This window comes from uncultured Lutibacter sp., assembly GCF_947493565.1.
GTDB lineage: Bacteria > Bacteroidota > Bacteroidia > Flavobacteriales > Flavobacteriaceae > Lutibacter > Lutibacter aestuarii.
On record NZ_CANLRG010000002.1, the window covers coordinates 1 to 57,671 of the forward strand.

Here is a 57,671-nt window from a genome sequence, read left to right on the forward strand (position 1 = left end):
CCTGCTTCATCAACATAAGTTCCTATAGGTGTATTTGGACATTGATCAATCTCATTACTCACACCATCATTATCATCATCCAATTGACTATTGGAACATCCATTAACATCAACTTCTTCTCCTAATGGAGTATTTGGACACGTATCAATATTATTCATTACTCCATCGTTATCATCATCTAGTTGACTTTCAGAACAACCATTAACATTTACACTTTCACCTATTGGTGTATTAGGACATAAATCAGCACTATTTTGAATCCCATCGTTATCATCGTCCAATTGACCATTGGAACAACCATTAGCATCTACTTCTTCTCCTGCTGGGGTATTTGGACATAAATCATCTACATTTAAAACACCATCACCATCTATATCATCATTATCTTCATTATCTGCAATAATTTTAAAACTATCCACCGTCCAACGGGTTGGATCTGCAGTTGAATAATATTTAAATGCTATATAAACCGAGCCTGATATTTCACTTATATCAATATTAGTAAAAGAGTAAACTTCTTCAGTAACTGTTCCTGTAGAATGTATCGGTATGGTTACATTTGGTATTTCATTCCAAGTATAATTTGAAGGATTACCTGAACCATCATAATCTGAAGAAAAAACCAGTTCTAAAGGAGTATCTCCATAAGCAGCATCGGTATAAAAACTCAACATTTCACCTGTACTATTATCAAAATCTACTGGGCTTACAGTTATCAGCCAATCTTTACTTAAAACATCTTGTTGATTCCCATTCATTCCCATTGAACCAGAGTTATTTTCTCCATACAAATTTCGGCACTCCCAATTTTTGTTACTTGCTTCACTATAAGTAACAAAATTTAAATTTCCACAATCGCTAAAATCTTCCTCAAAAAGAACTTTAGGCCCTACTGCTGTGGTAAACTCAAGTACAGCACTCATATTTGAGTAATTTGAAGAAATATCTCTAGCTTTAATTGTGATTTGATAAGTAGTTGCTGCAATTAAATTGGTTAAAATTGTTGAAGTTGTTGTTGCTGTTTGCGTATAAAAACCATTTACATAAATTAAATAATCATACACCCCAATATTATCAGTTGAAGCGTTCCAAGAAATTTCTACTGTTGTATCGGTAACATTAGAAGCTACAAGATTTTCTGGAGTAGATGGGGCTTCTGTATCTGAAGATGAATTCATATTCCACTTATCTTCAGCAACTAAGCCTCCCCAAATTAAGGTTGCTAAATATGGGTTATCTATATAAGGGTTTCTATTTCCTTGAATACCCGCTAATACTTCATTTCTATTGGCTTCAAAAGGAGATACAGGGTCTTCTACATTCCATTTTAAAAAAAGGTCAATCATATTAGCATCTATAGCGTTTACAGTACCAAAAGCAACATTTATAGGCAAGCAATTGGTTTCAGAGCTTTGAGTTCCGTTTCCATGATAACGCGTGTACATATACATTATAATTCGTGCCACATCTCCTTTCCATTCATTTCCAGGATACCAACCTCCATTAGCTGCTACATAAGAAGCTTCACCACTTCCATCTGTAAATTTTCTATTGCTTCTTGTTGAATTACGCTGAGTATCTGCAGGTCTTAAATTATGAACATCCGTTCCAGGTCCAGGTTCATCTGTTCCTAAATTTGGATTTGCAAGTGATTTAGCAAATACGTGTTCTCTATTCCAAGTACCTGTAGTTCCTCCTGTATCTTGTAAATCTTTATTTCTAGACCTATCCGTTGTAACATCTCCATCAGCATCATCAAAACCATAAATCAACAATACGTTTGTTGAAATATCGGGGTCTTCATCTGCTAATTTACAAGCATCCCAAACATCGGTTGAAGAACTTGTATAAGGAATTCCTGTATGTGTTGAGGTAATTCGTCCTGATAATTCTAAAAATAATTCATTTCCTGTTTTGGAAAAATCTAAACCATTGTAATAAGAGGGTATTTGTTGTCCAAAAAATGAAGTTGTAACAAAAAAAAGAATTAAATATAAATAGGGTAATGTTTTTTTCACGAGATATAAAATTATTTGATTTACAAACTTATTATTAATTTATATAAATAAATAATAATGTGAATAATATATTGCCTAAAAGGAATACAAATTAAACCTTCTTATAACCATTAATATTTAAATAAGTTTCATTTTAATTCCCTATTTTTGCTTGAAACTAAAAACTAACTATTATGATAAAAATGATTCACTCCTATTGGGCTTACATTGTATTAATTGTATTAATTTTTGCAGTTATAAATGCATTTATGGGACTCAATTCTAAAAGAGAATTTAAAGCAAAAGATTTAAGAATCTCATTATTTACACTTATTGCATCGCATATTCAATTAATTATTGGACTTGTAGCTTATTATACCTCGAGCTTTTATGATACTATGCGTGCAGCCGGAATGGGAGAGGTAATGAAAAATAGCGATTTAAGAAAAATTTTAGTTGAACATCCGTTAGTTGGTATTATTGCTATTACTCTTATTACCATAGGATTTTCTAAACATAAAAAGAAAAATACCGATACCGCAAAATTTAAAACTATTGCCGTATTTTATACCATAGCCTTACTATTAATTTTAAGTAGAATTCCTTGGTCTCAATGGTTTTCAAATTAAAATAAACATATCCTAAGCCTCGTGCTTAGGATTTTCTTTTTACAACTTATGAAAAAAATTCTCTTATACATTCCTTCAGCCATCTTCTATATTTTTTATGGGAGCTTTTTATTATTTTTTCATGTACTACAATGGCTAGGGTTTAATTTAGGAAAATATAAAGGTCATAAACTAGCAGTTGATTTAATGAACTGTACCTTAACTTATTTATTATATATTTTAGGTAATAGAATACAGTTTATTAGCAAACATCCTATCCCAAAAAATGTGCCTTTAATTGTGGTTTCTAACCATCAAAGTATGCATGATATCTCTCCTATCTCATGTTTTTTAAAAAAATATCATCCAAAGTTTGTTTCAAAAATTGAATTAGGAAAAGGAATTCCAAGTGTATCCTATAATTTAAAACATGGAGGATCCGTTTTAATTGACAGAAAAGACCCTCGACAATCTTTAGCAGCTATTAGAGATTTTGGAAAATATATTGAAAAAAACAATTATACAGCAGTCATTTTTCCAGAAGGAACTAGAAGCAAAAATGGAGTTCCAAAACGATTTTCTAAAAATGGATTAAAAATGCTAACCAAATTTGCCCCTTCTGCATATGTAATACCCGTAACCATTAATAATTGTTGGAAACTAAATAAATATGGGATGTTTCCTTTAAACATGGGGATTAAAGTTACTTTTGAATTTCATAAAGCTATCGAAGCTAAATCAATGAAATTTGAAAATCTATTTAAAAAGGTTGAAGAAACAATTAAAAATAACGTAGTTTAGCGCCCTACTAAACTAAAATCAAAAACATGTCAACACATAATATAAGACTTGAGGTAATGAAAGTCTTAGAAAAAAACATTGATACCTTTATTGAAAAGTTTTTAATTACACCCGAAAAAATTTGGCAACCTACCGATTTTTTACCAAACTCTCAAAGCAATAATTTTATTGAAGAAGTCACTGAAATTAGAGAATTATCTAAAGAAATGAATGACGACTTTTGGGTAGTTTTGGTTGGAGATACTATTACAGAAGAAGCTTTACCAACGTATGAATCTTGGCTTTTAGATATTGATGGAGTTTCACAACATAGTGAAAATGGAGGTGATAATGGTTGGGCAAAATGGTTACGCTCATGGACTGGTGAAGAGAATAGACACGGCGATGTGTTAAATAAATACTTGTATTTATCTGGCAGAGTAAATATGCGCGAAGTAGAAATTACAACGCAACACTTAATTTGCGATGGCTTTGACATTGGAACAGCCCGCGACCCTTATAAAAACTTTGTTTATACAAGTTTTCAAGAGCTAGCCACTTATATTTCTCACAATAATGTAGCTAAAATTGCTCGTAAAAAAGGACATAAATTGTTAGCAAAAATGTCTAAAATTATTGCAGGAGATGAAATGAGACATCATTTGGCTTATACAGAATTTGTAAAGCAAATTTTTCAACACGACCCAAGCGAAATGATGTTAGCTTTTCAACACATGATGAAACATAAAATTGTAATGCCTGCAATGCACTTAAGGCTTTCTGGTGAAGAAAAAGGAACTATTTTTGATCAATTTTCAGCAGTTGCCCAACGAACAGGAGTTTACACTGGTTTTGACTATGTGGATATTATCAAAAAGTTAAATTCTACTTGGAATATTGACAAAATAACTGGTTTAACTTCAGAAGCTGAAAAAGCTAGGGATTATTTAATGAAACTTCCTGATAGAATGTACAGAATTACGGAAAGAATTGTAGTTCCAAACACGAAATATGAATTTAAATGGATGAACCCTATAAGTTAATATTCTAGCTAACAAAATGCTTAAAACGCTATATTATTTTTTTTAATATAGCGTTTATTTTATTACAAAAACATCCTTATCATTTAAAAAGTTTAAGTTACTTCTAACTTCGGTTATGTGCTTTTTATTTAAACTAACAACTATTGTATTCTCAACATTTTCAATAGTACCAGTCATTTTCTCACCAAGACAATTATAGACTGCTGAGTGCCCGTTGTATTCTAAGTTATTAGCATCTTTACCTACTCTATTTAAACCAATCGTAAAACACATATTTTCAATAGCACGTGCCTTTAATAAAGCATCCCAAGCAGCTATTCTTGGTTTTGGCCAATTTGCCACATAAATTAACACATCATAAGCTTCAATATTTCGTGCCCAAACCGGAAAACGTAAATCGTAACAAATTAAAGGACAAATCTTAAACCCTTTATAATTAATCACAATTTTTTTATTTCCAGAAGTGTAAACTTTATCCTCTCCTGCCAAGGTAAATAAATGTCGTTTGTCATAGTATTCTACCTCACCTGTTGGCTTTACAAACAAAAAACGGTTATAATATGCTTCATTTTCCTTAATTATAGCACTTCCTGCAATTGCAACATTTTTTTTTGTTGCTAAATTTAACATCCAATTTACAGTAGTTCCATCCATAGTTTCAGCTAAATTTTGAGGCTTCATACTAAAACCTGTGCTAAACATTTCTGGAAGAAGAATTAAATCTATTTGTTCTTCAATTCCATTTATTTTTTCAGAAAACCGAATCAAATTTTGTTCAATATTTTCCCAAACTAAATCTGTTTGAAGTAAAGCTACTTTAAGCATATGATTAAATATTAATTTTTTGAAATTAACCAAAGTAACACATATAAACAAGCATTCGTTATTTTTTTGCATTATTGAAAAAACTAGCTTCATGAATGATTTTTTTAAACTTCCTTTTTCTTTTAACATTGAAAACTTGCTCAAAGATTTTAATATTTGTAACCAAACTACTTCTATTCCACACTTTAATACTAATAACTATAGTGGAAAATGGAATTCCATTTACTTAAGATTATAAAATGGAGATTCTACCAATATTTATGCTCACAAAACCGAAAATACTACGTATAAAAATTGTGAAATTTTAAAATATTGCACTTATTTTCAACACATTATCGATCAATTTTATTGCAATAAAGAAGCTATTAGACTTTTAAACTTAGCTCCAAACAACAAAATTAAAAGTCATAAAGATGATAGCTTAAGTTACGAGGATGGCTTTTTTAGGATTCATATTCCAATTAAAACCAATTCTAAAGTTCTATTTCATATTAACAACAAACCTCCTCAAAAGCACTTATTTTATCACTTGAAAGGCAACTAAATTCATGCAAAAATCAATAGAATAAACTAATTCGTTGGTTAGGTTAAATTGTATTTAAAATTTCGGCTGCTTGTTTTAAGGTTTCATCGGTTTTAGCAAAGCAAAAACGCAATACTTTAGTATCTAAAGTATTTTCATTAAATACCGAAATTGGTATGCTTGCAATTTTATATTTTTGGGTAAGCTTTACAGCAAAATCATAGTCATTTTCTTCTGTTATATTTTTAAAATTCAGCAATTGAAAGTAAGTTCCTTTTGAAGGAGAAAACTCAAATCTAGATTCTTTTATCAAGCTTAAAAATAGATCTCTTTTATGTTGATAAAATGCATTTAACTCTAAATAATTAGAAGGTGTTTTTAAATACTCTGCTAAAGCAACTTGAGTTGGATGATTTACACTAAATACATTAAACTGGTGTACTTTTCTAAATTCATGGGTTAATTCTTTAGGTGCAATACAGTAACCCACTTTCCAACCAGTATTATGAAATGTTTTTCCAAAGGAAGCCGTAATAAATGTTCTTTCAGCTAATCCTGGATATAAAGCTGCTGTTTGATGTTTTTCACCATCGAAAATAATATGTTCATATACCTCATCGCTTAATAAAACAATATTGGTGTTTTTAAGTAAAGTTTCTAACTGAGTCATATCATCTTTCGTTAAAATTTTTCCAGAAGGATTATGAGGTGTATTCACAATAATCATTTTGGTTTTTTCAGTAATTAAACTTTTTACCAATTGCCAATCAATTTTAAAATCTTCAGGATTAAGTTGCACTGCTATTGTTTTACCTCCAAAAAGTTCAATAGTAGGCTCATAGCAGTCATATGCCGGTTTAAAAATGATTACTTCATCATCTTTACTAATCGTTGCAGCTATAGCTGTAAATATGGCTTGAGTTGCTCCCGCTGTAATGGTAATTTCCGTTTCAGGATTGTACCTAACTTGGTATAAATTTTCCATTTTATCTGAAATAGCTTTGCGCAAACTAAAAATTCCAGGCATTGGTGCATATTGATTTTTACCATTAAACATCGCATTATTTACCAATTCAATTAGATTATTATCGCTTTCAAAATTTGGGAACCCTTGTGATAAGTTTAGTGCTTTTTCTTTGTGAGCCAAAGCACTCATTACAGAAAATATAGATGTAGAAACATTGGGTAATTTAGATGAAAATGAATTGTTATAGTTTGGCATATTTTTTCAAGTTTAGATTTTTAAATTTACTAAATCTAAAGTTTATTCAATAAAAAAACCTGTCTCATTTTTGAGACAGGTTTTCTTTTTAATTTATACTATTTTTAAAACTAAATAATACTAGCTTTTAAATATTCACGGTTCATACGTGCAATGTTTTCTAAAGAAATTCCTTTAGGGCATTCCACCTCACACGCTCCAGTATTAGTACAGTTTCCAAAACCTTCTTCATCCATTTGCTTAACCATATTTCTAACTCTATCTGCAGCTTCAATTTTACCTTGAGGTAATAATGCAAACTGAGATACTTTAGCAGAAACAAATAACATAGCACTAGAGTTTTTACAACTTGCAACACAAGCTCCACAACCAATACAAGCAGCAGCATCCATAGATAAATCTGCATTGCGTTTAGAAATTGGAATAGCATTGGCATCTTGTGTATTTCCAGATGTATTTACAGAAATATACCCTCCAGCCTGTTGAATACGTTCAAAAGCAGTACGGTCAACAATTAAATCTTTAATTACAGGAAATGCTTTTGCTCTCCAAGGTTCAATATAAATGGTATCACCATCTTTAAAAGTACGCATATGTAACTGGCAAGTAGTAATTCCTCTATCTGGTCCATGAGCTTCACCATTAATATGTAAAGAACACATTCCACAAATACCTTCTCTACAATCGTGATCAAAAGCTATTGGAACTTCATTTTTTGCTACTAAACTTTCATTTAACACGTCCATCATTTCTAAAAATGACATATGTTCTGAAATATCGGTAACTTTATATTCGACCATTTGACCTTTTTCTTGAGGTCCTTTTTGTCTCCAAATTTTTAACGTTAAATTCATAATGTCTTCTTATTTATATGAACGAGTTTTTAATTCGATATCTTTAAATTCTAATTGTTCTTTATGTAAAATAGCTTCGCTAGGTTTACCTGTGTATTCCCAAGCAGCAACATAAGCAAAGTTAGCGTCATCACGCTTAGCTTCACCATCTTCAGTTACGTGTTCTTCACGGAAATGACCTCCACAAGATTCTTCACGGTGTAAAGCATCCTTAGCAAATAATTCACCCAATTCTAAGAAATCAGCTACTCTACCTGCTTTTTCTAATTCAGGATTTAATTCATTTAAACTTCCTGGAACTTTTACGTTTTTCCAAAAATCTTCTCTAATTTCTCTAATTTCTTCAATTGCTTCGGTTAATCCTTTTGCGTTACGAGCCATCCCTACTTTATTCCACATCACATTTCCTAATTTTTTGTGGTAATAATCTACAGAATGTGTTCCTTTATTATTGATAAAGAACTCTAATTTATCTTTAATTTCTTTTTCAGCAGCATCAAATTCAGGTGAATCTGTAGAAATTTTGCCTGTTCTAATATCATCTGCTAAATAATCTCCTATGGTATAAGGAAGTACAAAATAACCATCTGCCAAACCTTGCATTAGAGCCGATGCTCCTAAACGATTGGCTCCGTGATCAGAGAAGTTAGCTTCTCCAATACAGTACAACCCAGGAACTGTTGTCATCAAATTATAATCAACCCAAACACCTCCCATAGTATAGTGTGTTGCAGGATAAATCATCATTGGTGTTTTGTAAGGATTTTCATCTACAATTTTCTCATACATTTGGAATAAGTTTCCATATTTAGCTTCAATAACTGCTTCCCCTAATTTGGTAATTTCTTCTTTTGAAGGGTTGTGCAACCCTTGAATTTTTGCTTTTTCACTACCATAACGTTGAATGGCAGCCGCAAAATCTAAATACACAGCTTCACCTGTTGCATTCACACCAAAACCAGCATCACAACGCTCTTTTGCAGCTCTAGATGCTACGTCACGAGGTACTAAGTTTCCAAATGCAGGGTATCTTCTTTCTAAATAATAATCTCTATCTTCTTCAGCTATTTCAGTTGGTTTTAATTTTCCTTGCTGAATGGCTTTTGCATCTTCAATTTTAGCAGGAACCCAAATTCTACCATCATTACGTAATGACTCAGACATTAAGGTTAATTTAGATTGGTAATCTCCTGAACGTGGAATACATGTTGGGTGAATTTGAGTAAAGCAAGGATTTGCAAAAAAAGCTCCTTTTTTATGAACTTTCCAAGCTGCTGTAGCATTAGAGCCCATTGCATTAGTTGATAAGAAATATACATTTCCATAGCCACCTGTAGCTATTACTACTGCGTGTGCTGAATGACGTTCAATTTCTCCTGTAACTAAATCACGTGCAATAATCCCTCTTGCTTTTCCATCAACTTTTACAACATCTAACATTTCATGACGATTGAACATTTCAATCTTACCACGAGCAATTTGACGGTTCATCGCAGAATAACAACCTAATAATAATTGTTGCCCTGTTTGTCCTTTAGCATAAAAAGTTCTTGAAACTAGTACTCCACCAAACGAACGGTTGTCTAGTAGTCCACCATAATCACGTGCAAAAGGAACCCCTTGCGCAACACATTGATCTATAATAGCTCCTGAAACCTCTGCTAAACGGTGAACGTTTGCTTCTCGAGAACGGTAATCTCCTCCTTTAACAGTATCATAAAATAAGCGATAGTTAGAATCTCCATCACCCATATAGTTTTTTGCTGCATTGATACCTCCTTGAGCAGCAATTGAATGTGCTCTACGTGGAGAATCTTGATATGCAAATGCTTTTACGTTATACCCTAACTCAGCTAAAGTAGCAGCAGCTGAACCTCCTGCCAATCCTGTTCCCACCACAATAATGTCAATATTACGCTTGTTTGCTGGGTTAACTAGGTTAATTTTGTCTTTATAAATTGTCCATTTATCTTTTATTGGACCTTCTGGTACTCTTGAATTTAAAGTAGTCATATTCTCTTAAGATTAATGGTTAAAATGGTGATATAATGCAATAATAATAAATCCTAAAGGAATTACAATTGAATAAATAACCCCAAGATTTTTAACACATTTAGTATATTTATTATTAAACCCTATTGATTGAAAAGCTGATTGAAAACCATGTAATAAATGCAGTGCTAATAAAACAAATGCAACTACATAGATTCCAACTTTTACTGGGCTCATAAATTTGTGCTGTAATTCTCCAAAATAACGAGTTGGGTCTTCTGGTAAAAACTCAACGTATTTATGGTTTATTTCTGGAATCCAAAAATCGATAAAATGGATTACAATAAATATTAAAATTACACCACCACTAATTGCCATATTTCTTGACATCCAAGAAGCACTTGCAGCTCCATTGAATTTAGTGTATTTAATATTTCTTGCTTTTCTATTCTTTAACTCTAAAACAAATCCCATAACAAAATGAAAAACAACACCAAAAATTAGAACAGGTTGCAGTGCAAATTGGACTAAGGAGTTTGTTCCCATAAAATGGGATAATTCGTTAAATAAATCCTCACTAAATAAGGAAGTTATGTTTACCGCTAAATGAATAATTAAGAAGAAAATAAGGAAGAGTGCAGACAATGCCATAGCCACTTTCCTTGCGATTGATGAAGATAAAAATCCGCTCATTTTTTATTTAATTTTTATAAAGATACAAAGATACTATTTACTTTTTTGTTTAAAAACACAATTTAACTTATCAACGCTATTTAGAATGATTTTAAAAAATTGATTAAAAAAGCATACATTAGTACATTCTAAAACAACTAATTATAAAGACTGTCATGAAAAATTTAATTCTATTATTTTTATTAATCTCATTACCAATAAATGCCCAACAACTAGATATTTCATTATTAAAAAATATGAAAACTCGAGCTATTGGCCCTGCAGGTATGAGTGGCAGGGTGACTTCAATTGATGTTGTAAACAATAATCCAGAAATTATTTATGTTGGAACAGCCTCTGGAGGCTTATGGAAATCTGAAAGTGGTGGTGTAGATTGGAAACCTATTTTTGACCAACAAGCTGTAACATCTATTGGAGCTATTGCTATTCAACAAAACAACCCCGACGTTATTTGGGTTGGTACTGGTGAAGGCAATCCAAGAAATAGCTTAACTGGAGGATACGGACTTTATAAAAGTTTAGATGCAGGCAAAACTTGGCAACTAGTTGGCTTACAAAAAACACGCAATATTCATAGAATTATTATTGATAAAGACCATCCCAATACAGTATACGTAGGTGCTATTGGTTCTCCTTGGGGAGAACACCCTGAGCGCGGAGTTTTTAAAACAACCGATGGAGGTAAAACTTGGGAAAAATCATTATTTGTCAATAACAAAACAGGTTGTGCAGATTTGGTTGTAGACCCAACTAACCCTAATAAATTAATAGCTGCAATGTGGCAGCATGAAAGAAAACCTTGGACATTTAATTCTGGAGGTGAAGGCTCTGGATTATATATCACTGTAGATGGTGGTTCAACTTGGAAAAAACTATCAGAAAAAGAGGGGCTTCCTAAAGGCAATCTAGGAAGAATTGGAATTGCAATTGCTCCAAGTAATACAAAATTTATCTATGCTTTGGTTGAAGCTAAAAAAAATGCATTATATAAATCTGAAGATGGTGGTTTTAATTGGAAAATGATCAATGATAAATCAAGTGGAAGAGGTTCTGGTGGAATTGGTAACAGACCTTTTTATTATTCCGACATACATGTAGATCCTTCTAATGAAAATAGAATTTATTCAGTTTTCACCTATGTAAATGTTAGTGAAGATGGTGGAAAAACATTTAAACAACTAATGCCAGCTTATGGAACTGAAAAAGGAGTGCACCCCGATCATCATGCTTGGTGGATTCATCCAAAAGATTCAAATTTTATGATTGATGGAAATGATGGTGGCTTGTACATTACAAGAGACAAAGGTAAAACTTGGCGTTTTGCAGAAAATATTCCTGTAGCACAATTTTATCACATAAATGTAGATAACGAATTTCCATACAATGTTTATGGGGGTATGCAAGATAATGGTTCTTGGGTTGGTCCAGCTTATGTATTAAAATCTCAAGGAATAAGAAACGCTTATTGGCAAGAATTAATGTTTGGTGATGGTTTTGACGTGGTTCCTGATCCAAAAAATTCTCGTTACGGCTATGGCATGTCTCAACAAGGCTATGTTGGGCGATACGATCGTATTACGGGAAATGCTAAAATGATTCGTCCAACACACCCAAACCCTGATGTAAAACTACGTTTTAATTGGAATTCAGCCATTGCTTTAAACCCGCATGATAACGAAACCATTTATTTTGGAAGTCAGTTTGTACATAAATCTTCGGACAAGGGATATACTTGGGAAATCATTTCACCAGATTTAACAACTAATAATAAAAACAAACAAAAACAACATGAGAGTGGTGGTATTACTATGGATGCAACGGGAGCCGAAAATCATTGTACAATTTTAGCAATAGAACCAAGTTCATTAGATGAACAACTAATATGGGTTGGAACCGATGATGGAAATGTACAACTAACCAAAGACAACGGCAACACATGGGTAAATGTTACTAAAAATATAAAAGGAATGCCTAAAGAAGCTTGGATTCCTCAAATTAGGGCATCTAAATTCAATAAAGGTGAAGCTTATGTAGTAGTTAACAATTATCGTCAATTTGATTTTAAACCTTATTTATTTAGAACACGTGATTTTGGAAAGACTTGGGAAAATATACTTGAAAACAAAAAAGAAACTTTTGGTTATACACTTTCTATAATTCAAGATTTAGAAGAACCCAATTTACTTTTTTTAGGAACTGAATATGGCTTGTATATAAGCATAGATGAAGGAAAAAATTGGGCAAAATGGACGCATAATTTTCCAACAGTTTCTACTATGGATTTAGCTATTCAACCACGTGAACATGACTTGGTAATTGGAACTTTTGGTAGAGCTGCCTATATTTTAGATGATATTAGACCTTTAAGAGCCATCGCTAAAGAAGGAAAACAACTTTTAGAAAAACCTTTATATTTATTTAAACCACCTACTGCATTTATTACCCAAAACCAAGAACCTTCTGGAACTCGTTTTGGAGCAAATGCTATTTTTAATGGTGAAAATAGAGCAAGAGGAGCTATGATTACCTATAGTATTAACAAACCAGATACTACAAAAAATTCAACTTTAAAATCCGAATCATCTAAAAAACCTGCGGTAAAATTCGACTCCATATTTTTTGAATTTTACAATGATAAACTTGAGTTAATTAGAACAATTACTAAAAAAGCTCCAAAAGAAAATGGAGTGCATAAACTATATTGGCAATTAGGAGAAAAAGGTAAAAGAAGACCTTCAAGAAGAAAAATTCAGAAAACTAATATTGAACCTAGAGGGGTTACTGTTTTACCTGGAACTTATACTATGAAAGCCCATTTTGGAAATATAACTGTTTCGGAAAAAATTACCGTTAATTATGATCCAAGAGTTGAAATGCCTATAGAAGTTTTAAAAAGTAAATACCAATTATTAAAACAACTAGAAACAAAAATAGGAGTTGCTGGTGATGCCACTCAACAATTAATTACCTCTAAAGAAATTGTTGAAGATTACCAAAAAAGAATAAAAGCTCAAGATTCAAAAGAAAAGCATAAAGAACTATTAAAAGCCCATTCTGAAATATTAAATAAAATAAATACTTTGTTGGATGAAATGCTTGGCAAAGAAGATAAAAGACAAGGAATTACCGCTTCTGAATTTCCAAGTACTATTTCATATTTGTACACGGCAAGAAGTTATGTAAACTCTTTACTTCAAAAACCAGGAAAAACTGAAATGACCTTAGTAAAAAATGCGGATGAAAAAGTAGGTACTGTTATTTCTAAAATTAATAAATTTTATAATAAAGACTGGATTGCATATCAAAAATCGGTAGAAAGTTTAAATCTATCACCATTTAAAGAAATTAAAAAATTAAACTACTAAAAAATAACCCCATCAGATTTTTTAAATCTGATGGGGTTATTAATAATTGGTTAACGTGGTTATTTTAATTAATTATAAGTGCTTTTTCTGAAGTTCCTTTAGAATTAGAAATTTTAACTATATATTTTCCTTTAGGTAAATAATAACTTCCATTTTGGGCTTCTTTTACAGCTATATCTTGCTTTTCAAAGTGTTTTTTTACACTTTGTTTATCAACTGAAACATTATAATTAAAGTAATTAAAACCTTTATCTGCCTCTACTTTATAACTTTTTAATTTGATACCATTTTCAGCTAAAATATCAATTGTATACTTTCCAGAACTAGCAACATAGTAAGAGATAGTAACCTTAGGTTCATAAACATCATACCATTGACTCCAAGAGCTTCCCCATCTCGATGAAAAACGAACAGCAGGAACTTCTATAATTGAAATCTCTTTATTATTAATAGAATTAAACTTTTGTAATGCAGCAATGTTTGCTTTATAAATTGAACGTCCATGAGTACCAATTACTAAATCTTTTGCTTCCTTTTGAATTACTAAATCGTGAATTGCAACTTTTGGCAATCCTTTAGAAAATAATTGCCAATTTTCACCTTTATCAAAACTTACATAAGCTTCATTATCTGTTCCTAAATACAGTATATTTTCATCGGCAGGATCTTCTTTAATAACATTTATTGGATAATTTGGCAATTGACTTCCAATATTCTTCCACGTGACTCCTTTATCTTCACTTACATACACATACGGTTTAAAATCATCATTTCTATAACCATTTAAGGTTACATAAACTCTATCATTTTCATGTTGTGAAGCAATTACTCTAGAAACCCAAAGACCTTGAGGTAAATTATCAGAAATTCTTTTCCAAGTAGCACCTCCGTTTTCAGTTATATTAACATAACCGTCATCACTTCCAACATAAATAAAACCAAATTGAAAAGGACTTTCAGAAATACTTGTTAAAGTACCATAAGGAACATTACCTTTTTTACCACCCGTAGTTAAATCGTCAGAAATTACATCAAAAGTAGCTCCTTGATCCATTGACCTTAACAACTTATTTGCTCCCATATATAAGATATCTTGATTGTGTGGAGATAATAAAATTGGAGTTTGCCAATTATAACGGTATGGTGTATCACCTAATTCATGAGTTGGATGAATACTCATGCGTTCTTTTGTTTTTAAATTATAACGGAAATAGTATCCAAATTGAGACCCTGAATACACAATATTATTATCTCTATTATCAATTTGAACTTGCATACCATCACCTCCTCCAATACTTTTATATGGATAATTTCCACTACTCTCCCAACGTTTAGATGCTTCATAATTACTTGGTCCATACCAAACCCCATTATCTTGTAATCCTCCAAATACATTGTAAGGTTTTTGACTATCTACATTTATATAATAGAATTGCCCAACTGCTGGTGAATTATTTTTAATCCAATTTTCACCATCATCGTACGTAATATTTATACCACCATCGTTACCATCAATTATATGACCTTCTAAATTTGGATTTACCCAAAGTGCTTGATGATCTGAGTGTACATTTTCTTTTCCGATTGAACTAAAGTTTTCTCCACCATCATCAGATCTTAATAATGGAACTCCTCCAATGTAAATTTTATTTTGGTTAGATGAATTAACAGCAATAATTCCAAAATAATAACCATAAGAACTATACATTCCATCCAAATAGCCTTTGTGAGTTTTGTTCCATGTTTTTCCACCATCGTCAGATTTATATACCTCAGCGCCTATTACTTCCGAATTTAATAAAACAAAATTGGCATCTTCTAAATATATAGCTAAATCACTAGGCTTAATTTTTCCTTTTCTAATAGAGGTTTTTACATTTTCGGCTGAATATTTTCTATCAAAATTATGAACTCTCAAATATGTGTTTAATTCTTTATTGTCTAATCTCAAAAAATCTTCTTTAGACATTTTTTTAAAATCATTCTTTTTCAATCCTTGTTCTTTCTTCTTTTCTTTTTCAGGTCTCATAAATTGATTGTCTAACAAAGCATATATCACCTCATCATTAAACGCAGCCAAACCAATTCTTCCAATACCACTCCCTGTTGGAAATCCATTTTTTTCAGTAGTTATTTTTTCCCAAGTTGAACCTGCGTCAGTACTTTTATAAATTGCTGAGTGTTTTCCATCTCCATCAAAGTTCCAGGCTTTTCTTATTCGTTCCCAAGAAGCAGCATAAAGCACATTAGAATTATTTGGTGATACGCTTATATCTATTACACCTGTATTTTCATCTATAAACAACACATTTTTCCAAGTTATTCCTCCGTCAATTGTTTTATATATTCCACGTTCTTTATTTGTTGTATATAAATTGCCTATCACTCCAACAACTACTTCATTTGGATTATTTTTATTGATAATAATTCTGCCAATATGCTGAGAATTTTTTAAGCCAACATTTTCCCAAGTTTTTCCTTTATTGGTACTTTTTAAAATTCCAATTCCAGAATAAGATGAACGCGAAGAATTACTTTCACCAGTTCCAACCCAAATAGTGCCATTTTTCCAATCTATCGCAATATCTCCCATATTTTGAGTTGGAGCATTTTCTGAAATTGGAGTAAATGTTGTTCCATTGTTATTGGTATACCAAAGACCTCCTGAGGCATAGGCCACATAAAATTCTGAAGGTTTTTGTGGGTTCACATCTACATCTACTACACGACCACTCATAATTGAAGGTCCAATATTGGTAAAGGATACATTTTTTACTAAAGAAGTTTGTGCGTTTAATCCTAAAAAAATTAGTAGCATCGAAAACAGTAAGGTTATTTTTTTCATTTTAAAAAGTTGGTGTTTAGTTTAAGTTGTACACCTATTTGGTGTAAAACTCAAATTTATCATTATAAAAAATGATTGAAGCACGCTATTTCTTAAAATTTTCTTAAATTAAAAGGTGTGGTGTAAAATTAAAAAAGGAGTTGTAGAGTAATATTTAATATTATTAATATTAGGTCTAAAAAGAATTTGCTCAAATAAATTTAAATTTTTAGCTGCCATTACTATTAAATTTACAGCTGTTTTATCTACAAAATTTTCGATAGCAATTTCAAAATTTTCATTAATTTCATTATGAAAACTGTGATTTTTATCTTTAAAATAATCACATAAAGTTTCTTTGTTCCAAACTTGTTCTTTATCTAAGTTATTATTTGTCTTAGCTAAATATACAAAGTGAATGCTTGATTCTTTAAAATTTAAAATATTAGTACCATTTTGCAATAACTTGGCTTCGTAAAAGTTAGTATAATCCGTTGGAAAAGCTATCTTTTGCAAACCATTATATCTAGCTTTGCTAGGAACAGCTAAAACAGAACATTTTACTTTTGTAATTATATCTTCAGAAACAGACCCAATACTTTTATCTGTTTTAGCAGATAATCCTTTTGTTCCTATAACAATAAGTCCAATACTTTTTTCTTTTACAATATCTCTTGTTGCATTTACGATGTTTGAATTGATAAAAGTTGGGTGAAAAGTATGGTTTTTAGCTAATTTTTTTGCTTTTATTTTAAGAAGTAAATTATCAAATTCTTTGGCGGGATTGATTACATCTTTAATAGCTTTAGAGTTGTTTTTAAAAGATCTATTTTTACTATTAGGAGTATTTAATAAATAAAAAATACTTTCCTTGTCCTTATATAAAGTAAGAATATACTCTATAGAATTCCAAGAACTCTCTGAAAAATCAGTTAAAATTAAGATGTTTTTCATTTACTTTATTATTGATACAAACTTATAGAAAGGTGCATTAATAATAAATGACATCGGTCAGTGAAATTTTAGACCATTAAAAAGCAAAATAATGAAAACAAAATTGACAAAAATTAATTATACGATTCTAATTTACCTAAATCTAGAATTCTAATATTTCTCCCTTCAATTTCAAGAATTCCTTCTTTTTTCATATCGGTTAATGTTCTAATTAAACTTTCGGTAGCAATTCCTGCAACACCTGCTAAATCTCTTCTAGATATATTGATACTATCTGATGATTTGTGAGACATTTTATCAGCAAATTTTAAAATGGTTTTGGCAGTTTTTCTTTTCATAGAACCATATGCCATTTCTAAAAGTTGCTCTTTTACTTCGGTCAAAGAATTATTCATTAACTGAAAAAAATCTAACGTTAATTTATGGTTGCTTTCTAAAATTTCTAACACCGTTTTTTTAGACAAAAACATTACTTCAGAATCTTCCATTGTTTTAACTGATTCAAAGTAATAAGAACCATCAATAATAGCAGAAACTCCAAAAAAGTCATCATCCTTAAGGATGTTAATGATTAGTTCTTTCCCTAATTCGTCTATTTTATAGGTTTTAATAACTCCTTTGTAGATGAAGTAAATATTATTAGAGAGGTCACCTTCTTCATAAATTATTTTTCCTTTTTTTAGATTATTAGAGGTTCCATAATCACAAAAATAATTTTTTAAATCTTCTATAGTTTCTATTTCTGAATATGGGTTTTTAGGCTCTTTTATTGGTGCTTCAACTTTCTCTACTTCTTTTAATAAGGCAGCTTTTGCTAACCTACTTTCAATAGCGCTAATTAATAAATCTTCATTAATAGGTTTTGTTAAATAATCATCTGCTCCTAAATCCATTCCTTTACGAACATCTTTTGTTTCTGTTTTGGCAGATAAAAAAATGAAAGGAATTCTTTTTGTTTCTTCATACGTAGACAATATTTCTAACACCTCATAACCATCCATTTCAGGCATCATAATATCACAAATAATGATATCTGGAAGCATTATTTTTGCTTGCTCAACACCTCTTTTTCCGTTAGCCGCTGTAAAAACTTTATAATTCTCTAACTCTAATATTTCTGCAGTTGTTTCTCTTAAAACCGTATCGTCTTCTATGATTAATATCGTTTTCATTATTCTTTAATAAATGGTATTTCTACAATAAATGTTGTTCCAGTATCTTGGATACTTTTAAAACTAACACTACCTCCTAAACTTTCTAAATGTCCTTTTATAATATTAAGACCAATTCCTGTTCCTTGATTGGTCAATGCATTTTCAGCTCTAAAGTAACGTTCAAAAATATGTTTTTGATCTTTTGAAGGGATTCCAATTCCTTGATCTTTAATTTCAAATATAAGTCCTTTTGGAGTTTCATCAATTTTAAAATCAATTTCCGTATTTTCTGGTGAATATTTTATAGCATTACTTAAAAGATTGGTAAGTACCAATTCTAAAATTTTTTCATCATGATAAATACTAATATCATTAATGTTTTTTGGATAAGTAATATGCTGTCCATTTTTTAACATCATATTTGCATTATAAACCACTTCATTGACAACCTTACTAAGTTTAAAATTAGTAAATTTATATTTCACTTTTCCTGAGTCTAGCCTTTCAACAGATAAAAAATCGTTTAAAATTCCATCTAAATAATGAACTTTACTTTTAATGGTTTGCAGATGCTTTTCTCTTTTATCTTGCATTTCAGTTTGAGTATATTTTCCAACTAAAACAGCTGCATTTAAAACACCGCTTAATGGAGTTTTAAACTCATGAGAAACCAACGACAAGAATTTTGTTTTTAGTTCGTTAAGTTCTTTTTCTTTTTTAAGTAAACTTCTTAATCTGGATTCGGCTTTTACTCTTTTGGTTATTTCCTCCTTTAAATTTGCAACCGTTTTATGAAGTTCTTTTGTTCGTTCTGAAACCTTTTCTTCAAGTGATGCGTTTAACTCTATAATTTTGTCTTCAGCCTCTTTTCTAACGGTAATATCTATTATAATAGACATTACATATGTTTTATGATTAATTTTAAATGGATTTAATCCAACTTCTACTGGAAAATTTTCACCATTTTTACGGACTCCAAACAACAGTCTGTTTTGTCCCATTTGTCTTGGTGAAGCTTTTTTATAAAAAGAAGAAAAATGTCCTCCATGAACTGTATGATGTTTTGATGGAATTAGTATATTTAAATGTTGATGACTAATTTCATCTTTCGTATATCCAAACATTTTTTCAGCAGAAGAATTGGTTGCTACAATAGTTTGATTTTCATCAACTACCAAGACACCTTCAGAAACTGCTTCAAACAAGACGTTAAAAACGAATTCGTTTTCTTGAAACAAACTAGGCAATATTGTAATTTTTTTAGTTTATAGTAGTTTCGAAATTACTAAAAATTTAATGATTTAAAAAGCAATTCTTTCGTAAAAAAGAAATTTTTAAATCTATGATATTCCAAGGTTTAAATAAAATTAATAAGTTTTTGTCATTGTTTTAGGCACTACAATAATAAAATCTGCTCTTTTTAATTCTTCTTTCTTTAGCTTTTTAATATTTTCTTGTTCTACTACAGTAATTGTAACAATTTTTATTTCATTGTTTAACTCTTTTAAATACCAGTATATTCCTTCATAATTATCAGAATGATATGAACCATTATAATGTATAAACAAACTTCTATTAGTTCTATTTTTGGTTATAAAATATCCCATGGTGGCATCTTTTATTGCTTGAGCTTTGGGTAAATTTTCACCTCCATGTCCTCCCATCATTTCTTTCATTTTCACATAACCTGGCAATGTTTTATCATATTTAATAGGTAAAGGTGCTATCCAGGATTTTTCTTCACTGGTAAGGTTTTCTAATACTTCAAAACCTCCTCTAAAAACTTTACTTGCATACCTTCTTGGAATATTGGTTGCTATAAATTTTAATTGATTGTTTTTGGCAAAATCAACCAAAGGTTGATAATCTGTTTTATAGTTATTCCACAATCTTGCTAAAGTATCTAATGCTTTTTCATCAATATTTCCTGCTAAATAATCATCCAATACTTTTTGATTATCGGCTTCAAGCATTTCGGCTCCTAATATTAATTTTCTTTTTTGAAATAAATCTTTCGTAGTTTCAAACTGCAACCAATGTATAATTGGGTTATTATGATGCTCACCAAACAAAACCACATCTGCTTTGTTCATTGTTTTGATCATTTTATTATAAGAAACTTTATTTCCTTTTGCATTAAATAATTTGTACGCTGGTTTACCTTGTGAAAAAATAAACGTGGTAAAACAACTAAAAAGCAGAGATACTATTAATTTTCGCATAAATAATATTGGTTTTGTAAGGTTTGGTTTTCAACAAATTTATAACTTTGTTACTAAATTCTTTCATAAAATTTTTATTTCCTAAATTAGAAACTTAACATTCATTTTTAAGTTTGAATTTTGAACTAAGTTTTATGTTAAGATCATTAACAATTCTAAATTATATCCGATGAAATACCATCCTATTAATAATCAACTTTTTATTAAAAACAGAGCTAAATTTACAGCTCAAATGAAACCAAAATCAATTGCCATTTTCAATTCAAATGATTTATTTACAACTGGTGCAGACAGCACTATTCCTTTTGAACAAAGTAGCGATTTACTGTATTTAAGTGGAGCAGATCAAGAAGAAAGTATTTTATTACTTTTTCCTGATGCCATTGATGAAAAACATAGAGAAATTTTATTTTTAACTGAAACTAATGAGCATATTGCTATATGGTATGGCGCAAAATACTCTAAAGAAGAAGCTACAAGTGTTTCGGGTATAAAAACAATTTATTGGTTATCTGAATTTAAAAAAGTATTTTTTGATTTAATGACTGAAGCTGAAACCATTTATTTTAACACCAACGAGCACTACCGCCAATCTGTTGAACTAGAAACAAGAGAGGATAGATTTATCAAACAATGTAAAAAAGATTTCCCTGCTCATAAATGGGAAAAAAGCAATCAAATTCTACAACACATAAGAGGAGTAAAAGAACCTGAAGAAATTGACATTATCCAAACTGCTTGTGACATTACAGAAAAAGGTTTTAGGAGAGTTTTGCCTTTTATGAAACCTGGTATTATGGAATTTGAAATTGAAGCTGAATATATGCACGAATTTTTAAGAAATCGCTCAAAAGGCTTTGCTTATACTCCAATTATAGGTTCAGGCTATAATGCTTGTGTACTACATTATATTGAAAATAATAAAGAGTGTAAAGATGGAGATATGTTATTAATGGACGTTGGGGCAGAATATGCAAATTATTCAAGTGATATGACACGTACAATACCTGTAAATGGTCGTTTTACTGATAGACAAAAAGCTATTTATAACGCTGTTTTAAAAGTTAAAAATGAAGCTACTAAAATGCTTATACCTGGAACTCTTTGGACAGAATATCATAAAGAAGTAGGAAATTTAATGACCCATGAATTATTAAATTTAAAATTAATTGATAAAGCAGATGTTCAAAATGAAGATCCAAACTGGCCAGCATATAAAAAATATTTTATGCATGGTACTTCTCACCATTTAGGGTTAGACACACACGATTATGGTGCTTTAAAAACACCAATGAAAGCAGGTATGGTATTTACCGTTGAACCAGGAATTTATATTCCAAATGAAAATATGGGAATTAGAATTGAAGATGATGTTGTGGTTCAAGAAAATGGTGAACCATTTAACTTGATGAGAAATATCCCTATTGAAGTAGAAGAAATTGAAGATTTAATGAACAAATAAAATGTTGAGTAATAAAATAAAAGAATCTTTTATTTTATTACTCAACATTAATTATTTCTCTTAAAGAAACCGGTTTTCCACTTTCAGTAAACCCCTCAATACAAATTTCAAATTCCCCTTTGTTATCTGATGTGTAAAAAATAACTTCTTCATCTTTACTACTCAAACTTAAGTTTGGCATCCATAATAATTGATTCCTATAATCAGGTATGTGCTCAAATTTATTTTTATCATAAACCTGTTTGAAATAGCTCTTCTTTTCTAAAGGTTTCAATAAATCTATATTGACTATGTAATCTTTTCTCTCTGAATTAAAACCATTAATATCTCCTTTTATAGATTCAAATGAAATAACACCCTCAAATAACTGCGTTCCGTATAAATATTTTTCTCTTACAACATGTATCTTTTTAACTTTTCTAGCATTAAAATTTAAAAATTCGTTATGATTTTCAATTATAATCCCATCAAAAATTACTAAAGGCAACAGCCCTGACTTATCCATTTTATTTTCCCAAATTATATCTAACAAAGATTTTCCATTTCTAGATTTTATAGTTACAGCATCCACAACTTCAATTATAGTTTCCTTAATAGTTGGAAATCTTGTAAAATCATCTAAATCATATGTTTTGCCAATTTTATTATAAAATGGTAATTCAGGTTCAACTTGATTAATTTTAGTTAGTTTTACTTCTTTATAAGCATTTTCAATTTGATTATAAATACTTTGTTTTAAAATAAATTCATTTGCTAATTCATTAATTTTAAAATTACTAAATGACAAATAATCATACATTTTAATTGGTAAATTTTCGATATTTAGTTTATAATTTTTATACTTATTAAGCACCTGGATAATTGCATTTGATTGCTCATAATTTTCAGAGATATTAAAATAAAATCTTCCTAAATTATTTGTATTTGCTATTTTAAATAATTTGTCATTACCTGTAATAGTTAATGTTACTTTAACATCTGCAGCTGGTAAGTTTGAATCTCTTTCATACACAGTTCCAAAAATTAACTCTCCTCTTAACTCAGGTAAGAAAATACTTTTTGGTGTATTTTTTTTAAAATCTATGTTATTCTTAATAGCATCTACGCTGTTATATCTTTTTGGTATCTCAAAAGGAGTAACTTTTCTAACTGATAAGGAATAATTGCCTAAATTTTTATTATTTGTAAACTTTAAAATTATTTTTTCTCTACTCTTAAAGTTCTTCTTATTTAATTTTAATTCAAAAAACTCTTTAGGTGCAATAATAAAATCATTTTTATTGTAATTTATTTTTCCTTTTTTATTTGCTAATAGTGTATCTACAGTTTTATCTATTATGGCATCTTGATTTTCATTGAAAGGATTTACAATACTAATATCATTTTGAAAAATATTTAATTCACCTGCATTTCTCATCCATTGAGTATATGCCACAATCTTATAATTTCCTGATAAAATTGAGCTAGGTATAAAAAAGTCGCCCTGACCTAAACCAGAAATTAATTTTATTTTTTGTTTAAAAATTACCTCTAAATTACTATCAACAAACTCTACATACGCAATTTTACTTAAACTACTAAGTTTATTATTTTGAGCATTCAAACAATATATTTTATAATACAAATTTTCACCAGCCAATAAAAAAGAACTATTAAAGTGTAAAAATATTTTTTCTTGAGGTATTTCTTTAAATAAATTTTCATCCTTCTCACTCAATATAACTTGAGAAAATGAAATGTAACAACTTATAAATGTCAATATGTAAATGATATTTTTTTTCATTTTTAAAATTCTTTAATTAATCAACCCAAAAATCTGGCATAATATTAGTCCCTAAAACTGTACAATCACTACAAGGCACTGGAACCATCTGATAAGGGCCTCCTGGAATTGGAATAACAGGACTATTTTCACCTCCATTAATTTGAAAAAATTTCAATTTACCTGTTTTAATTGCTTCGATCAAAGGTGAGGTGCCTACATTACTTTCCAATTCTGGTGCTACAACCTCACAATTAGATATGTAAGGAGGTGTGTTTTCAATTATATCACGAGGATTTACAAAAATTCTCTTTTCTGAAACTGAAGCTACTTCAAAAAAACCAATTACTTTTTCATTATTATCTTCATCGGGGAATATATTTCCTGAAAAAAAACCAGGCTGATTTTGAGAAAACAAACTTTCAGAACCTGATAAATTTTTTAAGATGTTATTGAATGTATAAGCTTCAAATGATTGAACATATTGTTTTACCAAAATACTATATCTGTTAGTTAAGATAAAATCATCGTTTGAAATAAAACGAATAGAAAAATTTGAGACTTTATCTTCTAATAGACTATTAGTTTCAGTCTGTATTATCCCTTCAGAATATATTGTTTTATAACACACTTTTTCTTCTTTAGTTCTAGGAACAAAATCAACTTCATAGGGCTTAACATCTGAAACTACTACAGCATCATAAGGCGACCAATAAGGCGCTTTAATTTTGTATGTTTCCTCGTATTCATAACGATAATATCTAGCGTCTCCATTTGAATTAAAACTATTGATTAAAATTGAAATACCTTCTCCTCCATTAACATCAACCTCTCTTACCGCACTTATTTCATCTATTTGTGATTCTGAAGTTAATTGAGTAGGTATTGATGTATAGGATTTACCATTAGATATTTCAATTTTAAGCTGATACATTCTATCTTCTTTAGCCCGAAACTCAATATCAGAAATATATATTCCTAAGTTCTCTTCTTGAAAATCATAATTATTACCTAAATCATCAATAATCCTAACTTTTGCTCCAGTCTCAACGTTCATAATTTCTTCTTCAAGCTTAAATGTTCTACTTAGTTTTATTTTATGAAATTTAAATTCATTTGTTAGTGTACCTTCAACAATTAAAGCATCTTCAAAAGCAATCGTTTTAATATCAATTTGCTCTATACAACTATTTAAAAAAGCAATTATTAATATAAACCAAACAAAAGTTAACGATTTTATATTTTTCATAATTTAAGTTTAAAATTTAAAATTATAAGTTATTGTAGGAACAGGAACTGAAAAAATAGAGCTTTGATAAGCTTTAATTTGACCCTTATCAGTTACAAAATAAACAGAATATGGGTTATTCCTACCTAGAACATTATAAATCGAAATGTTCCAAAAGCTATGCGCTAACTTTTTTAGCTTATGGTTTCCCTCAATATTAAACCCTATATCAAACCTATAATAATCTGGTATCCTAAATTTATTTCTATCACTATATAACACATGCTCCTCGCCCTTATAGATATATTTCCCTACTGGATAAGTAACAGGTCGACCCGTTTGATAAGTGAAATTTGCAGAAAAACTATAACGTTTAGTTATTTTATAATTTGCAACTAAACTAAAATCATGAGGTTTATCATAATTAGAAGGAAAGTAATCACCATTGTTTACACGTTCTTCGTTAGACTTTCCATTTAATTTTACAAAAGATCTAGAATAACTATATCCCAACCATCCATTCAGGTTTCCTCTTGTTTTCTTCATAAGAAATTCTACACCATAAGCTTCTCCTTCACCTTGTATTACCTCAGTTTCTATATATTTATTTAAAAGTAAATCTGCACCTACTTTATAATCTAAGGTATTTTTAGTTTTTTTATAATAGCTTTCAAGGCTTAATTCATAATATGAATCTTGAAAGTTTTTATAAAACCCTAAAGTGAATTGATTTGCTCGCTGTGGTTCAATATTTAAATCCGAAAGCTTCCAAGTGTCTGTTGGAGAAGCCGTTGTATTATTTGACAAAGTATGTATATATTGATATGTGCTATTAAAACTACCTTTAACAGATAAACTTGGAGCCAAAAAATATCGCACAGAAAATCTCATTTCTGGACCTCCATATTTTTTAACTACTTCGTTTTTATCAAAATATAATGTATCTACAACAGAGCTTTCATTTTTAGGTTCTCCTTTTAAATATTTTCTTTGAGCTGTTTTTCCTAATGAAGCATAAAATGAATACCTTAAACCAATATTTAAAAGTAATTTCTTATTTATTTTGTAGTTATCAGCAATGAAAATGGCTGATTCTAAAGCCTTTTCCTCAGGAATTTCTTTTGCTTGAATTATTGATTCATTACCCATAGGTTTAATATTCCCTGGATTTACTTTATAAAATTTGCTAGAAATACCATAATCAAATTTATGAGATTCACTATGAAGGTATTTCATTTTAAGTTTTAATTCCGTTTCATTAATTTTATAATCTAAATCAAAATCTGTATCAACATCTCCATCAAATCCAATATTAAATTTATATTCACTATTTGCTAATATTAAACTCCCATTGTTCTTGTTGTTAAAATTTCTATTCCATTTTAAGGACAATAGCCTGTTATTATATTTATATATTGAATCAGAAGTTATACTAAATTCATCATTACTAAAATAGCCTGAGGCTTCTAGGTTATTATCCTTATCTATTTTATGTTTATACTTTCCTATAAAATCATAAAATGATGCTTTACTATTTTTTATTGATTCTTCATCTATAGCTTTAAGCACCCAATCAGAATAGGTTCCTCTTCCACCAATTAATAATGAAGATTCTCCACTAACTATTGGAATTTCTAATGTTAAATTACTTGTTACAGGTCCAATCGATGCTTCTCCTTTTAATTTTTCAGTTGAAGCATCTTTAGTTTTAATATCAAAAACTGATGATAATCTACCTCCAAACTCTGCGGGTAAACTTCCTTTATAAATATTTACATCTCCAGAAGTAAATGGGTTTAATGCTGAAAATATTCCAAAAAAATGAGAAGGATTATAAAGTACTGCATTATCTAGTAAAATTAAATTTTGATCTTCTTTCCCCCCTCTTACATTATAACCAGATGATCCTTCTCCAGCTTTTTTAATTCCTGGTAGTGTAGTTGCCACTTTTAAAATATCCCTTTCTCCTAAAACTAAAGGAATATTTTTAATTTCCTGTACTTTAATTTGTGTAACCCCTGAAATAACTTCTTTAATATTTCTATCTCTATTGGCCTCTACTATAACCTCTTTTAATGTTTCTGAGCTCTCATTTAATTCAAAATTTAAAATTCCATCACTATAAATTATAATTTTTTTATTTGCTTCTTCAATTCCTAAAGCCTTAGTTTCAACATAATTTATACCTGATGGCAATCTAATAGTATAAAAACCATTAATATCTGTTACAGCATTTATATTTTTATTTAAAACCACAATAGCTAAGTTTGGAATTGGCTCACCAGTTAAGCTATTTATTATTCTCCCAGAAAGTGTATAATTTTTTTTAGAATAAGTCTTTGTTTCTTTACCTATCCTAACAGTCTCATATTTTTTTATCTTTGAAACAATATTATCATCGTAAAATACAGGTTCTATATCTTTTGGACTATTTGCTTTCTGATTTTTGTTATTATAAAAAGCATTAGGCAAGTGATCATAAATCAAATTGTTTTTTGTTAAAATAACTCTATTTTCTGAAGAAATAAAATAATTTAAATCAGTCTCTTTAAAAATATCATCTAAAATTTTATTTAAACTTGCATTTTTATAATTTCCAGAAATTAGCCCACTATCCAACCAATCATTTATATAGAAAAATTTATAACTTGTCTGTTCTTCTAATTTTTTAATTACTTCTAATTTAGTCTTATTACTAAAAATTATGTCAATTTTTAGTTCTTCTATATTTTGAGCATTAATAACCTGAAAACAAAAACAAGTTACTATAATTACAATTATTTTTTTCATAATTTAAAGCGCTTCTTAACTTGTCAAAATTTCACTTAAATACTTAGAAAAATTCAATAGAAAAACATCATAATCCTCTCTTTTTAATTTATAATAAGAATTATAATAAGAATTTATATTTTTTTTAAGGTTAGGTAGTATTTTAAAAAAATTTCTTTTTGATTTTATCTTATAATAAGTATTATTATAAAAAAGGAAATACTCTTCTTTATTTTTAAAAGCATCATAAACATATGATTTCTCTAAGTGTTTTTTTAACGATTTTTGATGTTTTTTATACATTTTAATATTACCATCATCAAAAATTACTTCATAAAAACCAACAACATTCTCAACTGAACTATTGCTAGCCTTAATATTCACAAATTTATTATTATTGTTTATTGAAAAACTTTTTACGTGCTGTTTTATTAACTTAATTATGTTAAATGAAGTATAGCTTGGTAATTTGACAATTAAATCATCATTGTAAATATCGTATTTTAACAAAATATCATAATACGGCTGACCATTATATATGATATCTCCTATTAAAAACTCAGAACTCAAATAATATTCGTGGTCATTATGTAAAGGATTAAACTTTCTTTCATATTGTATACCGTTATATAAACCTGTATTGCCTACTCCTATAACTTTATCAAACCATTTATAAGAACTTTCTTTAGTCAGCTCATTATTTTGGCAATAAAAAGTAGTGGTTTTTAACGATAAGAAAAAAAAAGCAAAAAAGACAATTGTTACTTTTTTCATAGATTTTTAACTTAAAATTATTTATAAGTTGCCGAATATAACTAAAAAATTAATTTTAAATAAATTTATATATATAAAAAAATTCGAAACCTCTGTTTCGAATTTTTTTTTCATATAGCAATTCCCCTCAAAATAATTTATTTATTTTGGAGCTGATTAAAAACTTATACCTTTAAGTTTTCTATGCAATAGTACTGTCAGTATTTTTTTAAACAAAACATAATAAGTCTAAATACATAAATTTAGACTTCTTTTTTCTATAAAAATGAATTGTTACATTTGTTTTAAAATTAGCATCCATATTTTTTAATGAAAAAATTTTTTACTTACCCCTTTTCTTTCCCTTTTAAAACTTACAAAATGTACTTTTTACTTTTTATAAGTATGCTACTTTTTAGCAAAAGTTATACCCAAAACAAAAAACAATTTTATATCCCAGACTCATTAAAAAATTATACGTTCCAAGAATTATTTGAAAGACAAAATGTTTTTAAAAATGATTTAAAGAAATTAAAAATTTACTCAGCTGCTTATTTACATAAAGCCAAAAATGAAAATGATACTATCAAAATAGCCAATGGATATTCTCAGTTTGCATCTAACTTTTTTATTAACAATCCAGAAAACGCAATTAAATATTATGACAGTATAATAAATTTAACTGATGGATTATCTGATTTAGATTATCCAGGATATGGTTATTTATATAAAGGCTCCGTTCAGTTTATCATAGGCAAATACAACAAAGCATTAGAAAATTTATTAATCGCTCAAAAACTTGCTACATTAAAAAACAACACTTAGAAATAAAAAATCAAATAGGTTCTATCAAACTAATTTGGGGAAATTATACTGAAGCAAAAAAAGAGTTTAAATATGTGCTCAAAAATTTTGATAGTATCAACATTCCTAAAAATTTTATTACCATAAAACATCAAAGTTTATATTTTTTATCATACTCATATTTAAAAGAGAAAAGCTTTGACTCTGCTTACTTTTACGCAAATAAATATTTTGCATTAGAAAAAGATTTAGGCATTAAAAAAGCCGAATTTAACTATAAAGAATTACTTGCTGAAATAGAATATTATAAAACCAATTATAAAAAAACAATCAAACTTCTTGATGAAATTAGTGTAGATGATTTTTACACAACTTCTTTTAATTACACGTTTTTATATGGAAGCTCTCTAAATAAATTAAATAAAAAAGAAGAAGCATTTCACTACTTTAAACTAGCCGATTCCATTTACAATTCAACTAACGATTTAATGCCTGAGATTAGAATGGTACAAGAGTTTTTTATTGATTACTATAAAGAAAAAAAAGAGATAAAAAACCAACTTAAATACATTAACAAACTTTTATATGTTGACAGCATTATTGATTTTAACTCTAAAACATTAAATGAAACTATTACTAAAAAATATGATACCCCTATTTTAATCGCCGAAAAAGAAAAAATTATTTATGAATTAAACAATCATCATAAAAATTATAATCTAATTATTATTATACTTAGTAGCCTTACTTTAATTTCATCAATTCTAATAGTTAGAAATAAGAGGAAACAGAAAAAATTAAATAAGCGTATTAAATCTTTAGAAAATAATAGTTCAAAAAATAAAAAGTTAGCTACAAAATTTAATTCAGGAATTGAAGGAGTTCCTCAAAATGTAATTGATTCTATTTTAAACAACCTTAATTCTTTCGAAAAGAATCATTTATTTTTAAATAATGAAATTAAGTTAAACTCTTTAGCTAAATCATTAAATACAAATGCAAATTATCTTTCAAAAGTGATCAATCATTTTAAAGAAAAAAACTTTAATACCTACCTAACCGATTTAAGAATTGATTATTGTATTAACAAATTGAAAGCTGAAAAAATCTATAGAAAATTTACTATTCAAGCAATTGCTTACGAAGCTGGCTTTAACAATACTGAATCTTTCTCAAAAGCATTTCATAAAAAAACGGGGGTTTATCCTTCAAATTTTATTAAAAAATTAAATAAAAAGCTCGAAATATAATATCTCGAGCTTTGTTGTTAACCATTAAATTTATTCATAAAAGCTTATGAGGTTGCTAACTCAAAAATATAGCTATTTAGTTTTTTAAGTGCTTTAATTTTATCGTTAGTATTTACCAAAAGTGAAATATTATTATTACTTCCTCCATAAGATATCATCCTCACTGAAATATCTTGCAACACCTTAAATAACCTATGCGTATCTTGATGTTTTACTATTGAATTTCCAACCAAACAAATGATACTTTGTTGTTGATCAACCTCCACATTTGAAAATCGCTCTAATTCTTCTAAAATTGATGTTAAGTTTTTATCATCATCTATAGTTAAAGAAACTGCAATTTCAGAAGTTGTTATCATATCAATTGAAGTTTCATATTTTTCAAAAATCTCAAAAACTTTTTTCAAAAACCCATGTGCTAATAACATTCTAGCTGATTTAATTTTAATAGCTGTAATAGTATCTTTAGCTGCAATTGCTTTTATTCCTTCACTTGTTGTTTCTCCAGTAATTAATGTTCCATCAGACTCTGGATCCATGGTGTTTTTTAATCGAACAGGAATATTAGCTTCTCTAGCAGGCATTACTGTTTGTGGATGTAAAATTTTTGCTCCAAAATAAGCCAACTCAGCAGCCTCATCAAAAGATAAATTAGAAATGGCATGAGTGTTTTCTACAAAACGAGGATCGTTATTATGCATTCCATCAATATCTGTCCATATTTGAACTTCATCTGCTTCCACTACTGCTCCAATAATTGTTGCAGTATAATCACTCCCACCACGTTGTAAATTAGCAACATTTCCATAAGCATCTAAACAAATAAAGCCTTGGGTAATATAAATATCAGCAGGTAATGCACTATTAATAATGCGTTGTAAATTTTGTTTTATATAAAAATCATCTGGATTATTCGTTTTATCAATTCTCATAAATCCTAAAGCTGGTAACAGCCTTGCATTAACCCCTTCTTGATTTAAATATTTTGTAAAAATATAGGTGGAGAGTAACTCTCCTTGTGAAACTATTTTTTTATAAAGTGACTCTGAATATTTTTCAGAAATGCAATTTTTAAGATATTCAAAAACTTTGTCTATATAATTACTAACATCCTGTTTTAAAGGTGATACTTCTATCAATTCATCTAAAACAGTATGGTATTTTACATGTAGGTATTCTACACTTTTTAAAGCTTCTTGTTTTTGCCCGTTTTTAATAAAGTTCGATAACTCTACTAAAGCATTGGTAGTGCCAGACATTGCAGATAGTACCACAATTTTTTTATCACCATCGGTAATAATGTCTTTCACTCTCTTAATATTTTCAATGGAACCTACTGAGGTTCCTCCAAATTTTAAAACTTTCATCGTTTTTATATTTAATACCACAAATTTAAGCGATAATTTTCCACAAATTGTGCATATTAAAAAAATATACACTAATTTTGCACAAACTGTTAAATATTTAACATTATGAAAACTATCGCCACCTGTGTAGAAGAAATTTTAGTTTCGCAACCTTTTTTAGAAGATGCTTTAACAAGAAACATCTTAAATTATAGCGCTTTAGCTGAAGAGCTTAGAGAGCCAATTTCTAAAATGTTACGTAAACCTGTAAAATCTGGAGCTATTATGATGGCTTTACGAAGATACAGTCCACCAAAAGAAATGGCTAACAAAATAAAACTGAATAAGGTTTTGGAAAACTTAGGAGACATAACTGTTCGATCAGATTTATCCGATTATACTTTTAAAAATTCTAGCACATTAATTCATAGTCACTTAAAAATGTTAGAAGTCCTTAAAGAAGATCCTCATATATTTTACACATTTACACGTGGAGTACATGAAAGTAATGTGTTAATTAATTCAACATTAAAAAATCAAATTGAAGAAAGCTATAAAGATGAAATTTGTACTACAGTACAAGATCACTTATCGGCAATAACCATTGGTTTACCAAAAGAAAACACCAAAATAGCCGGCTTATATTATCAGTTTTTTAAGCGCTTAGCCTGGGAAGGAATTTCATTATATGAAGTTGTTTCAACAACTAATGAGTTCACTATTTTAGTTGAAGATGAAGTAGTTGACACTGCCTTTTCTGCCGTTAAAGGATTGAAAAATTAACCAACCTCAGCTATTGATTATGACTTTTACATACAAAAACACTGCAATTCATTTTACATCTGAAGGAAAGGGAAAAGCGATTGTTCTTTTGCATGGTTTTTTGGAAAATTTGACCATGTGGAAAGCTACCGTAAAAGAACTTTCTAAAAAAAATCGTGTAATTTGTATTGATTTGTTAGGTCATGGACAATCTGAAAGTCTTGGATATATTCATACAATGGAAGAGCAAGCTAAAATGGTTATTGCTATTTTAAAACATCTTCGTTTAAGAAAATATGTGATTATTGGGCATAGTATGGGAGGTTATATTGCCTTGGAAGTGGCAAAATTAGTTCCATCTAGTATAAAAGGTCTGTGTTTAATGAATTCAACTGCTTTAGCAGATACTAAAGAAAAACAGTTAAATAGAGAGCGAGGAATTGTTGCTGTAAAACAAAACCATAAAACATTTATAAGAGTTGCTATTCCAATGCTTTTTTCTGAAAAAAACAGAGAAATTTACACCTCTGAAATTAAAAATATTACCAATGAAGCTTTAAAAATGTCTCCACAAGGAATTATTGCAGCGTTAGAAGGTATGAAAATAAGAAAAAACAACAGTAATATTTACCAAACAGCAACATTTCCAATACAAATGATTATTGGTAAACAAGACCCTGCTTTGGAGTATCAATCACTTATCAATCAAACAAAAAATACGAGAGTACAAAGAATTGAATTTCCAGATGGACATATGAGTTATATAGAGAATCAAGAAGAATTGATTAAAACACTCTTAAAATTTTCAAAACTATGTTTTTAAAAAAGTGGTTTCCTATTTTTTACAAACTAATACTTGTTTTAATTGTGATAAATTATTACAAAAAATTAAACAAACCCATGCCTGAAGGGCAACCTGAATTAAACCCAAATGGAATGTCAACTTCACCTAATATTACACTTGTTTAGATTATTACACTCAAAAGGTTTTAAATTAACTTTTTAAGCCATTCCAGCCTTGTGCAGTTAATTTAACTTGTTGGCCTGCTCTTGTAATTAAATTTGCCCCTTGACTTTCATCAATAATATGACCAATAACTGTTAAATGTGGATTACCTTTAATTTTTGAGAAATCATCTTGAGAAATTGTAAACAACAACTCATAATCTTCACCTCCACTTAAAGCAATTGTTGTACTGTTTAAGTCAAATTCTTCACAAGTTGAAATTACTTGCGGATCTAAAGGTATTTTTTCTTCATACAAATTACATCCTACTTTAGATTGGTCACAAATATGTAAAATTTCTGATGAAAGACCATCTGAAATATCTATCATGGAAGTGGGTTTAACTTTTAAATCATGCAATAATTTTACGATATCTTTTCTTGCTTCTGGCTTTAATTGGCGTTCAACTAAATAAGAATAATCCGTTAAATCTGGCTGAGAATTAGGATTTACTTCAAAAACTTGTTTTTCGCGTTCTAAAACTTGCAACCCTAAATAAGCTGCCCCTAAATCTCCAGTTACTACCAATAAATCATTAGGCTTTGCAGTATTTCTATACACTATATTTTCTGCCTTTGCTTCACCAATAGCTGTTATACTAATTAACAATCCTTTTGTTGAAGATGTAGTATCTCCACCCACTAAATCTACATTATATGTTTTACAAGCCAAGTAAATTCCTTCATACAATTCTTCAATTGCTTCCAAAGGAAAACGATTTGAAACAGCGATAGAAACTGTTATTTGTGAAGCATTTCCATTCATAGCATATACATCCGATAAATTAACCATTACAGCCTTGTAGCCTAAATGTTTTAAAGGCATATAACTTAAATCAAAATGCACCCCTTCAACTAGCAAATCGGTAGTCACTAAAACCTGTTTATCTTTAACTTCAACAACAGCTGCATCATCACCAACTCCTTTAACAGTTGTAGCTTGTTGAACTTTAAAATTTTGAGTTAAATGTTTAATCAATCCGAATTCCCCTAATTCAGATAAACTAGTACGAGATTGGTTTTTATCTTCTATCATTTTGCAAAGATAATTGTTTATAGGTAACTTCAATTACACTATCAATTTTATTCATTGTAAAACATTATTATAAATCATTTTTTGTGCCTATATTTGCACTAATTTAGAATTAATCTATATAAGGAAATGATAAAAGTTTCAGACATAGCAAAAAAGAAAGTTGTAGAGCTAATGCAGGAAGATGGATTTAACCCAGAAAATGATTTTGTTAGGGTTGGAGTAAAAAGTGGCGGATGCTCTGGATTATCGTATGATTTAAAGTTTGACAAAGAAAATAAAGAAGACGATAAAGTTTTTGAAGACAATGGTGTAAAAATTATTGTAGATAAAAAAAGTTTTCTATATTTAGTTGGAACCACATTAGAATATTCTGGAGGATTAAACGGAACAGGTTTTGTTTTTAACAATCCTAATGCACAACGCACTTGTGGATGCGGAGAAAGCTTTTCCTTGTAATCATTAAAATTTTGAAATGAGTAAATTTACTGAAGACGATTTAAAGAAAGAACTCGAAACTAAAGAGTACGAATACGGTTTTTATACAGATATTGAAGCTGATAAATTTCCAGTAGGCTTAAGTGAAGAAGTGGTGATTGCAATTTCTAAAAAGAAAAATGAGCCTGAATGGATGACTTTATGGAGATTGGATGCTTTTAAAATTTGGAAAGAAATGGAAGAACCAGAATGGGCAAATGTTCATTACGAAAAACCAAAATTTCAAGAAATTAGCTATTATTCTGCTCCTAAAAAAAAGCCAAAATTAGACAGTTTAGACCAAGTTGATCCTGAATTATTAAAAACTTTCGAAAAATTAGGAATCTCAATTGATGAACAAAAACGTTTATCTAATGTAGCGGTTGATGTTGTTATGGATTCCGTTTCCGTAGCTACAACTTTCAAAAAAACCTTGAACGAAAAAGGCATCATTTTTTGCCCTATTTCAGAAGCCATTCAAGAACATCCAGAATTAGTAAAAAAATATTTAGGAACCATTGTTCCAAAAACCGATAACTTTTATGCGGCTCTAAACTCTGCTGTATTTTCTGATGGTTCTTTTTGCTATATTCCAAAAGGCGTTACTTGCCCAATGGAACTTTCTACCTATTTTAGAATAAATGAAGGTGGAACCGGACAATTTGAAAGAACCTTAGTTGTTGCTGATAAAGGAAGTTTTGTAAGCTATTTAGAAGGTTGTACAGCACCTGCTCGTGATGAAAATCAACTTCATGCTGCTGTTGTAGAATTGATAGCTTTAGACGATGCTGAAATAAAATATTCAACCGTACAAAATTGGTTTCCTGGAGATGCTGAAGGTAAAGGAGGAGTTTATAATTTTGTAACTAAAAGAGGCTTGTGTGAAAAAAATGCTAAAATCTCTTGGACACAAGTTGAAACTGGAAGTGCTGTTACCTGGAAATATCCAAGTTGCATATTAAAAGGAGATAACTCAGTTGGTGAATTTTATTCTATCGCAGTCACTAATAATTACCAACAAGCTGATACTGGTACTAAAATGATTCATTTAGGGAACAATACCAAAAGTACCATTATTTCTAAAGGTATTTCAGCTGGAAAATCTCAAAACTCCTACAGAGGACTTGTTCAAGTTGGGGCAAGAGCCAATAATGCTCGTAACTTTTCACAATGTGACTCATTATTAATGGGAAATAAATGTGGAGCGCATACATTTCCTTACATTGAAGCAAAAAATAAAACCGCACAAATTGAACACGAAGCAACCACAAGCAAAATTGGAGAAGATCAATTATTTTATTGTAATCAGCGTGGAATAGATACAGAAAAAGCAATTGCACTAATTGTCAATGGCTTTAGCAAAGAAGTTCTAAATAAGTTACCGATGGAATTTGCTGTTGAAGCTCAAAAATTATTAGAAATAAGTTTAGAAGGAAGTGTTGGGTAATATGAAAAATAACAAAGTTATAATAGTAGGTTCTTCTAGAAGCAATGGAAATACTTCAAAAGTTATTTCTACTATTTCAAAAAAACAACATATTGATGTGGTTGATTTAAATGATTACACCATTTCGTATTACGATTATGAAAGTAAAAATTTAAACGATGATTTTTTACCACTCATAAAATCTATTATTGAAAAATACGACACACTTATCTTTGCCACACCTGTTTATTGGTACAATATGAGTGGTATTATGAAAGTATTTTTTGACAGATTTTCAGACTTAATTAGAATTGAAAAAGAAACTGGAAGGAAATTAAGAGGTAAAAATATGTTTGTAATTTCTAATTCACATGACAATAAAATAGATGCAAATTTTTACATTCCCTTTCAAAAGTCAGCAAATTATTTAGGGATGAATTATACTGGAGAATTACACTTAAATGCTGATAATATAAAAGAATTAAACAATACAGAATTAACACAACTCTACAATGCTTAGTATAAAAAATTTACACGCAAGTATCAACGATAAAGAGATTTTAAAAGGAATTAATCTTGAAATAAAAGCTGGTGAAGTACACGCAATTATGGGCCCTAATGGCTCTGGAAAAAGTACACTTTCATCAGTAATAGCAGGAAAAGAAGAATATGAAGTAACAGAAGGCTCCGTAGTTTTAAACAATGAAGATTTGGAAGATTTAGCTCCAGAAGAAAGAGCACACAAAGGGATTTTCTTATCATTTCAATATCCTATTGAAATTCCAGGTGTAACTGTTACAAATTTTATTAAAACAGCAATTAATGAAACTCGAAAAGCTAAAGGTTTAGATGAGTTGCCAGCTAAAGATATGCTGAAATTAATTAGAGAAAAAGCTGATTTATTAGAAATTGACCGTAAATTTTTATCGCGTTCTTTAAATGAAGGATTTTCTGGAGGTGAAAAAAAACGTAATGAAATTTTTCAAATGGCAATGTTAGAACCTCAACTAGCTATTTTAGATGAAACTGACTCAGGATTAGATATTGATGCACTAAAAGTAGTTGCTAACGGAGTTAACAAGTTAAAAAACAAGGATAATGCAGTATTAGTAATTACTCACTATCAACGTTTATTAGATTATATTGTTCCAGATTATGTTCACGTTTTATATAATGGAAAAATTGTAAAATCTGGCGGGAAAGAATTAGCTTTAGAATTAGAAGAAAAAGGATACGATTGGTTGAAATAATAAAACTATGGATTTAAAAGAAAAATTGGTTACTTCATTTTTGGCATTTGAAAATAAGGGTGGATTAGATTTAGATTCAAATGTACATTCCATACGATCTAAAGCCATTCAAAATTTTGAAAAAGAAGGATTTCCAACTAAAAAAGATGAAGAATGGAAATACACGAGTCTTAATAGTTTATTAAAACACGACTTTAGCTTATTCCCTGAAACCAAAAAAGCAGTAGGATTTAAAAACGTAAAAGAATTTTTAATTAATGATATTGAATCCTATACCTTAATATTTATAGATGGTGTTTTTAGTTCATTTTTATCGGATACTACGCATGATGATTGCGATGTTTGTGTGCTTTCATCAGCTTTAACTCGTCCAAAATACAAAATGGTGGTTGACAATTACTTTAACACCATAGCTAAAGACAATAATAGTTTATCTGACTTAAACACCGCTTTTGCTAAAGAAGGGGCATTTATTAATATTCCAAAAAACACAATTGTTCCTAAGCCAATTCAAATATTAAACTTTTCAACTGGAAGTGAATCGGAAGTAATGATTCAACCTAGAAATTTAGTAGTGGTAGGTGAAAATTCTCATGTTCAAATTATAGAACGTCACCAAAATTTATCAAAAAATACGGTGCTCACCAATGCTGTTACGGAAATATTTGTACATAAAAGAGCCATTGTTGATTATTACAAGATTCAAAATGATACAGAAACTTCTTCTTTAATTGATAGTACTTTTGTTTCACAAAAACAACAAAGTGTTGCTTCAGTTCACACCTATTCTTTTGGAGGAAAATTAACTAGAAATAATTTAGAGTTTTACCATGAAGGAGAGCATATTACTTCTAACTTAAATGGTATTTCTATTTTAAATAACAAGCAACATGTTGATAATCATACTCTAGTTAACCATAAACACCCTAATTGTGAAAGCCATGAACTTTACAAAGGCATATATGCAGATAAATCTACTGGTGTTTTCAACGGAAAAGTTATTGTTCAACAAGAAGCTCAAAAAACAAATGCCTTTCAACAAAACAATAATATTTTAATGGATGATGGAGCAAGTATTAATGCAAAACCTCAATTAGAAATTTTTGCAGATGACGTAAAATGTTCACATGGTTGTACTATTGGTCAATTAGATGATAGTGCTTTATTTTACATGCAATCTAGAGGAATTCCAAAAAAAGAAGCCAAAGCATTATTGTTATTTGCTTTTGGAAATGATGTAGTTGAAAAAATTAAAATTCCGCAATTAAAAACTAGAATTACTAAACTGATAGCAAAAAACCTAGGAGTTGAATTAGGTTTTGAATTTTAAACATATTTAATTTATATAAAGAGCTATTATTTAGTAGCTCTTTTTTTATGCTCATATTAATGTTTGAGAACTTCAGGATTTAACACTACAAACTCTGTTCTTCTGTTTAATTGATGCTCAATTTCTGCGCATTTAACATTGTTTTTACAGTGATTAACCAACCTTGTTTCTCCATATCCTTTTCCAATAATCCTTGTAGAATCAACACCTTTTTTAAGCATCCAACGAATAACAGATTTAGATCTATCTTCTGATAGTTTTAAATTATATTCATCAGAAGCTTTAGAATCTGTATGAGATTGTAATTCAACTTTAATTTTAGGATACTTAACCAATATGCTTAAAACCTTTTGTAACTCTAGCTCAGCTTCATCTCTAATATCAAATCTATCATTATCAAAATAGATTGAATGGGCATTAATTTTTAATACATCTTTTTCTTTTATAAAATCATTTAAATCAAGTTGTACCTCCTCTACAGAAGGTTTTTTAGTATAAATACTACTTGCATAATTTTTACATTTAACTCTCAACGGCTTGGCGATAGGGTAATCATTATTTAAATCAAAATCTTTCAAATAACCATCATCTGCATAATTATCTAACTCAACTATCGCAACATTTTCAAACTCAAACATTACTCTACTTGTAGCCCCTTCATTTTCATCTACATTGCCTACAACAATTATTGTTGGAGGAGTGTTAATAACCGTTAAATTTGTTTCTTTAGCCGTTCCAAGAAATTTCAATTTTGTATCACAATTTGTTGCCAAAGCTTCATTATTTGGTCCATCAATGTCATTAATAATAAATCTGAAATTATTTAATGCAATAGGCGTACGTTTATCAGATTGTAAAAATGTAAATCTTATTCTACTTAAATTCTTTGGAATTCCTGATGAAGATGCTATTGAACTGTACCTAATATTATCTTTGTTTTGTGTAAAAACTCCATTTTGAGGCCCACTAATTCTTTGAGCTCTTATATATTTTAGCGAAGGAATACTTGATAACACTCTAAATAAGGCATTGCTTGTTTCATTTCCAGAAACCACTTTTGTAATGGCTACTGTTTCATAATTTTGGGCTACTCCACCAATTGAAATCAAAAACAATGCAGTAATAATATTCAACTTTAAATAAAAAAAAATCACCTTCATACTTGAGTATTTTTCTATATCCCTATTTTTAATAGCCCAAATTTATTGAATAGCTGAAGTCACTTCTCTTAAAAATTGATCAATATTAAACAATGGATTTTCTGCCAAGCCAAAACGCACTACAACTAAATCTTTTGAAGGAATTATAAAAACATGCTGACCTTGATATCCATTACAAGAAAACAAATCGCGTGGAACATTTGGATATACACCTCCTGCATTTAACCAAAACTGAGCGCCATATTCACCATTTGAACCATTTGTTGGAGTTTTACTGTAGTGTACCCAAGATGAATTTAATAGTTGTTCTCCATTCCAATTTCCATTATGAAGGTATAACAATCCGAATTTTGCCCAATCACGAGCGGTTGCCCAAGCATAAGAAGACCCCACGTAGTTTCCTGAATTATCTGTTTCAATAATCATTGAGTCCATCCCAATTTTATCAATTAATTCGTTATACCAAAAATCTAGATATTCTTGATGTGTTTGAAATTGATTTCTAATAAATCTAGACAATAAGTTAGTCGTTCCAGAGGAATAATTCCAGCTATTATTGGGCTCATTAACTAAAGGTTTATTAAGTTGAATTTCAGTCATATCATCCGCTAAAAACAACATTTTAGTGACGTCTGAAATATTGTTGTAATCTTCAACCCACTCCAAACCACTATTCATTTGAAGCAAATTATTTAAAGTAATTTTGGCACGATTATCTTGTTTCCATTCTGGAAATAAATTAGTTTGATTGACATTGATTTTCCCCTGCTTTTCTAAAATCCCTAAAACTCCATTGGTAATGCTTTTTGTCATAGACCATCCTAATAATTTTGTATCTTTATTAAATCCTGAACTATATTTTTCTGCTACAATTTGGTCTTTATAAATAACCACAACAGCTCTAGTTCTTTTCAGCTGTTCTCCTTCTTTATCAAAAGCTTTATCTACAGCATTTTGTAATACTTGGTAATTAATATTAAAAAACAGGGTATCTTTTTGAGCCAAATTACCATATGGAAATGGTAGCTTTTTGTTTGAAATTTTTCTATTAGGCTTAAAATCTATGTTTTTATAATCTTCAGGAAGTAAAACACAACCAACTCCTTGTTTGTAAATAGCTTTTCTTTTTTTTAAACCAAATACGGTTGAAGTTACCGATTTTTCTTCTTCATTAACTACATTTTTAGCATAATAAACTGGGTTAATATCATTATCTCCTGCTTCAATAGAAGCTAAATCTCTACCTGCCTCAAAAGTACAAGAGCAAACACTTTTTGCTGCAAAACCAGTAATAATATTTAAGCGAGGATAATTATAAACCATTAAACCAATGGTAATAATTAGCAAAGGAATAACTCCAAATTTCACTATTTTTTTCATGTAATTTCAATTAAAATAAGTGTTAAAAATAACATTAATTTTATCAGTTTAAAAAAAAGATTTTAATAACAATAACTTTAAAACAATATGGATTTTGTAATTTTGTATTTAGAATCATTCTAAAAAAAGAATATGATAGACATTAAGAAAGTTAGAGCTGATTTTCCAATTTTAAATTCAACTGTAAACGGAAAACCCCTAGTATATTTAGACAATGCTGCAACCAGTCAAAAACCTCAGGTTGTAATAGATGCCATTGTTAATTATTACACTACTATTAATTCAAATATTCATAGGGGCGTACACACCTTAAGTCAAAAAGCAACTGAAGCTTATGAACAAGCTCGTATTAAATTGCAACAACATTTTAATGCTAAAAAAAGTTTTGAAATAATACTAACTGCTGGTACTACCCATAGCATAAATATTGTAGCAACTGGTTTTACTTCTTTCTTAAAAAAGAACGATGAAATAATCGTTTCTGCTATGGAACATCACTCAAATATTGTTCCTTGGCAAATGCTATGTGAACGAACTGGTGCTATTTTAAAGGTTATTCCAATGAATAATGAAGGAGAGTTATTAATGAATGAGTATGATAAATTACTATCGCACAAAACTAAACTAGTATTTGTAAATCATGTTTCAAATGCCTTAGGCACTATCAATCCAATTCAAGAAATTATTGATAAAGCACATAACGTTGGCGCAGCAGTTTTAATTGATGGAGCGCAAAGTTGTCCACATATTAAACCCGATGTGCAAAAATTAGATGCTGATTTCTATGTAGCCTCTGCCCACAAACTATGTGGCCCAACAGGTGTTGGTATTTTATATGGAAAAGAAGAATGGTTAAACAAACTCCCTCCCTATCAAGGTGGTGGAGAAATGATTAAACAAGTTACCTTTGAAAAAACTACTTATGCCGATTTGCCTCATAAATTTGAAGCCGGCACACCTAATATTGCTGGTGTAATTGCTTTTGGAACTGCTATTGATTATATGAATAAAATTGGCTTTGACAATATAGCAGCCTATGAAAATGAGTTATTAGCTTATGCTACTAAAAAACTTCTTGCAATTGATGGACTTAAAATTTATGGAACTTCAAAAAATAAAACATCTGTAATTTCATTTAATATAGAAAATATTCACCCATATGATATTGGAACTATTATTGATAAGCTAGGAATTGCTGTAAGAACTGGTCATCATTGCGCACAACCCGTAATGGATTTCTATAAAATTCCTGGGACAGTTAGAGCTTCTTTTTCATTTTACAATACTTTTGAAGAAATAGATTTACTATATAATGCATTAGTAAAAGCTAAAAACATGCTTTGTTAATTATTTAACATTTTAAATAGTATTGTTATATATGTTGTTTTATTGCTAATAATTCAATTTTTTTTGAATTTATTTTTACATTCTATCTGTTTTTAACATTTTTTTAATATATTCGTCCGTCTTCTTATTAAAGACAAACCTCAATTATTAACCAAAACTATTAAAAACTCAAAATGAAAAAACTAATTCTTTTTTTCGCAATTCTTGCTTTAGCTATTGTTGCATGTCAAGACAACTCTGAAGAAGCAACTCCAACTCAAGAAACTTTATCGGTGGATATGAGTGATTTTTACGTATATACTGATGATGATTTATCAAGCAGAAGCGCAACAGCTTCAAACAATGATAAGTGTTACAGTATGAAAGTTTTAAACAAGCAATTAGATGAAAACCCAGGCTTGTATAAAAAAATGTACAACATTGAAAAACACACTAGAACTGTTATTTCCTTAAAAGGAAAGCCAACAAAGCCAGGTGGAGGAAATGGTGGCGGTGGAGGAACCACACCAACACCTTATGATGGAACTATCAATATTCCTGTATATGTATATGTAATTTATTCTAATGCTAGCCAAAATATTAGTGATGCACAAGTAAATTCTCAAATTTCAGTTTTAAATGCTGATTTCAATGATACTAATTATAACGATGTGCCTGCAGAATTTCAAGGTGTAGGTGCAAATATCGATATTAATTTTACCCTAGCCACCATAGACAGACAAGCAAATTCCACAACAAGTTGGGGGACAAATAACGCTGTAAAAAGCGCTTATCCAGCTGTACCAGGTCACTTAACTATTTGGGTGGCAAATATTGGTGGAGGAATTTTAGGATATGCGCAATTTCCAGGAGGAAACGCATCTACAGACGGTGTTGTAATCTCACCTCAATATTTTGGAACTACAGGTACAGCTCAAGCTCCATTTGACAAAGGACGTACTGCAACTCATGAAGTTGGTCACTGGTTAAACTTGCGTCATATTTGGGGTGATGGAAGATGTAAACAAGATGATTTTGTGGCAGATACCCCAAGCTCTGATGGACCTAACTATGGATGCCCTTCTTACCCAACTGTTAACTGTAGATCAAATGACATGACCATGAATTATATGGATTACACAGATGATGCTTGTATGAATATGTTTACATTAGGACAAAAAGATAGAATGAGAGCTATTTTTGCATCTGGTGGAGCAAGAGAAAACTTTGTTCAGTAAAATGAATTTGTTTTATTAATTTTAAAAGGAGCTTTTTGCTCCTTTTTTTATTTTTATAGAAAACCCATTTAAAATGAAAACTTTTATCTATTTATTTATAGTATTAACAACGCTTTACAGTTCTTGTAACAATCAAAACTCAAAAAATCTGGAAATAAACTACAAAGCTCAAACAAGAGGGTTTAATTATGAAATTCATTTAAAAAATGATACTCTTCAAATTAATAATGATAATATTATTAAAAAAATAAAACTTCATAAAACACAACATTCCCAAATTACCAATTTGGTGAATTTAATAGATTTTAAAGAAATTAAAAATAACATTTCAACTGATGAATTGGCAGTTGACAGAGCTATTAAAGGAAAATTTAAACTTAAGTTTAACAACCAAGTTTACGAATATGAATTAGACCATCATAATTTACCCAAAAGCATTCAACAATTATTTACAACATTAGAACAAACTATAAAGTAAAATTATTTTCTACCAAAATCAGCAGGAATTTCTCCCCAAGCTTTGGTTTCCCATTTTAATATTTTAGTAGTGTATGTATTCTCTTTCAACCATTTTTCAGCCCTTTTTACAAAATCAAAAAGCGGTTTATTTTCTTCAGTAATAGGTAAATTGGTTCTACATTGCCCTTTCTTTACCCAATTTATAGCAATTTTAGAATCGGAATAAATAGGATACGTTAAATTTCGCTGTTTTAAAAACCCTAAACCATGTACTAGTGCTAAAAATTCACCAATATTATTGGTTCCTTTCTCAAATGGTCCTTGAATAAAAAGTTGTTTTTTAGATTCAGTATCAACTCCTCTATATTCCATTTTCCCTGGGTTTCCTGAACAAGCAGCATCTACTGAAACTGAAGGCATTATTGGTTTACCTATTAAAGTAAGTTCTTCATTTGATAAAGCAACTCTTTTAGTAACTTTCCCTTTATAAACATCATAAGTCTCTTTAAAAGCTTTTTCGGCTTCATCTTTTGAAGAGAATGATTTATATTGAGCTCCTTTAAAATTTGTAATATTCTTCTTACAAGCTTCCCATGAGGTAAAAACACCTGTTTTAGTTCCTTTCCAAATAACGTAAAATTTTTTTTTAGCCATTTTTTAACAACACTTTTTCAATAATTTCTGGAAAATACCTATATTCTAACTCATGAATTTTTTCAGCAACATTATCTGCAGTATCAGTTGATAAAACTTCAAAACGTTTTTGAAAAATAATAGCGCCTTCATCATAATTTTCATTTACAAAATGAATGGTAATTCCAGATTCTCTCTCATTATTTTTTACTACTGCATTGTGCACATGCATTCCATACATACCCTTTCCTCCATACTTAGGCAATAAAGCTGGGTGAATATTTAGTATTTTATTAGGAAAAGCATTAATTATAGATATTGGGATTTTCCATAAAAAGCCAGCCAAAATAATAAAATCTGCTTTTTCTTTTAATAAATTTAAAATTTTATCCGAAAAAATAAAATCACCCTTATCAAAGGTAACACTACTAATTCCCAACCTATTAGCTCGTTCTAAAACTTTAGCCTCTTTATTATTTGACAATACCAAATCTACCGATATAGTTTTATGGTTATTAAAATATTTTATGATATTTTCAGCGTTAGTTCCTGATCCTGAGGCAAATATTGCAATACGTTTCATTTCAAATTAAATTCGTTTTTAATTTTTTAGAATATTCTATTTCAAAAAAAGAATTGTGTTTGCCACAAATAAAATAAATAATTGATAACTTTTAATGGTTAAATACAAAAACTTTTAATAATTTTAATCTGCAAAATAGGTACTTTTATCGATTAAAAGATTTTCATTTAAATAAAGTTTTATATTTTTGCCGAGTAATTAAATTTTAAAATTAAAAAATTATGTCAGACATTGCATCAAGAGTAAAAGCCATTATCGTAGATAAATTAGGCGTTGACGAAAATGAAGTAACAATCGAAGCTAGCTTTACTAACGACTTAGGAGCAGACTCACTTGATACTGTTGAATTAATCATGGAATTCGAAAAAGAATTCGATATTCAAATACCAGACGATCAGGCTGAAAATATTGGTACTGTTGGTCAAGCAATTAGCTATATAGAAGACGCAAAAAAGTAATTTTATATGGAAATTAAACGAGTTGTAGTAACTGGACTTGGAGCATTAACACCAATAGGAAATACTGTAAAAGATTATTGGAATGGTCTCACCAATGGAGAAAGTGGAGCTGCTCCAATAACGTATTTCGACGCCTCCAAGTTCAAAACTCGTTTCGCTTGCGAATTAAAAAACTTTAATGCCAACGATTTTATTGATAGAAAAGAAGCTAGAAAAATGGACAGGTTTACTCAGTATGCAATGGTTGCAACTGATGAAGCCATTTTAGATGCTAATCTTGATATTGAAAAACTAGATAAAAATAGAGTTGGTGTCATTTGGGGAGCTGGAATTGGAGGTTTAGAAACTTTTCAAAATGAAGTTTTAAACTTTGCCAATGGTGATGGCACTCCAAGATTCAACCCTTTCTTTATTCCAAAAATGATTGCAGACATTGCTCCAGGACAAATTTCCATTAAATATGGGTTTAGAGGACCAAATTTTGCAACCGTTTCTGCTTGTGCATCATCTTCCAACGCAATTATTGATGCCCTTAACTATATCCGTCTTGGATATGCAGATGTAATGGTATCTGGTGGTTCTGAAGCCGCAGTTACAATTGCTGGAATGGGAGGTTTTAATGCTCTTCAAGCACTTTCTACAAGAAATGATGACCCTACAACAGCTTCGAGACCATTTGACAAAGATCGTGATGGTTTTGTTTTAGGTGAAGGTGCAGGAACACTTATTCTTGAAGAATATGAGCACGCCAAGGCTAGAGGCGCAAAAATATATGCCGAAATAGGCGGTGGAGGTTTATCTGCCGACGCTTATCACATTACTGCCCCACACCCTGATGGATTGGGAGCTTACAACGTAATGGCAAATTGTTTAAAAGATGCTGGTTTAAAACCAGAAGATGTTGATGCTATTAACATGCACGGAACTTCAACTCCTCTTGGAGATATTGCCGAAGCTAAAGCTATTTTAGAGGTTTTTGGAGAGCATGCCTACAAGCTAAACATAAATTCAACCAAGTCAATGACTGGTCATTTACTAGGTGCTGCAGGAGCAGTTGAAGCTATTGCTTCAATACTTGCCATCAAAAATGGCATCGTACCTCCTACAATAAATCACTTCACTAGTGATGATCAAATTGACAGTAAATTAAACTTTACGTTTAATAAAGCTCAAAAACGTACTGTAAATGTAGCCATGAGTAATACTTTTGGATTTGGAGGACACAATGCTTGTGTACTCTTTAAAAAACTAGAATAACCGCTAAATTATTGAATGAACTTCATTCGTAAAATTATTGATACTCGCATTAAAAATGACGAGTCCTTTTTTGTTGAATTAAAAAAAATTATAGGATTTACTCCTAAGAACCTCTCTTTTTATAAAAAAGCATTTATACATCGCTCTGTTAAAGAGTTAGATAAAGAAACTGGCTATCCTATAAATTATGAACGTTTAGAATTTTTGGGCGATGCCATGTTAAGCGCAATTATAGCTTCCTACCTATTTAATGAAGTGCCTTCAGGAGATGAGGGATATTTAACTCAAATGAGGTCTAAAATTGTAAGTAGAGAACATTTAAATGAACTTGGAAGAGATTTAGGATTACTTCGTTTTGTAAAAAGCAATATCGCAAGCTCAAAATTTGGAGAAAACATACATGGCAATATCTTTGAAGCTTTAGTGGGCGCTATCTATTCAGATAGAGGATATAATTATTGTAAAAAATTTATTTATAAACGCGTTATTGATCCTTATGTTGACGTTTTAAAATTAGAAGGTAAAATAACTAGTTATAAAAGTATTTTTATTGAATGGTGTCAAAAAACAAAAAAAGATTTCAATTTTGATGTTTATGAAGACACCGGGAACGATACTGTAAAACACTTTAGCGTAAAACTTTACTTAGATAAAAAAATTATTGCAAAAGGAAGAGCAACTTCTAAGAAAAAAGCTGAAGAAATTGCAGCAAAAAGAGCCTATTATGCGTTCCAAGATGAAATTTCTACATTTTAAAATTAATAATTTTACGAATACGATTTCGTAAAATTATTAGTTACTGTTAGTAAACAATAGTACTTTTGTAAATCAATATTCATTCTTTATATGCAACTATTTACGCTTGATTTTGAAGATGATTATTCACTAATCGGAATTCACTCACCTGAAGAAGATTACAGACTGGCTTATCTTTTAAATTTACATTTAAAAACAAAATTAACCAGATATAAACACCATTTAGATTTTGAAAATTCTGAAGCAGAATTTCCATTATTTGAATTTAAAGACGAAACTAATTTTAACAATTATTATTTAATTAATAACAAACACACACAGCTCAATAGCGAACTTAAAAACGAGGGTTTATTTGGAGGAAATATTAGTACAACTTCATATTTAATACCTGAAAAAAAGAACATTGATTATTTCTTGAAAATTGAAGGTTGTAACAGCGACATTTTTATCAAAAATTTAGTAGTTAACTTAAATAACATTCAACAAATAATCACCTCTTATTCTATTGAACCTAACACATTAAAATCAAAAGATCACTTAATTTTTTAATTATGGCAGAAAACAGAAAACGAACTAAAATTGTAGCAACATTAGGACCAGCTTGCAGTACTAAAGATATCCTTGAAAAAATGATGGAATCTGGTGTAAATGTGTTCAGAGTTAATTTTTCACATGCCGAATATACCGATGTTGAGAAAAAAATAAAACTTATAAGAGAAATTAATAAAAGTCGCAACTTTAACGTTGCTATTTTAGCTGATTTGCAAGGCCCAAAATTACGTGTAGGTAAAATGGCTGAAAAAGTAAAATTAGAAGTTGGAGACACTTTTATTTTTACTACAAATAAATGCGAAGGGACTAATGAAAAGGCTTATATGACTTACCAAAATTTTCCAAAAGATGTACAAGTAGGTGAACACATTTTGGTAGATGATGGCAAACTATTATTTGAAGTAATTGATACAGATAGAGACAGTCAAGTTATAACAAAAGTATTGCGAGGCGGCAAATTAAAATCTAAAAAAGGGGTAAACTTACCTAACACTAAAATTTCATTGCCTGCACTTACAAAAAAAGATATTGAAGATGTATTATTTGCCATTAAAATGAAGGTAGATTGGATTGCTCTTTCTTTTGTGAGAACTCCTGAAGATTTAATTCAATTAAAAGAATTAATTAAAGAAAACTCTTCTTATAAAATACCAATTATAGCAAAAATTGAAAAGCCTGAAGCGGTTGAAAATATTGATAAGCTAACACCATATTGCGATGCTTTAATGTGCGCTCGAGGTGATTTGGGGGTAGAAGTTCCAATGGAAAAAGTTCCTTTGATACAAAAAAGATTAGTGCTTAAAGCTAAAAAAGCACACATTCCAATTATAATTGCTACTCAAATGATGGAAACAATGATAACCAATCAAGTTCCAACAAGAGCGGAGGTTAATGATGTTGCAAATTCAATAATGGATGGGGCTGATGCTGTAATGCTATCTGGTGAAACTTCTGTTGGAGAATTTCCATTAGAAGTGATTAAACAAATGCGAAAAATAATTGAAAGTGTAGAAAATTCTCCACTTATTTCAATGCCTGAAACTTATGTGCAATGTATTAACGAACGCTTTATTTCAAAAGCTATTTGCCATCAAGCGTCTATTATGGCAAATTCAATTAATGCAGAGGTAATTACCACTTTAACAGATTCAGGATTTACCGCTTTTCAAATTTCTTCTTGGAGACCAAAATCAAATATTCTTGTTTTCTCTTCTAACAGACGAATTTTAGCTATGTTAAATTTACTTTGGGGAGTTAAAGGCATTTATTACGATCGTTTTGTAAGCACAGATCAAACCATTGAAGACATTAATAATTTAGCCCATGAAAGAGGGTATTTAAATGAAGGTGACTTTGCAATTAACATAACTTCAATGCCTGTTAAACAAAGAGGTATGGCAAATACCATGAGAATAACAGAATATAAGGAAACCAAAAAAAGTAATTAATTACTTTTTAATATAGCATACAAAGCAAACGAAGCTAACCAATGGGCTCCGGCATATTCGCCAGAGTCCATTTTTTTATAACTATAATCAAAATGTTTGTTGGCCAAATTTAACATCTTATCATTATGTAGTGTTAAACCTATTTCATACAAACACCAAGCTCTACTAAAGTTTAAACCATCTAAATGCGCTAATTTTCCGTCGGATCTATCGGTAACTTCAGCCACTTCCAAATAAGTTGATGGATGTTGTCTGAAATTTGGTAAAAAATTGTCTAACCAACTCGTAAATTCTTCTTCTGGTAATACTTTCATCATTAAAGATGCTTCTTGTAAACAAGGAGATAAAAAATCAAATCCACCAGGCTCCCAAGTAATTGGACATCCTTTATCATTCAAATAATATTCTTTTGCTTTAACCTCAATTATAGCTGCTAACTCAGGAGCATATTTTTTTGCATAATCCAAGGCAAAAGACATACCAAAAGCGGTATTTGGATGTTCTCCTACCCTAATTGGATAGGTTAATTTTGGTAAAAATTCTATGTATTTATTTTCTATTAATTTTACTAAAGGTTCTAAATTTTGGTAAAGTTCCAAGGACTCTTCAGTGTTCCAATCTCGCAAAGTTTCTGCTACTTTTAACAGCCAAGCCCACCCGTAAGTTCGCTCAAAAGTTTTATTATGAACATCCTCAAAATATTCGATTTCTTTTAAAATATTTTCTTTGGTGATGTTTTTTTGAAGTTTCGCAAAAATGGCATCTCTATGTTCAAAGTTTGGAAGTTCTTTTAAAATATTTAATAAAGTCCAATGCCCATGTACAGAAGAGTGCCAGTCAAAACAACCATAAAACGCTGGGTGCAACTCAGAAGGTTCTTTTAAATAAGAGCTGTCTCCTAAAACTTGACCTAATTTATTGGGATACTCTTGGTCAATACATTCAAAAGCAAAATGATATAAATAATTGGCACTTTTTTTATTTAATTCGGGTTTTGGATACATCGTGGCACCTTCTAATTTAGAAGTAGTATTGGGCTGACAACCGCAGGTAATTATTCCTAAAAGGAGTACTAAAAAAATTCTTTGCATGATTAAAATTTTAGGTTCATTTTTATAACTGTTGCATCATTTAATACAAATGGTGTTGGAATCATACTTTTGGATCTAGGTTTAAACTTAAATTGGGAGTTTGTCAATAAATCATACTTAGCTTCTAATACATCTATATCAAATTGTTGATCTTTATCCACTATAAATTCTAAATCAATTAACTCACTTTCTTTAGTTATATAATAACTCATAATAGTTCCTTTAGAAATGTTTAAAACATAACCGTTTGTTGGTTTATTTTTAAGTGCTTCATCATTTACTTTAAAGGACTTAAATTTAATGGGAGTATGGGTTAAAATTTCAAATTTATTAGCATTTCTTTGTGTTACCAAACTTAAACAAACTTTCCTAGTATCATTCACAATAGTATCTGAAACTATAGAAATTAAAGGCTTTTTAAAATTTCTTATTTGGGTTTTAGTATGTAATTGTATGTTGGTTTTATACTTGCTTGCTGTGGTGTTTTTATCGTAACTGCCTTTTGTTGGATGATCTCCTAAAAACTGTTGAGTAAATGCATCTAATTTGGTATTATAACTCGCCCAATAGGCTTCATTTTTATTTACATCAATAACATATAAAATACTGTTTGGTTGCTTTCTATCCTCATTATAAGTTGCTTTTAAAGAGGCCGTTACCAACAGTAAACAACCAATAAATAAAAATAGTTGTATCCATTTTTTATAATTTTTATACTGTTGAATAATAGGAATTAATAAACCTAATAACAACACCGTAAATACTGCGCTTATTACTAACATTTTTAATCCTAAGCCAACAGGAAACATTTGTATTAGAGGTGTAAATATGATTAATATTGGTACTACTAAAAAAGTACATACCCATAAATTATTTTTGGTTGAATTTGAAAAAAGTAATATTGAAAGTATGGTTAAAGTAATGAACACCGGAAGGATAAAAAACCCAGCTCCTTTTAAATAAAAGGAAATGCCAAAATTAACAATCAGCCAAAAAAACAGTGGAGCAATTAACAAATCTTGTGCTGTACGTTTTTTTAAAAATCCTTTATAAAACCAATAACTAATAGCCAACGTAAAAGCAACAAACATTGCAATATAATAATACCCATTGTAAGTAAATCCGTGAAGAATATCATGATACTGTGGATGAATTTTTAAAAGTAATTTCCAACCTAAATAGGTAAATAAACCAGAAATTACCAACGACAATATAAAAGGAATAAAGCCTTTTAAAACACCAATAGTAGTTAATCTATTTTTAAAAAAACCAACCAACAAAAGAATGACAAATACAACTACTGAAATAAGATACATTGGAGTTACCCAAACAAAAGGATAATGAACCAACCCTACATATGGAAAATTAAAATATACATCATCTTCATTTGCTTTTAAATTAGATAATTCACTATTTGCAAAATAATTTAAAGTTGCTTCTAAATACATAGCTTGATGTTGTAATGAATTTAAATCCATTCTTTCAAAAGAATCTTGACTGGTATGATAGTCGAAATGATCTCCTATAAAAGCAAAATTAAAACCTTCAATATCTCCCTGTTCTCTAAACACTGTTAAATCAGTATCATTGGGTAACATTTTATAAATGCTATACATTAAGGAGTTTCCAACTGGGTGTGTGGTATTTGTTTTTTGGAAAGCTTCAATTAAATTTTTGTTTCCTCCATTGGTTTCTAATAATAAATAACTTGGTCCTCCACTTCCTCTGGCTTCAAAATTTAAAACCAGTTTCACATCTTTTGCCCATGGATGATGATTTACAAATGCATTGGCTCCTAACAAGCCTAGTTCTTCAGCATCAGTAAAACCAATAATAATATCGTTTTTTGGGAAGGTGTTTTTAGCTAAAAAAGCTCTAATTCCTTCTAAAATTACCACCACACCACTACCTGCATCACTAGCACCTAATGAGGAATGTGGATTAGAATCGTAATGAGATAACAGCATTACCGCTTTTCCAGTTCCAGTTCCTTTAATTTTAGCTAAAATGTTTTGGGTGTTGGTGGCTGCTCGCCATTTTTTATTAACTGCTATTTGTTCTTGAACTTCAACCTCTAAACCTAATTTTTTAAGTTCATCAACTAAATAATTTTTAACAACCTCATGTTCTTTAGAGCCTGTAAAATGAGGTTTTTTAGTAATTTCTTTTAAATGCGTTAATGCGTTGTTTATAGATAATTTGTCAGTTGGTAAGTTGGTTTCAATTATTGGTTTTGGAAGTAATAAATTAAAACTAAAATAAATAGCGGCAACTATAACAAGTATCGAAAGTAGTTGGTGGTATTTTTTGGAATTCATAAGAAGTTTTTCAATTGTTTAAAAATAATTGATTTTTTTTACTATTTAAATAAATTGTTAAGATATAATTAAATACGCTTTTTTAGCAACCTATAACACTTAAATTATTTTAAAATAAGGTATATTTGACACTGTTTTTTACAAAAAATAACAATTTTATGGATAGAAGAAAATTTTTCAGAAACGGATCTCTTTTTGCAATTGGGTCTTCATTATTAAGTCCTTTTGACTTAAATGCAACCTCCTTAGATCAAGATTTAATCAATACTAATAAAAAAGCCAAAAATATAATTATTGTTGTAAGCGATGGTATGAGTACTGGTACTTTAAACATGGCTGATTTATACCTTTCAAGAAAAACAGGAAAAGGTAGTCAATGGCTACAATTGTATAAAGAAAACAAAGTAAACAGGGCTTTAATGGATATGGCTTCTGCCAATTCTATAGTTACTGATTCTGCAGCTGCAAGTTCTTCTTGGGGAAGTGGTTACCGAGTAAAAAATGGGGCATTAAATATGGGTGTCAATGGTGAAGAACACCTTCCAATTTGGCAAAAATTTAAAAGCGTAGGTAAAATGGCAGGGTGTGTTACAACGGTTCCTATTACCCATGCTACCCCTGCTGGTTTTTGTGTAAATAGTAAAAGTAGAAATGACCAAGAAGGCATTGCTGAAAAATACTTAAAACATGGTTTTGATGTGATGATGGGAGGTGGAAATAATTATTTTTCACCTGAATATCGAAAAGATAAAAAAGACATGTATCAAGCGTTTGCAACCAATGGTTATCAAGTAGTAAAAACCAGAGATGAAATGCTTCAAGCAACTAATGAACTTCCTATTTTAGGTGTTTTTTATAATGATGGATTGCCTTATACTGCTGATAGAAATAGCAGTAAAGAACTCACCGAAAAAATCCCTACCTTAGGTGAAATGACCCAAAAAGCTATTGACCGAATGAAAAATAACGAAGAAGGTTTTGTGTTACAAGTAGAAGCCGGAAAAGTTGATTGGGCAGCTCATGGCAACGATATTGCAGGTTTAATTTATGATCAAGCAGCCCATGACGAAGCGGTAAAAGTTGCTATAGATTTTGCTGAAAAAGATCAAAATACTTTGGTTATTATAACTACAGACCACGGTAACGCCAATCCTGGAGTGATTTATGGAAAAAAAGCAAATCAACAATTTGATAGCATACAACATTACAAACATACTAATGAATGGATTTTAAATGGCTTTGGAAAAGAAACTTCTATTGCTCAAATAAAAGAAAGAATTGAATATGCTAATAATATGGTTATTACCAATGAAGAAGCCAGTTTGCTTTTAAGCTATTACAACAACTTAAATGCAGAAAACGGAATTTACAATCCACGGCATTTACCTTTTAACGAATTGGCACAAATTCAAAAACAATACAACTCCGTTGGATGGATTAGTATGAATCATTCTTCCGATTATGTTGAATTGGCCATGTTTGGACCAGGAAGTGAACTATTAAACCCTTTTATTAAAAATACAGATTTACACTATTTAATGTTAGAAGCTGCAGAGGTTGAAAACAACTTTTAACAACTAGGACTATTCCTTTTTTATCAATAAATAATATTCATTTTCTAACGGTAAATACCCTTGATCATAAATATAATAATAGGTGTTCCCAGTTTTTGTAGTATAAATAGAGGTAAAAAAATTAAAATCAAAGTTGCCATCCAATAATTTGGTTCTGGTAACTTTGGTTTTACCACTGGTGTTTAAATTAGAAAGTAGCCTATAATTTTTTCGTAACCTATTATTGGTGTTTCTAATTAAGTTTTTACTCTCTTTATTTATTTTATTGTTATGCGTGTTTCTGCAATAATCTGAACAGAATTTTTTATCAATCCTACCGTTGAGTACTTCACCACACTCTAAGCAATTTTTTTTCATTCTTAATTTTTAACATTCTTTTTTTCACAATTCACAACAATAATACGCTGTTTTTTATAATACTGCAACAATTTAACCTTTGTTTATTCTTCATCAATTTTTACACTTCCCCAGTTTTCACCAGTCTTTATTCTATACAATTGCATTTCTGAAATACCAAACTGTTTGGCAATCATTTTCATACGTGTTTTTCTATTGGGATCAAAAATTTTCTTTTTAATCAATCGTACTCTACCTTCGGTTAATTTTGCATAAGTTCTTTTTCCTATTCTATTTAATTTTTTAGGATTTTTTTTATGATGCAAATACATTTCTTCTTTACTTACCCATTGTAAATTAGTAGCCTCATTATTTAGTTTATCAAAATCTAAATGTATCACATAAGGTTGATGTTCTTTTTTTTCTAAAAACAGTTCTGCAACTACTCTATGAATATAACAATACGTACTTCTATCTTTTCCTTTTTTTCGAATCCAAAAAGTATTATACCCGCCAACTAAAGAAGTTCTAGATAATTTCCAAGTAGCTTCATAGTTTTTTTTGCGTTGCACCCTGCCATAATTAGAAATTAAAAATTCATTTTCGTCACACCAGTTTTCATTAACATACGGTTTCCAAATTTCATTTCTATAATGTGCTATCATAAAGTGGTTTTTTAGTTAGGGAGCTTCTCAAATATACTAAAATAATTATTCGTTTACAAACGATTACAAACATTTACATACGAAAGTAAGTAGCTAAATACCGAATTCAATTAAAAAACCAAAACATATTTGCAGTGTTGAATTGACCAAACGATGTTCAACCTAATTTAAAACCTTATCTTATGAATACGTTAAGAAACAAAGTACAGTTAATTGGAAATTTAGGAAATAACCCAGAAATAATACAATTAGACACTGGTAAAAAAATAGCAAAGTTTAGCATTGCCACCAATGAAACCTATAAAAATGCAAAAGGCGAAAAAGTTACCGACACGCAATGGCACAACGTAGTAGCTTGGAACAAAACGGCTGAAATAGCTGAACAGTATTTAGAAAAAGGCAAAGAAGTTGCTATAGAAGGAAAATTAACCTCAAGAAGTTATGATGACAAAGATGGAAACAAACGCTATATTACCGAAGTAGTGGTAAACGAACTTTTAATGCTCGGCAATAAACAATAGAAGGAAAGTTGTTATGAAAAAGAAAAAAAGCACTTATGGTAAGTGCTTTTTTTTTATTTATATAAGTAAAGTTAGGTTAAACGTTCTAAAATAATACAGCAAAAGTAAAAACTTAAGGTATAAATTTAACCATTTAATTATCTAAAATGCCATTTCCTAAAAATAGTTAATTTTAAAACTAGCTATCAATACATAACAACCAA

The 57,671-nt window shown here is 29.7% G+C and carries 50 protein-coding genes; 25 read left to right on the plus strand and 25 right to left on the minus strand.

Translation table 11 applies throughout. The annotated features are described in order from the left end of the window. On the minus strand, nucleotides 1-2,018 hold a 2,018-nt coding region (locus Q0714_RS01880), incomplete at its 3' end, for an endonuclease (protein ID WP_298262607.1). Between the two features lie 173 nt (nucleotides 2,019-2,191). On the opposite strand from Q0714_RS01880, the gene Q0714_RS01885 reads away from it, so the two are divergent. From Q0714_RS01885 to Q0714_RS01895, 3 genes are read left to right on the plus strand one after another with little or no spacing between them, the layout of a single operon-like run. Beyond that, entirely contained in the window at nucleotides 2,192-2,626 is a 435-nt protein-coding gene (locus Q0714_RS01885) for a hypothetical protein (RefSeq protein WP_298262608.1), read from the plus strand. Nucleotides 2,627-2,674: 48 nt separating this feature from the next. Further along, entirely contained in the window at nucleotides 2,675-3,406 is a 732-nt protein-coding gene (locus Q0714_RS01890; RefSeq protein ID WP_298262609.1) for a 1-acyl-sn-glycerol-3-phosphate acyltransferase, read from the plus strand. 26 nt (nucleotides 3,407-3,432) lie between these two features. After that, nucleotides 3,433-4,428 carry an acyl-ACP desaturase gene (locus Q0714_RS01895; protein ID WP_298262610.1) on the plus strand — a complete coding sequence of 332 codons (996 nt, stop codon included), beginning with the start codon at nucleotides 3,433-3,435 and terminating at the stop codon, nucleotides 4,426-4,428. 54 nt (nucleotides 4,429-4,482) lie between these two features. Here Q0714_RS01895 and Q0714_RS01900 read toward each other — a convergent pair whose 3' ends face one another. The 5 genes from Q0714_RS01900 to Q0714_RS01920 all read right to left on the minus strand — a co-directional run bounded on the left by Q0714_RS01900 (nucleotide 4,483) and on the right by Q0714_RS01920 (nucleotide 10,537). Next, nucleotides 4,483-5,253: an amidohydrolase gene (locus Q0714_RS01900; protein ID WP_298262611.1), complete on the minus strand. Its 771-nt coding sequence runs from the start codon at nucleotides 5,251-5,253 to the stop codon at nucleotides 4,483-4,485. Between the two features lie 587 nt (nucleotides 5,254-5,840). Further along, the gene (locus tag Q0714_RS01905; RefSeq protein WP_298262612.1) at nucleotides 5,841-6,998 is read right to left on the minus strand and encodes a methionine aminotransferase; all 1,158 of its coding nucleotides are present in this window, start codon (nucleotides 6,996-6,998) and stop codon (nucleotides 5,841-5,843) included. Between the two features lie 110 nt (nucleotides 6,999-7,108). Beyond that, nucleotides 7,109-7,852, minus strand: a complete 744-nt coding sequence (locus Q0714_RS01910) for a succinate dehydrogenase/fumarate reductase iron-sulfur subunit (protein WP_298262613.1) — start codon at nucleotides 7,850-7,852, stop codon at nucleotides 7,109-7,111. A gap of 9 nt (nucleotides 7,853-7,861) precedes the next feature. Further along, entirely contained in the window at nucleotides 7,862-9,865 is a 2,004-nt protein-coding gene (locus tag Q0714_RS01915; RefSeq protein WP_298262614.1) for a fumarate reductase/succinate dehydrogenase flavoprotein subunit, read from the minus strand. Between the two features lie 12 nt (nucleotides 9,866-9,877). Next, complete coding sequence (locus Q0714_RS01920) at nucleotides 9,878-10,537, minus strand: succinate dehydrogenase cytochrome b subunit (protein ID WP_298262615.1); 660 nt, start codon at nucleotides 10,535-10,537, stop codon at nucleotides 9,878-9,880. A gap of 155 nt (nucleotides 10,538-10,692) precedes the next feature. Here Q0714_RS01920 and Q0714_RS01925 point away from each other — a divergent pair, with 155 nt between their 5' ends. Continuing rightward, nucleotides 10,693-13,902, plus strand: a complete 3,210-nt coding sequence (locus Q0714_RS01925) for a hypothetical protein (RefSeq protein WP_298262616.1) — start codon at nucleotides 10,693-10,695, stop codon at nucleotides 13,900-13,902. 64 nt (nucleotides 13,903-13,966) lie between these two features. On the opposite strand, the gene Q0714_RS01930 is transcribed toward Q0714_RS01925, so the two are convergent. The 5 genes from Q0714_RS01930 to Q0714_RS01950 all read right to left on the minus strand — a co-directional run bounded on the left by Q0714_RS01930 (nucleotide 13,967) and on the right by Q0714_RS01950 (nucleotide 21,056). After that, the gene (locus Q0714_RS01930) at nucleotides 13,967-16,747 is read right to left on the minus strand and encodes a glycosyl hydrolase (protein WP_298262617.1); all 2,781 of its coding nucleotides are present in this window, start codon (nucleotides 16,745-16,747) and stop codon (nucleotides 13,967-13,969) included. Between the two features lie 108 nt (nucleotides 16,748-16,855). Then, nucleotides 16,856-17,680, minus strand: a complete 825-nt coding sequence (locus Q0714_RS01935) for a universal stress protein (RefSeq protein ID WP_298262618.1) — start codon at nucleotides 17,678-17,680, stop codon at nucleotides 16,856-16,858. A gap of 113 nt (nucleotides 17,681-17,793) precedes the next feature. Continuing rightward, nucleotides 17,794-18,852 (minus strand): response regulator, encoded by a 1,059-nt coding sequence (locus Q0714_RS01940; protein ID WP_298262619.1) that lies wholly within the window; start codon nucleotides 18,850-18,852, stop codon nucleotides 17,794-17,796. Then, the gene (locus Q0714_RS01945; protein WP_298262620.1) at nucleotides 18,852-20,081 is read right to left on the minus strand and encodes a PAS domain-containing sensor histidine kinase; all 1,230 of its coding nucleotides are present in this window, start codon (nucleotides 20,079-20,081) and stop codon (nucleotides 18,852-18,854) included. The genes Q0714_RS01940 and Q0714_RS01945 overlap by 1 nt, the downstream gene beginning before the upstream one ends. A gap of 120 nt (nucleotides 20,082-20,201) precedes the next feature. Beyond that, nucleotides 20,202-21,056, minus strand: coding sequence for a ChaN family lipoprotein (locus Q0714_RS01950; protein ID WP_298262621.1), 855 nt, complete (start codon nucleotides 21,054-21,056; stop codon nucleotides 20,202-20,204). A gap of 169 nt (nucleotides 21,057-21,225) precedes the next feature. On the opposite strand from Q0714_RS01950, the gene Q0714_RS01955 reads away from it, so the two are divergent. After that, nucleotides 21,226-22,518, plus strand: a complete 1,293-nt coding sequence (locus Q0714_RS01955) for an aminopeptidase P family protein (RefSeq protein WP_298262622.1) — start codon at nucleotides 21,226-21,228, stop codon at nucleotides 22,516-22,518. Between the two features lie 37 nt (nucleotides 22,519-22,555). Here Q0714_RS01955 and Q0714_RS01960 read toward each other — a convergent pair whose 3' ends face one another. The 4 genes from Q0714_RS01960 to Q0714_RS01975 are packed head-to-tail and all read right to left on the minus strand — an operon-like array spanning nucleotide 22,556 to nucleotide 29,051. Continuing rightward, nucleotides 22,556-24,301, minus strand: a complete 1,746-nt coding sequence (locus Q0714_RS01960) for a hypothetical protein (RefSeq protein ID WP_298262623.1) — start codon at nucleotides 24,299-24,301, stop codon at nucleotides 22,556-22,558. 16 nt (nucleotides 24,302-24,317) lie between these two features. Beyond that, nucleotides 24,318-25,529: a DUF4249 domain-containing protein gene (locus Q0714_RS01965; RefSeq protein WP_298262624.1), complete on the minus strand. Its 1,212-nt coding sequence runs from the start codon at nucleotides 25,527-25,529 to the stop codon at nucleotides 24,318-24,320. 9 nt (nucleotides 25,530-25,538) lie between these two features. Continuing rightward, nucleotides 25,539-28,298, minus strand: a complete 2,760-nt coding sequence (locus Q0714_RS01970) for a carboxypeptidase-like regulatory domain-containing protein (RefSeq protein WP_298262625.1) — start codon at nucleotides 28,296-28,298, stop codon at nucleotides 25,539-25,541. Between the two features lie 15 nt (nucleotides 28,299-28,313). Beyond that, nucleotides 28,314-29,051, minus strand: a complete 738-nt coding sequence (locus Q0714_RS01975) for a hypothetical protein (protein ID WP_298262626.1) — start codon at nucleotides 29,049-29,051, stop codon at nucleotides 28,314-28,316. Between the two features lie 360 nt (nucleotides 29,052-29,411). On the opposite strand from Q0714_RS01975, the gene Q0714_RS01980 reads away from it, so the two are divergent. Together Q0714_RS01980 and Q0714_RS01985 are read left to right on the plus strand one after the other, a co-directional pair. After that, nucleotides 29,412-29,855 carry a hypothetical protein gene (locus Q0714_RS01980; RefSeq protein WP_298262627.1) on the plus strand — a complete coding sequence of 148 codons (444 nt, stop codon included), beginning with the start codon at nucleotides 29,412-29,414 and terminating at the stop codon, nucleotides 29,853-29,855. 74 nt (nucleotides 29,856-29,929) lie between these two features. After that, on the plus strand, nucleotides 29,930-31,084 hold the full coding sequence (locus Q0714_RS01985; RefSeq protein WP_298262628.1) for an AraC family transcriptional regulator: 1,155 nt from the start codon (nucleotides 29,930-29,932) through the stop codon (nucleotides 31,082-31,084). A 44-nt stretch (nucleotides 31,085-31,128) separates the two neighbouring features. On the opposite strand, the gene Q0714_RS01990 is transcribed toward Q0714_RS01985, so the two are convergent. Then, nucleotides 31,129-32,451, minus strand: coding sequence for an aspartate kinase (locus tag Q0714_RS01990; protein WP_298262629.1), 1,323 nt, complete (start codon nucleotides 32,449-32,451; stop codon nucleotides 31,129-31,131). A 105-nt stretch (nucleotides 32,452-32,556) separates the two neighbouring features. Here Q0714_RS01990 and Q0714_RS01995 point away from each other — a divergent pair, with 105 nt between their 5' ends. The 3 genes from Q0714_RS01995 to Q0714_RS02005 are packed head-to-tail and all read left to right on the plus strand — an operon-like array spanning nucleotide 32,557 to nucleotide 34,161. Beyond that, nucleotides 32,557-33,213 carry a hypothetical protein gene (locus tag Q0714_RS01995; RefSeq protein WP_298262630.1) on the plus strand — a complete coding sequence of 219 codons (657 nt, stop codon included), beginning with the start codon at nucleotides 32,557-32,559 and terminating at the stop codon, nucleotides 33,211-33,213. Between the two features lie 19 nt (nucleotides 33,214-33,232). Further along, nucleotides 33,233-34,015, plus strand: a complete 783-nt coding sequence (locus tag Q0714_RS02000) for an alpha/beta fold hydrolase (protein ID WP_298262631.1) — start codon at nucleotides 33,233-33,235, stop codon at nucleotides 34,013-34,015. After that, nucleotides 34,006-34,161 (plus strand): hypothetical protein, encoded by a 156-nt coding sequence (locus tag Q0714_RS02005; protein ID WP_298262632.1) that lies wholly within the window; start codon nucleotides 34,006-34,008, stop codon nucleotides 34,159-34,161. The genes Q0714_RS02000 and Q0714_RS02005 overlap by 10 nt, the downstream gene beginning before the upstream one ends. 25 nt (nucleotides 34,162-34,186) lie before the next feature. Here the strand turns inward: Q0714_RS02005 and thiL are convergent, their stop codons facing one another. Next, nucleotides 34,187-35,233, minus strand: a complete 1,047-nt coding sequence (gene thiL, locus Q0714_RS02010; RefSeq protein ID WP_298262633.1) for a thiamine-phosphate kinase — start codon at nucleotides 35,231-35,233, stop codon at nucleotides 34,187-34,189. Between the two features lie 126 nt (nucleotides 35,234-35,359). Between thiL and Q0714_RS02015 the strand changes: the two genes are divergently transcribed. The 5 genes from Q0714_RS02015 to sufD are packed head-to-tail and all read left to right on the plus strand — an operon-like array spanning nucleotide 35,360 to nucleotide 39,713. Beyond that, nucleotides 35,360-35,689, plus strand: a complete 330-nt coding sequence (locus tag Q0714_RS02015) for an iron-sulfur cluster assembly accessory protein (protein WP_298262634.1) — start codon at nucleotides 35,360-35,362, stop codon at nucleotides 35,687-35,689. Nucleotides 35,690-35,705: 16 nt separating this feature from the next. Next, nucleotides 35,706-37,154 (plus strand): Fe-S cluster assembly protein SufB, encoded by a 1,449-nt coding sequence (sufB, locus tag Q0714_RS02020; RefSeq protein WP_298262635.1) that lies wholly within the window; start codon nucleotides 35,706-35,708, stop codon nucleotides 37,152-37,154. Nucleotide 37,155: 1 nt separating this feature from the next. Beyond that, entirely contained in the window at nucleotides 37,156-37,653 is a 498-nt protein-coding gene (locus tag Q0714_RS02025; protein WP_298262636.1) for a flavodoxin family protein, read from the plus strand. Continuing rightward, nucleotides 37,646-38,383, plus strand: coding sequence for a Fe-S cluster assembly ATPase SufC (gene sufC / locus Q0714_RS02030; RefSeq protein ID WP_298262637.1), 738 nt, complete (start codon nucleotides 37,646-37,648; stop codon nucleotides 38,381-38,383). Before Q0714_RS02025 ends, sufC begins: the two co-directional genes overlap by 8 nt. A gap of 7 nt (nucleotides 38,384-38,390) precedes the next feature. After that, nucleotides 38,391-39,713 (plus strand): Fe-S cluster assembly protein SufD, encoded by a 1,323-nt coding sequence (gene sufD / locus Q0714_RS02035; RefSeq protein WP_298262638.1) that lies wholly within the window; start codon nucleotides 38,391-38,393, stop codon nucleotides 39,711-39,713. 56 nt (nucleotides 39,714-39,769) lie between these two features. Here the strand turns inward: sufD and Q0714_RS02040 are convergent, their stop codons facing one another. Both Q0714_RS02040 and Q0714_RS02045 read right to left on the minus strand, forming a co-directional pair. Beyond that, a complete protein-coding gene (locus Q0714_RS02040) occupies nucleotides 39,770-40,846 on the minus strand; it encodes an OmpA family protein (protein WP_298262639.1) in 1,077 nt (358 codons plus the stop codon). A 69-nt stretch (nucleotides 40,847-40,915) separates the two neighbouring features. Beyond that, nucleotides 40,916-42,253, minus strand: a complete 1,338-nt coding sequence (locus tag Q0714_RS02045; RefSeq protein WP_298262640.1) for a serine hydrolase — start codon at nucleotides 42,251-42,253, stop codon at nucleotides 40,916-40,918. Between the two features lie 132 nt (nucleotides 42,254-42,385). On the opposite strand from Q0714_RS02045, the gene Q0714_RS02050 reads away from it, so the two are divergent. The 3 genes from Q0714_RS02050 to Q0714_RS02060 all read left to right on the plus strand — a co-directional run bounded on the left by Q0714_RS02050 (nucleotide 42,386) and on the right by Q0714_RS02060 (nucleotide 45,295). Beyond that, nucleotides 42,386-43,600, plus strand: coding sequence for an aminotransferase class V-fold PLP-dependent enzyme (locus Q0714_RS02050; RefSeq protein ID WP_298262641.1), 1,215 nt, complete (start codon nucleotides 42,386-42,388; stop codon nucleotides 43,598-43,600). 173 nt (nucleotides 43,601-43,773) lie between these two features. Next, nucleotides 43,774-44,817 (plus strand): zinc metalloprotease, encoded by a 1,044-nt coding sequence (locus Q0714_RS02055; RefSeq protein WP_298262642.1) that lies wholly within the window; start codon nucleotides 43,774-43,776, stop codon nucleotides 44,815-44,817. 73 nt (nucleotides 44,818-44,890) lie between these two features. Then, complete coding sequence (locus Q0714_RS02060; RefSeq protein ID WP_298262643.1) at nucleotides 44,891-45,295, plus strand: hypothetical protein; 405 nt, start codon at nucleotides 44,891-44,893, stop codon at nucleotides 45,293-45,295. 2 nt (nucleotides 45,296-45,297) lie between these two features. Here Q0714_RS02060 and Q0714_RS02065 read toward each other — a convergent pair whose 3' ends face one another. After that, nucleotides 45,298-45,930: a ribonuclease H family protein gene (locus tag Q0714_RS02065; RefSeq protein WP_298262644.1), complete on the minus strand. Its 633-nt coding sequence runs from the start codon at nucleotides 45,928-45,930 to the stop codon at nucleotides 45,298-45,300. After that, the gene (locus Q0714_RS02070; protein WP_298262645.1) at nucleotides 45,923-46,492 is read right to left on the minus strand and encodes a phosphoribosylglycinamide formyltransferase; all 570 of its coding nucleotides are present in this window, start codon (nucleotides 46,490-46,492) and stop codon (nucleotides 45,923-45,925) included. The genes Q0714_RS02065 and Q0714_RS02070 overlap by 8 nt, the downstream gene beginning before the upstream one ends. Before the next feature lie 221 nt (nucleotides 46,493-46,713). On the opposite strand from Q0714_RS02070, the gene Q0714_RS02075 reads away from it, so the two are divergent. From Q0714_RS02075 to pyk, 5 genes are all read left to right on the plus strand, one after another. Beyond that, entirely contained in the window at nucleotides 46,714-46,950 is a 237-nt protein-coding gene (locus tag Q0714_RS02075) for an acyl carrier protein (protein ID WP_134248150.1), read from the plus strand. Between the two features lie 6 nt (nucleotides 46,951-46,956). Next, nucleotides 46,957-48,207, plus strand: a complete 1,251-nt coding sequence (fabF, locus tag Q0714_RS02080; RefSeq protein ID WP_298262646.1) for a beta-ketoacyl-ACP synthase II — start codon at nucleotides 46,957-46,959, stop codon at nucleotides 48,205-48,207. A gap of 15 nt (nucleotides 48,208-48,222) precedes the next feature. Next, on the plus strand, nucleotides 48,223-48,963 hold the full coding sequence (rnc, locus tag Q0714_RS02085) for a ribonuclease III (RefSeq protein ID WP_298262647.1): 741 nt from the start codon (nucleotides 48,223-48,225) through the stop codon (nucleotides 48,961-48,963). Nucleotides 48,964-49,053: 90 nt separating this feature from the next. Then, nucleotides 49,054-49,512 (plus strand): IPExxxVDY family protein, encoded by a 459-nt coding sequence (locus tag Q0714_RS02090; RefSeq protein WP_298262648.1) that lies wholly within the window; start codon nucleotides 49,054-49,056, stop codon nucleotides 49,510-49,512. Between the two features lie 2 nt (nucleotides 49,513-49,514). Next, nucleotides 49,515-50,963: a pyruvate kinase gene (gene pyk / locus Q0714_RS02095; protein WP_298262649.1), complete on the plus strand. Its 1,449-nt coding sequence runs from the start codon at nucleotides 49,515-49,517 to the stop codon at nucleotides 50,961-50,963. Here pyk and Q0714_RS02100 read toward each other — a convergent pair. Together Q0714_RS02100 and Q0714_RS02105 are read right to left on the minus strand one after the other, a co-directional pair. Further along, nucleotides 50,960-52,054, minus strand: a complete 1,095-nt coding sequence (locus Q0714_RS02100) for a DUF2891 domain-containing protein (RefSeq protein ID WP_298262650.1) — start codon at nucleotides 52,052-52,054, stop codon at nucleotides 50,960-50,962. The two genes, pyk and Q0714_RS02100, sit on opposite strands and share 4 nt — an antisense overlap. A gap of 2 nt (nucleotides 52,055-52,056) precedes the next feature. Beyond that, on the minus strand, nucleotides 52,057-54,372 hold the full coding sequence (locus Q0714_RS02105) for a M28 family peptidase (RefSeq protein WP_298262651.1): 2,316 nt from the start codon (nucleotides 54,370-54,372) through the stop codon (nucleotides 52,057-52,059). Nucleotides 54,373-54,530: 158 nt separating this feature from the next. Between Q0714_RS02105 and Q0714_RS02110 the strand changes: the two genes are divergently transcribed. Further along, a complete protein-coding gene (locus tag Q0714_RS02110; protein WP_298262652.1) occupies nucleotides 54,531-55,946 on the plus strand; it encodes an alkaline phosphatase in 1,416 nt (471 codons plus the stop codon). A gap of 9 nt (nucleotides 55,947-55,955) precedes the next feature. Here Q0714_RS02110 and Q0714_RS02115 read toward each other — a convergent pair whose 3' ends face one another. Both Q0714_RS02115 and Q0714_RS02120 read right to left on the minus strand, forming a co-directional pair. Then, nucleotides 55,956-56,303, minus strand: coding sequence for a hypothetical protein (locus Q0714_RS02115; protein ID WP_298262653.1), 348 nt, complete (start codon nucleotides 56,301-56,303; stop codon nucleotides 55,956-55,958). An 83-nt stretch (nucleotides 56,304-56,386) separates the two neighbouring features. Continuing rightward, nucleotides 56,387-56,947, minus strand: coding sequence for an HNH endonuclease (locus Q0714_RS02120; RefSeq protein WP_298262654.1), 561 nt, complete (start codon nucleotides 56,945-56,947; stop codon nucleotides 56,387-56,389). 182 nt (nucleotides 56,948-57,129) lie between these two features. Here Q0714_RS02120 and Q0714_RS02125 point away from each other — a divergent pair, with 182 nt between their 5' ends. Next, nucleotides 57,130-57,468 carry a single-stranded DNA-binding protein gene (locus Q0714_RS02125; RefSeq protein ID WP_298262655.1) on the plus strand — a complete coding sequence of 113 codons (339 nt, stop codon included), beginning with the start codon at nucleotides 57,130-57,132 and terminating at the stop codon, nucleotides 57,466-57,468. The last annotated feature ends 203 nt before the right edge of the window (nucleotides 57,469-57,671 follow it).

Coding starts and splice junctions, on each gene's coding strand:
- Q0714_RS02115 (WP_298262653.1), bottom strand. CDS start 56,303: ATGAAAAAAAATTGCTTAGAGTGTGGTGAAGTACTCAACGGTAGGATT.
- Q0714_RS01920 (WP_298262615.1), bottom strand. CDS start 10,537: ATGAGCGGATTTTTATCTTCATCAATCGCAAGGAAAGTGGCTATGGCA.
- Q0714_RS01895 (WP_298262610.1), top strand. CDS start 3,433: ATGTCAACACATAATATAAGACTTGAGGTAATGAAAGTCTTAGAAAAA.
- Q0714_RS02125 (WP_298262655.1), top strand. CDS start 57,130: ATGAATACGTTAAGAAACAAAGTACAGTTAATTGGAAATTTAGGAAAT.
- Q0714_RS01950 (WP_298262621.1), bottom strand. CDS start 21,056: ATGCGAAAATTAATAGTATCTCTGCTTTTTAGTTGTTTTACCACGTTT.
- Q0714_RS02075 (WP_134248150.1), top strand. CDS start 46,714: ATGTCAGACATTGCATCAAGAGTAAAAGCCATTATCGTAGATAAATTA.
- Q0714_RS02060 (WP_298262643.1), top strand. CDS start 44,891: ATGAAAACTTTTATCTATTTATTTATAGTATTAACAACGCTTTACAGT.
- Q0714_RS02120 (WP_298262654.1), bottom strand. CDS start 56,947: ATGATAGCACATTATAGAAATGAAATTTGGAAACCGTATGTTAATGAA.
- Q0714_RS02015 (WP_298262634.1), top strand. CDS start 35,360: ATGATAAAAGTTTCAGACATAGCAAAAAAGAAAGTTGTAGAGCTAATG.
- Q0714_RS02105 (WP_298262651.1), bottom strand. CDS start 54,372: ATGAATTCCAAAAAATACCACCAACTACTTTCGATACTTGTTATAGTT.
- Q0714_RS02050 (WP_298262641.1), top strand. CDS start 42,386: ATGATAGACATTAAGAAAGTTAGAGCTGATTTTCCAATTTTAAATTCA.
- Q0714_RS01955 (WP_298262622.1), top strand. CDS start 21,226: ATGAAATACCATCCTATTAATAATCAACTTTTTATTAAAAACAGAGCT.
- Q0714_RS01915 (WP_298262614.1), bottom strand. CDS start 9,865: ATGACTACTTTAAATTCAAGAGTACCAGAAGGTCCAATAAAAGATAAA.
- Q0714_RS01980 (WP_298262627.1), top strand. CDS start 29,412: ATGTACTTTTTACTTTTTATAAGTATGCTACTTTTTAGCAAAAGTTAT.
- Q0714_RS02045 (WP_298262640.1), bottom strand. CDS start 42,253: ATGAAAAAAATAGTGAAATTTGGAGTTATTCCTTTGCTAATTATTACC.
- Q0714_RS02065 (WP_298262644.1), bottom strand. CDS start 45,930: ATGGCTAAAAAAAAATTTTACGTTATTTGGAAAGGAACTAAAACAGGT.
- sufB (WP_298262635.1), top strand. CDS start 35,706: ATGAGTAAATTTACTGAAGACGATTTAAAGAAAGAACTCGAAACTAAA.
- Q0714_RS02000 (WP_298262631.1), top strand. CDS start 33,233: ATGACTTTTACATACAAAAACACTGCAATTCATTTTACATCTGAAGGA.
- Q0714_RS01885 (WP_298262608.1), top strand. CDS start 2,192: ATGATAAAAATGATTCACTCCTATTGGGCTTACATTGTATTAATTGTA.
- Q0714_RS02100 (WP_298262650.1), bottom strand. CDS start 52,054: ATGCAAAGAATTTTTTTAGTACTCCTTTTAGGAATAATTACCTGCGGT.
- Q0714_RS01930 (WP_298262617.1), bottom strand. CDS start 16,747: ATGAAAAAAATAACCTTACTGTTTTCGATGCTACTAATTTTTTTAGGA.
- Q0714_RS01990 (WP_298262629.1), bottom strand. CDS start 32,451: ATGAAAGTTTTAAAATTTGGAGGAACCTCAGTAGGTTCCATTGAAAAT.
- sufC (WP_298262637.1), top strand. CDS start 37,646: ATGCTTAGTATAAAAAATTTACACGCAAGTATCAACGATAAAGAGATT.
- Q0714_RS01935 (WP_298262618.1), bottom strand. CDS start 17,680: ATGAAAAACATCTTAATTTTAACTGATTTTTCAGAGAGTTCTTGGAAT.
- Q0714_RS02090 (WP_298262648.1), top strand. CDS start 49,054: ATGCAACTATTTACGCTTGATTTTGAAGATGATTATTCACTAATCGGA.
- Q0714_RS02070 (WP_298262645.1), bottom strand. CDS start 46,492: ATGAAACGTATTGCAATATTTGCCTCAGGATCAGGAACTAACGCTGAA.
- Q0714_RS02025 (WP_298262636.1), top strand. CDS start 37,156: ATGAAAAATAACAAAGTTATAATAGTAGGTTCTTCTAGAAGCAATGGA.
- Q0714_RS01975 (WP_298262626.1), bottom strand. CDS start 29,051: ATGAAAAAAGTAACAATTGTCTTTTTTGCTTTTTTTTTCTTATCGTTA.
- Q0714_RS01995 (WP_298262630.1), top strand. CDS start 32,557: ATGAAAACTATCGCCACCTGTGTAGAAGAAATTTTAGTTTCGCAACCT.
- fabF (WP_298262646.1), top strand. CDS start 46,957: ATGGAAATTAAACGAGTTGTAGTAACTGGACTTGGAGCATTAACACCA.
- Q0714_RS01905 (WP_298262612.1), bottom strand. CDS start 6,998: ATGCCAAACTATAACAATTCATTTTCATCTAAATTACCCAATGTTTCT.
- Q0714_RS01890 (WP_298262609.1), top strand. CDS start 2,675: ATGAAAAAAATTCTCTTATACATTCCTTCAGCCATCTTCTATATTTTT.
- Q0714_RS01900 (WP_298262611.1), bottom strand. CDS start 5,253: ATGCTTAAAGTAGCTTTACTTCAAACAGATTTAGTTTGGGAAAATATT.
- Q0714_RS01925 (WP_298262616.1), top strand. CDS start 10,693: ATGAAAAATTTAATTCTATTATTTTTATTAATCTCATTACCAATAAAT.
- pyk (WP_298262649.1), top strand. CDS start 49,515: ATGGCAGAAAACAGAAAACGAACTAAAATTGTAGCAACATTAGGACCA.
- Q0714_RS01940 (WP_298262619.1), bottom strand. CDS start 18,852: ATGAAAACGATATTAATCATAGAAGACGATACGGTTTTAAGAGAAACA.
- thiL (WP_298262633.1), bottom strand. CDS start 35,233: ATGATAGAAGATAAAAACCAATCTCGTACTAGTTTATCTGAATTAGGG.
- Q0714_RS01960 (WP_298262623.1), bottom strand. CDS start 24,301: ATGAAAAAAAATATCATTTACATATTGACATTTATAAGTTGTTACATT.
- rnc (WP_298262647.1), top strand. CDS start 48,223: ATGAACTTCATTCGTAAAATTATTGATACTCGCATTAAAAATGACGAG.
- Q0714_RS02055 (WP_298262642.1), top strand. CDS start 43,774: ATGAAAAAACTAATTCTTTTTTTCGCAATTCTTGCTTTAGCTATTGTT.
- Q0714_RS02110 (WP_298262652.1), top strand. CDS start 54,531: ATGGATAGAAGAAAATTTTTCAGAAACGGATCTCTTTTTGCAATTGGG.
- Q0714_RS01965 (WP_298262624.1), bottom strand. CDS start 25,529: ATGAAAAATATAAAATCGTTAACTTTTGTTTGGTTTATATTAATAATT.
- Q0714_RS01970 (WP_298262625.1), bottom strand. CDS start 28,298: ATGAAAAAAATAATTGTAATTATAGTAACTTGTTTTTGTTTTCAGGTT.
- sufD (WP_298262638.1), top strand. CDS start 38,391: ATGGATTTAAAAGAAAAATTGGTTACTTCATTTTTGGCATTTGAAAAT.
- Q0714_RS02005 (WP_298262632.1), top strand. CDS start 34,006: ATGTTTTTAAAAAAGTGGTTTCCTATTTTTTACAAACTAATACTTGTT.
- Q0714_RS01910 (WP_298262613.1), bottom strand. CDS start 7,852: ATGAATTTAACGTTAAAAATTTGGAGACAAAAAGGACCTCAAGAAAAA.